The following is a 57,671-nucleotide window of genomic DNA, read 5'->3' as shown; positions in this document are numbered from 1 at the left end:
TAGAGGAAAACAGAGATCCTAAGGTGTTTTATCACAAAGAAAGCAGCTCCTATATCATGGTACTTTACATTTCTGATGATACCTTTTATTTCTTCCGTTCCAAAGATTTGAATGAGTGGGAGAAAATACAGGAAATCACGGTACCTGGAATGTGGGAGTGTCCGGATTTCTTTCCGCTTGTCTGTGAGGAAGATGGTGTAAAAAAATGGGTTCTATGGTCTGCAGACGGGTATTATTGTCTCGGAGAATTTGACGGGCAGAGTTTTTTTACTCAGAAGAATAAAGAAGGAAAAGGGTTCGCCAGATATCAGCTTTATGACATAGTGATAGACGGCACAAATAAGGTTGACCGAAATTTTGTGAGGCCATACGCGGCGCAATCATTTCAGGAGACAGGAGACCGCATTTTACAGCTTAACTGGATTACCAGTATAAAAAAAGACAGGAATTATGCCGGTATGTTATCACTTCCTGGAGAACTTGGACTTATTTCAACTTCTGAAGGGTACCGGATCTGTATCAACCCTGCAAAGGAAATGGAAAAACTCAGGAGAGAGACGTTTGAAACAGTTCTTGAAACTGGAGAAGACCAGGCTTCTGGTCCATGTTCCGTCAGCCTTTATTCCGGTGAGGGGCAGGCGCTTGAGATGGAAATGGTTATCAGAGACGCCAGAGAGCCAGGTGATACAGGAGAGTCATATATCAAGCTGTCTGTATTTGAAACTCTGTTTTTCATTGATCTTTGCAGCCGTGAAATAACAGTGGGATCCCACAGGATTTTGCTGCCGGAAGAAAAAGAATATCATTTCAGGCTTTATGCGGATACGGATGTGTTTGAATTGTTTGTTTGCAAAGGCCTGACATACACTGTTACAGAAAATGAAAGCGATGGCGTCTCGGGCTCTGCAGAGATGGCGTATTGCGGGATCAGGGGAAGCATTCGGCTGCATGTGTTAAAGGGAATCAGGATAAGCGAAGAGATAGGAGTTGGATGAATGGAACTGAATAATAAAATAATGTTAATTACTTATGCGGACAGTCTGGGTAAGAATTTAAAGGAACTGGATACAGTGCTGCACACATATCTGAAGAATGAAGTGGGCGGTGTTCACATTCTTCCTTTTTTCCCTTCTTCTGCAGACAGAGGCTTTGCTCCTCTTTGCTATGATCAGGCAGCTGCAGAATTCGGAACTTTTGAAGATATAAAAAAGATCAGCAGGGACTATTACCTGATGTTCGATTTTATGGTCAATCATATTTCCAGAAGTTCTGTTTATTTTAAGGATTTTGAGGAAAAGAAGGAACTTTCCGCTTACAGGGATATGTTTATCCGCTATAAAGACTTCTGGGATCAGGGAGAACCGACCGAAGAAGAGGTGGACTTAATTTATAAACGAAAGCCCCGCGCCCCCTATACCGAGGTTCAATTTAAAAATGGGGATGTGGAGAAGGTATGGTGCACCTTTTGTGAGGAACAGATTGATTTGGATGTAAGAACTAAGACAACAAAGGAATTCATCCGGAAATCTTTATCCGGCATGTGCGAGAATGGAGCTTCCATCATTCGTCTGGATGCATTTGCCTATGCTGTGAAAAAGAAAAACACCAACTGTTTTTTTGTGGAACCGGATATCTGGGAACTGCTCCATGATATTCAGGATATTGTGTCCTCAAAAGGTGTGGATATCCTGCCTGAGATACATGAGCACTATACCATTCAGATGAAAATTGCAAAACAGGGATTCTGGATTTATGATTTTGCGCTTCCAGTGCTTGTTTTAAATGCGCTTTATACAGGAAACGGGACGTATTTGAAACGGTGGCTTGAGATGTCTCCGAAAAAGCAGTTTACCACGCTGGATACCCATGACGGAATCGGAATTGTGGATGCAAGAGACTTAATGCCTGATGAGGCGATTGAGGAGACGAAAGAAAAGATGTTTACCAAGGGAGCCAATGTGAAAAAGATATACAATACAGCGGCTTACAACAATCTGGATATTTATCAGGTAAACACGACCTATTATTCTGCGCTGGGTGACAGGGATGATGCATATCTCCTGGCAAGAGCCATTCAGTTTTTTGCTCCCGGAATACCCCAGGTGTATTATGTGGGTCTGCTTGCCGGATCAAACGATATTGAGCTGATGGAGAAGACAAAAAACGGCAGGGATATTAACCGCCACGGCTACAGTCTGGAAGAAATCGCCGGGGAGATGAACCGGCCTGTTGTGAAACGTCTTTTTGAGTTAATGCGTTTCAGAAACACCCACCCGGCGTTTGCATTAGATGGGAATATGGAGGTGAAGCTTAAAAAGGATCACCAGCTGACCATAATCCGTACCTGGGGTACCTTTTATGCTGCTCTAACGGCTGATTTAAAAAGCTTTGAATTCGACATCAGCCATAATTAAGGGATGCCGCAGGTTCTATGCGTTGACAAATGCCCTCCGCTTCAGTAAGATAATTGAAGAATAAGCAAGGAGGTCTCTTAACGGATGAATACCATAAACAGTGTGATTGCAAAGATGATGGATTATTACAAAGGTGACCCAAAGAGGATTCAGCATTTTATCAAAGTATACCAGTTTGGAAAGCTGATAGGAGAAGAAGAGGGACTTGATGCAAAGAAACAGCGGATTCTGGAAACAGCCTGTGTGGTTCATGATATCGGCATTAAGGCAAGCGAAGAAAAATATCACAGCAGCGCAGGCAATTACCAGGAACTGGAGGGACCTCCCATCGCAAGAAGCCTTCTTATGTCTTTTGATTATTCTCCGGAAGAGATTGACCGGATCTGCTGGCTGGTAGGTCACCATCATACATATAAAAACATAGAAGGGGCGGATTATCAGATTCTCGTGGAGGCTGATTTCCTTGTTAATGCATGGGAGGATGGGATGACCCGGGAGGCAGCTGAACGTGTCAGGAAGAAAATATTTGCAACAGAAACAGGAATCCGGATGTTTGATACCATGTATTTGTAAAAAACAGAAGACAGGATCTGTAACCGAAGACGCGTGCTATGCAGCTAACGGGATAAAAATAACTTTTAATTGAGAATTCTTAAGAATTGTATATAATAAAATAAGTATTGAATATACACGTTTGTATGATTTTATGTAATAATAGTGAATAAACGGATGGAAATCTGCTCGGGGATGTTATTACCATGCTGTGACAAAAGTTTTGACACTATCAATATAAAACAATAAACAGGGTTGTTGCATTATAGTAACAGGAAATAAGATGATAAGTGGCTGACTATTAAATAAGCGTTACGAAACAGTCATGAAATCCATTTCCTTTTCTTTATTTGCAGCACCCCTTTTTCATTTTTATTTGCATAAACATAAAAATAATATTTCCCATAAGGAGAACTGTTATGAAACAAAATGGAAAAAGAACTTTTAAATTATTCAGAAAATCCAGGGCCCATACCATTTTGTATCAATTTATGGTTACGTATTTTATTGTATTATTTATACCTTTATTGATCTGCAGCGGCTATTATATAAAAATGATTTCCGTAATCGGCAATGACGATATACAGGCGAGGAAAACAGAGTTAAAACATGCTGCAGTTTTAGTGGATACTATGCTTGATGAAGTCTCTTATCTGGGAGACAGTCTTGCTTCTAATACAGGTGTTAATTCCTTTAAGAGAATTTCTGCTGCTTTTGATGGTCCGAATTCCTATAAGGTTTATGAACTGCACACCATGCTTCCGGATCTATATGCCATTAATCAGTCCATATTTGACTATTTCATATTTTTTGATAAAAGTGAAACAGTAATAAATAAGCAGATTGCCTATACATACAAGGATTTTTATGATCTCTACCTGCATGAGGAAAAGTATGAAAGTTACGATGACTGGTACCGGTATATGAAAGAGGATCAAGTGATTTACGGATTAAGTCCGATGGAAGCTTATAAATACAAAACTAAGACGTCCTTAAATATGATTGCCTATACAAGGCCTATGATCTATGGGGATTATAACGGTAAAAGCAGGATACAGATCCTGTTTAAAGATACGGTGTTAGAAACCTTAATGCCTGCACGGGCTGATAATGGTATCCAGTTTATAAAAGATTTTCATGGCAGGCTGCTGTACTATAAAGCCCAGGGTGAGGCAAAAAAGGCAACCCCGGGGGATGTGAGCAGAGCGGTTGATACAGTCATGACCCAAATTATGAATCCTGAAAATCAGACAGTAATACTTGATAAAGAAAAATATCTGGTAATCCGGTATGCTTCAGATAAATCCGGACTGGAATATTATATGCTGCAGCCGATGGTGGCAGTCAACAGCAGGAGCATGTACAGCATATTCATGCTTGCTGTTTTTGTTTTTGCTGCGGTTACGGTGGGAATCCTGTTAAGCTATTATATGTCCAAGAAAAGTGCCACTCCCATAAATGATATTATGAAAGAAGTTTCCCAAAGCACGGAACGGTTTAAAGGGCATCAGGCAGTATTTTTAAGTTTAAAAGAGACTTTTAAACATCTGGTGAATACCAATACAGACATGGTAAGTGTAATTGAAAGCCAGAAACCGTTTTTGCGTAATGCTTTTTTAAACCGGTTGTTATACGGCAATTTCACTACGCAAGAGGATGCTTCCATAATCGCCCGCAATATTGGACTGCTTCACAGAGACAGGGTTTTTGGCATACTTATTTTCCGTTTTAATGCGGATATAGATAAGATTGTGGAAGATGATCTGAAACTGATTAACTCCTGTATCCTTTCATTAATTGAAGTATTGAAAGAGATACTTCCAGACAGCCTTTATACCAGTCTTGACGGAGATCAGGTAGTACTTTTGATGAGCATAGATAAGAAACGCAGAGAGTATTTTAAAGAAGAGGCAGAACAAAAGATCAGGATAATCAAGGAAGCCATGCCCTCCAATGTATCGGAGCAGTTCTTTGTATATGGCGGGAATGAAGTAGAGAGTCTGACAGAACTTAAGGATTCCTATAATAATGCAGTGTATATGTTCCAGAATGAGAATGGGCAGATTGATAATACCGTTATCTGGTATAAAAACAATTTTGTGAATATTCCTTCCTATCCTCCCCAGGATTTTTCGCTGAAGCTTATGCATTATGTAATGGCTGGGGATAGTGAGGGACTCCATGATGCGCTTGAGGAAATCATTAAGAAGTATTTTATTGAGAACAGCCTTCCGGTTTACCTCCAGCATATGCTTTTGAATGAATTGCAGACAGCATTATTCCGCATAATCCGCCGGATAGGCGCAGACGAGTCGGAATACCGTACTTATTATAATAAATTAGAAGAGAATAGTAATGCAACGCTTCTTAATCAGTTCACCCTCACCCTTAACCTGTACCGGACGGTATGTAAAGGTGTCGGTGACAAAAAGAAGCTTAAGGATACTTCCGCGATTACAGCTTCCATTGCTTCCTATATTGATATTAATTATGGTGACAAAAATCTGTCACTTACCGGTGTGGCTGATATATTCGGTATCAGTGAACCCTATTTATCCAGTATATTTAAGCAGTCCCTGGGAATTAATTTTTCTACCTACATGGAGGGGATAAGAATTGAAAAGGCAAAGGAACTTTTAGAAAAGACGAATTTGTCCATCGGTGAAATCTCCGACAATGTAGGTTATGGTTCGGCTAATTCTTTCTGCCGGGCTTTTAAAAGGGTAATGGGAACCAGTGCTTCCGGATACAGAAAAAAATAAAAGGGATATGAGGCCGCAGAAGCCTTGAAAACAGCGGGTTCTTAAAATATGAATAGTGGAGAAAAAGTATTGTATATATATTTTTAACCGTCAGTGTGCAATGATGAAAAAAAGAAAAGGAAGGGGTGAATGAATTGCAAATTCAAAAGAAAGGAAGTTTTATGAAATATTTCTCTGCACACTGGCAATTATATTTTATGATAGCACTGCCTTTAAGTGTATTACTGATTTTTGCTTATGGTCCCATGTACGGTGTTATACTTGCTTTTAAGAATTATAAGGTAAGCCTGGGAATATGGGATAGTCCATGGGCTGATAATTATGGATTTAATAATTTTATAAGATTCTTTAACAACTATAATTTTAAAGAATGTCTCCGCAATACCCTGGTGGTTTCCATTTATTCCATGGTGGTAAGCATACCTTGTTCCATATTTTTAGCACTTTCCTTAAATTATACTAAAAATATTCTATTTAAGAAAACAGCCCAGTTGATTACATATTGTCCGTATTTTATATCTACAATCGTATTTGTAGGAATCATAAATATAATCATGGACAACAGAACCGGCGTAATCGGAAGTGTACTTTATAATCATTTCGGAATTAATGTACTGGGCAGTGCCGGATTGTTTCCTTCTCTTTATGTTTGGACCGGTGTTTGGCAGGGGGTAGGTTTCGGTGCAATTATTTATATTGCTGCCCTGGCCGGTGTTGACATGGAGCAGCATGAAGCAGCCATTATCGACGGAGCCACTCTTTTACAGAGAATACGGTTTGTGGATATACCGGCAATTATACCTACGGTGGTTATTATGATGATTTTAAATATGGGAAGTTTACTAAATGTGGGATATGAGAAAGTTCTTGCCATGCAAAACCAGAATAACCTGGCTGCTTCCGAAATTATTACTACCTATTCTTATAAGGTATCATTGGTTTCCACTTTTCCGGATTATCCGTATTCTACCGCGATTGGATTGTTCCAGTCTCTGGTTGGATTATTTCTGATACTTGCCGCAAATAAAATTGCCAATAAAGTATCGGGAAATGGTTTTATGTAAAGGGGGAAATTATGAAGAGCAGAAGAATTACACAGGATAAGGTAGTTTATTTCATCAATTACATATTGCTGGCCCTGCTGTTACTTGTTGTGTTATATCCGATTGTCTATATTATCAGCTGCTCGTTCAGCAGCGGTAATGCGCTGACGACTGGAAAGGTTAAACTCTTTCCGGTAGGATTTACCCTGGACAGCTATGATACAGTTTTTAAATATAAATCAATCTGGACCGGGTTTAAAAATTCACTTACTTATACGGTCTGCGGTGCTTTAATCAGTATAATTCTGACGTTGTTTGCAGCATATCCCTTATCCAGGGAGGATTTCAGGGGAAGAAAAATATTTACAGGACTTTTTTTGTTTACCATGATGTTTTCCGGTGGATTAATACCCACCTTTATGTTGGTTAAGAACCTTAGGATGATCAATACCATGTGGGCGGTCATTCTGCCCGGTGCAGTCAGTGCCTATAATGTTATCGTTGCTAGAACATTTTTTGACCAGACGATTCCGAAAGAATTACTGGAAGCTTCAAAGATGGATGGCTGCTCTGATTTTAAATTCTTTTCAATGATAGTTATACCTTTGTCTAAACCAATCATAGCGGTTCTTAGTCTTTGGGTAACGGTTTCCTTATGGAATTCTTATTTTAACCCTATGATTTATATTAATTCTATAGATAAATACCCCTTACAGCTGGTACTTAGAAAAATCATTCTGATGTCCCAGGTGGATCTTTCTTCTGCCAATGTGGATCCGATGATGGCAGCAAAAAACCGGTATTTAAGTGAGATGCTAAAGTATGGGACAATTATTATCAGCAGTCTTCCCTTAATGATTGCCTATCCATTTGTACAGAAATACTTTGTAAAGGGTGTTATGATCGGTTCTGTTAAAGGTTGAATATGCAGTATATAAAGAATTAGGAGGAAAAGATTGAAAATGAGAAGGTTTTTTAACAAACGTACGGTATCAATAATTGCTTTAACAGCTATGGCAGTATCACTGTTGGGTGGTTGCAGGAACTCAGGCACGAAAACTTCCGCTGTCAAAACAGATGATGCAAAATCAGAAGCTTCGGAAGAACTGCTTCAATTCAAATCGGTTAAAGATGTGACTTTTCCACTGAAGCAAAAACTGGAATTAACTGTTTTTGTATATGCGACTGCTACAGGCGGCGGTACGTATCAGGATAATTATGTAACCGACTGGATTGAGCAGAAAACCAATATTCACTTGAATTATGTATATGATTTAGATGGTGATGATGCAAAAACCAAATTAAATCTTGTTATGACAGATTCTGCCAGCCTTCCGGATATCTTCCTGGCTACGAACTGGACGAAATCAGAAGTACAGTCTTATGGACAGCAGGGACTGATCCTGCCCCTAAATGACTATCTGAAAGATGCACCGAACTGGAATGCCAATAATGAAAAGAGCCCTGGCAGAAAAGCGGATCTTACGATGACCGACGGAAACATCTATACATATGGTGATGAGAATGAAAGCTTTCATAATATGTTCCAGAACAGAATGTGGATCTATATGCCCTGGGTAGATAAGCTCAATGATGGTAAGGTACCTCAGACCACAGATGAACTGTATGATTACATGAAAAAAATTAAAACCCAGGATCCGAATGGTAACGGTGCAGCAGATGAAATACCTATGACCGGTTATATTGGCGGCTGGGCAACCGATCCTACTGTCTGGATGATTAACTCCTTTGTACAGTGTAACAACCCGTTAAGCAATACGAACCCTACGGTAGCAGCCGGATTTGTGGTTAATAATGGAAAAATTGAATATAACGTAATGAAAGACCAGTATAAAGATGCACTTAAATACATGAATAAGCTTTATAAAGAAGGCTTACTGGATAATCAGACCTTTACTCAGGATAATACCCAGTTTGATTCTGCTTTAAATAATGCTGACCATCTGGTTGGATTATATGCAGATGGCGGTGTGAATGCAGACGGAGATAATTTCTGGGCTAAAAAACCTGGTGACTGGCAGAACTGGGCTTGCCTTGAACCCGTTGCAGGACCAGATGGGGTCAGACTGGCGGCCAGAAGTATTGCTACTTATTTTGGCTCTTCAATCGGAAGTATATCAGCAAATTGCAAATACCCTGTAATTGCAGCAGCACTATTTGATTTCATGGCATCAGAAGAAGCTTCCAATGTACAGGCATATGGACCGGAAGGCTTTGGCTGGGATTGGACAACTGAGGGAACTTCTTTGGGTGATGGTGTACCAAAATATGAAACACATACAATTCCGGATGATTTTGACTGGATTGGAAACGGATTTCCCAAAAATTATGCACATAAGGCCTACACTGCGGATGCTATGGTAAGATCCAGTGACATTGCCTACCGTTCTGCCTTAAAGATTGAAAATCCAGATCTGGATGTTGAGTATGTATTCCAGAAGGCAGCAGAAAAATATGAGAAATATTCGCCGGATATTAACACTCTGATTCCAAACTTGGCATTCGAAGGGGAAGACAGTCAGGCTGTTTCGGAATATACACTGACAATCGGTGGATATGTAAACCAGGCTACGGTTCAGTTCATCACCGGAAATCTGGATATTGACAAAGAGTGGGGCAATTATATCAGCAAATTAAAGGATATGGGAGTAGAGGACTATATCAAACGTTATCAGAAATGCTATGATGCATATATGAAAACAGAAGCAGGTAATAAGGGTTAAATAGTTATAAGGAGGTATTATTTATGAAAAAACAGGCCTTTAATCCGTATCTTCCTTCATGGGAATATATCCCTGACGGGGAACCTTATGTATTCGGAGACCGTATTTATGTATATGGATCTCATGACCGGTTCAGGGGCAATGCATATTGTTTAAATGATTATGTATGCTGGTCGGCTCCGGTAGATGATCTGGGTGACTGGAGATATGAAGGCGTGATTTATCCGAAGGTATCCGATCCCCTCAATAAGGACGGCAGCATGTGCTTATACGCACCGGATGTAACGTTAGGTCCCGACGGACGTTATTATCTTTATTATGTACTGGATAAAGTGAGCATCGTATCCGTTGCGGTGTGTGACGAACCGGCGGGAAGATATGAATTTTACGGATATGTACATTATGCGGACGGTACTCGTCTGGGAGAAAGAAAGGGTGACGAGCCGCAGTTTGATCCGGGGGTACTTACGGAAGGCGGCACAACCTATTTGTATACCGGATTCTGCGGCGTTGGGGACAGATTAAGGAGTGGTCCCATGGTTACGGTACTTGGACCTGATATGCTTACCATTGTGGAAGAACCTGTATTTATTGCCCCAAGCGAGCCCTTCAGTGAAGGAAGCTCCTTTATGGAACATGAATTTTTTGAAGCACCGTCTATCAGAAAAAGAGGAGATACTTATTATTTTATTTATTCCTCCATTGTCATGCATGAATTATGCTACGCAACCAGTAAATATCCTACTAAGGGTTTTGTATATGGTGGAGTAGTAAGCAGTAATTGTGATATGCACATTCATTCCTATAAACCGGCCAGGAAACCGATGTATTATGGGTCTAATAATCATGGGAGTATGGTTGAAATCAAAGGCCGGTGGTATATATTTTACCACCGGCATACGGATGGTACAAATTTCAGCAGGCAAGGCTGTGCGGAACCGATTGAGTTCCGGGAAGATGGATCGATCATACAGCCGGAGATGACCTCCTGCGGATTAAACGGGGGACCGTTGGCTGGAAGGGGAGAATATCCTGCTTATTTAGCCTGCAATCTTTTCTGCAAGGACGAAGAAATTTATACTCCCCTTGGAGGCCTGTGGATGGACAGCCGGTTCCCTAAAATAACACAGGATGGGAAAGACGGGGATGAGCAAGCAGGTTATATACAGAATATGCGTGATACGGCAACCGCCGGATTCAAATATTTTGACTGCCGGGGAATTAAAAGTGTTATAATTAAAGTACGCGGATACTGCAGTGGTCAGTTTGAGATAAAAACCTCCTGGGCTGGAAAAGCACTTGCAAGTATTCCGGTTGGTTATACCAATATATGGAAAGCGTATATGACAGATGTTGAAATTCCAGATGGGATTTGGCCAATTTATATTACTTATCGCGGAGAGGGCAGTGCATCGTTACAATCGTTTACTTTAATTTAGTCTGGGGGATATCCATATGAACAATCGTTTGCTATATGACAGACCGGTTCCATACCAAAGATTTAAATCTGACAGTGAAGAAATTTGGAATGAAGCAGCTCCCATTGGCAATGGAAACATGGGAGCTATGGTTTTTGGAGGAGTTCAGGCAGAGAAATTACAGCTGAATGAGGATACCATCTGGTATGGGAACGGGGGAAGAAACCGAGTGAATCCGGAAGCGAAAGACAATTATCTTAAGATTCGCCGGTTACTGTCAGACGGCATGGTTTCAGATGCTCAGAAGCTTGCCAGTGATACGATGATGCCGATTCCTGACCAGCAGCGAAATTACAGTACCGCCGGTGAAATCTTTTTTGAGTTCCATGAGGATAAAGAAGAATTTAAGAATTACATAAGATGCCTTGATTTAAATCAGGCAATTGTTACCATGGAATACGAGATTGGCGGGAGGCAGTACAAAAGAGAATATTTTGCAAGTGCCGTACATCAGGTAATTGCCCTCCATCAGGAGAGCAAAGATGAAGAAAAGGTAAATGGGTGCCTGACCTTAACATTTTTCCGCAGTAATGTGGAAAAAATTGAAAAAATCTCCGAACACATCCTGTCCATGACGGTAAAGGAAGGTGCAAATGGGTGCTGTTATTGTATAATGGCTGCAGTTAAGAATAAAGGCGGTACCGTGGAGATACACAGAGACCAGATCCGCGTGAATGAAGCAGATTCCTTTACTGTCTATCTGTCAATCCGGAGTGATTTCTATAAAGAAGAACCGTCCGGCTGGTGCAGAAAAAAGCTGGAGTCCGTACTTAAGCTGCCTTATGAGTTCGTAAAGTCGGAGCATATAAAGGAGTACCAAAGCTATTTTAATCGTGTTCAATTCTCGTTAGGTCAGGATACTGAAAAAGCGGAAAGACCGATTCCTGAAAGACTAAAAGCCATGCAGCAGGGAGAACAGGATCTGGAGCTGATTGCAGCGTATTACCAGTTTGGCAGATATTTGTTGATTTCAAGCAGCAGACCGTGGTCACAGCCGGCTAATTTACAGGGCATCTGGAACCGTAATGAGCATCCGGCCTGGGGCAGTAAATATACAATTAATATTAATACGGAAATGAATTACTGGCCGGCAGAAAGCTGCAATTTATCGGAATGCCACCTTCCGCTGTTCGGATTAATCCGCAGAATGCTGCCATTTGGTCAGAAGGTTGCAAGGGATATGTACGGTCTGTCCGGTTTTGTTGCCCACCATAATACCGATTTGTTCGGAGACTGCGCTCCCCAGGATACAGTGATGCCGTCTACGATCTGGCCTATGGGAGCAGCCTGGCTTTGCACCCATATCTGGAAGCATTATGAATATACCCTGGATCAGAAATTTCTGAGAGAAAATATAGATTTAATGAAAGAAGCCAGTCTTTTTATATCGGAGTACCTCTTTGAAAACCATGAGGGGAAACTGATAACAGGACCTTCCATATCACCGGAAAACACTTATCTCCATCAAAGCGGTCAGGAGGGGCAGCTTTGTATCGGTCCGACCATGGATACCGAGATTATCAGGGACCTGTTGGAGGCTTGTATCAAAGGGGCAGAGATTACCGGCTGCGAGGATGAATTGACAAATAAGCTGAGAGCAATTTTACCTCGTCTGCCGGAACTGTCTGTGGGTAAATACGGACAGTTAATGGAATGGGCGGAAGACTATGAGGAAATGGAACCCGGCCACCGTCATATCTCTCATCTGTATGCGCTGTATCCGTCTGAGCAGATAACTTATGAAAGAACTCCGGAATTAATGGAGGCTGCAAGGGTGACCTTAGAAAGACGTCTTAAAAACGGCGGCGGTCATACCGGATGGTCAAGAGCATGGATTATTACCATGTGGGCCAGACTCAGGGACGGTGAAAAAGCAGGAGAGAATATCAGGGATCTGCTGACAAAATCAACCTATCCCAATCTTTTTGACTGTCATCCTCCGTTTCAAATTGACGGAAATTTCGGGGGGACGGCAGGAATTGCGGAAATGTTACTGCAATGCATAAACGGTGAGCTTACGTTTCTGCCCGCATTGCCGAAAACCTGGGACTGCGGACATATAAGCGGACTAAAAGCCAAAGGTGCCATAACCGTTTCCTTTACCTGGAAGGACGGAGAGGTTATTTCCGGCAGTATTCTTGCAGAAAAAGGCGGCAGGTGCTTATTTTTAAAGCCTGACAGCATTACAAAGATCGTTTCGGAACAAAAGGTAAACATTACTTATGAAGGGCAGAAGGCAGTTTGTTACGGTGAGGGTGTTTATGAAATACAGCTCTTAGCATAAATTTGAAACAGATCAGTAAAAGTCTATATGAGGAGCATTAGCAATGGAATATTATGTAGAACTGAAACTAAGAAAAGATGCTTATAACGGAGGGTTTTCCAATGGCCTGACCTTATGCGGAAGTGAATCCACAAGAGGACTTGAAAGAATTCTTAAAAAGGATGACACAATTGTTTATAAAAACAGTACCGGTCAGTATGTAACACTGGATATGGTTAAGAATAACGATACCGTTGAGGTCAGCACTATATTTGAGAACAAAGGTACTGAAAGTACAACGTTAGAAATGCTCTCATCTTTTGCTCTTAAGGGAATAAAAGCGGATAAAATCCACAGACTGCAATCCTTTTGGAGTGCGGAAGGAAAACTGAGGACAGAAACAATTGAGGAACTGCACTTAGAACCTTCCTGGAACAGATGCGGTATGCGGGTTGAGAAATTTGGCAATTTGGGATCTATGCCGGTGCGGAAGTATTTTCCTTTTATAGCGTTGGAAAACAGTGAAACACAGGAGTTTACGGCGGTTCAGTTATACATCCCATTCTCCTGGCAGATTGAGATCCTGTGCAAAGAGGATGAAACTCTGTCACTTGTGGGTGGTATTGCAGACCGGGACTTTGGACACTGGTTTAAGACTATTGCACCCGGGGAAACCTTTACTGCCCCCAAAGCGGTTATTGCCCGGGGAAGTTCCCTCTATGATGTGTGTGATAAACTGGTGAAGGCACAAAAGCCTGAGATATCCGGACTGGATCAGGATATGGGTATCATGTTTAATGAATATTGCACTACCTGGGGTAACCCAAGCCTTGAAAACATCAGCAAAATCTGTAATAAGTTAAAGAACAAGGCGGTTAAGTATCTGGTAATTGATTCCGGCTGGTATGGAAAAAATGAGGGCTGGTGGGCCAGCATCGGGGACTGGGATGTCAATTATGAAAAGTTCCCGGGCGGCTTAAAAAAAGCTGCGGATTATATCAGGAAATGCGGGATGATCCCCGGTCTCTGGTTTGAACCGGAATCCGTGGGCAGACTGTCAAAACACTGGGACAATACGGAGCATTTACTGAAAAAAGATGGTGTCGTGCTTACTGTGGGCGATAAACGCTTTTGGGATATGTCCGATCCCTGGGTTATGGAGTATTTAAATAATGCGGTTATAAAAACCCTGAAAGAATGCGGATTTGGCTATATTAAAATTGATTATAACGATACCATCGGCATTGGCTGTGACGGGGCAGAAAGTCTTGGAGAGGGATTAAGGCAGAAAGTCATGGCAACCCAGGAATTTTTCAAAAAAATAAAAAGGGAGATTCCGGATATTGTGATTGAAAACTGTTCCAGTGGTGGACACAGGCTGGAGCCATCCATGATGGAACTGGTATCCCAGGCAAGCTTTTCTGATGCCCATGAAACCACCGCCATACCCATTATTGCAGCAAATATGCATAGAGTAATAAAACCGTCCCAAAGTCAGATTTGGGCAGTTATGCGTGGCGATGACAGCAATAATAGAATCTACTATTCCATGATCAGTACTTTTTTTGGCAGAATGTGCTTAAGTGGTGATATCTATGATCTGACTGAAAAACAGTGGGAAGTCATTGAGGCGGGAATGGAATTTTATAAAGAAGCAGCTGATATCATAAAATATGGAAAAACAATAAAATATGAAAACACTACAAAAAGCTATAATAAACCCCAGGGAGAACAGCTTGTTATCCGGGAATTTTGCAATAAACAGTTAGTGATCGCCCATAGATTTGAGAATTCCAGAGAAATCAGCCTTGATTTCCTGCAGAATAAAAAAATTATGAAAGAATATGGGCTTATCGATGGTGATTTTACTGCTAAGGCCTGGATTATAGGATAAATAAGCGATTTAGGGGTTGACAAACGTCAAGAATTGAACTAGTATAAAGACGAATATTCGGTAGGTGAGGCTACTACAGGGATACGGGCTGTTGCCGCAGAGTTGTGGAGACACAATGAGATGGTTTGAACAGGCTGCATCGACATTAAGGTGCAGCATAATACAGTTACATTGCCCTGTAAAGCTAAAACTCATACGAAAATATAAGAAAATGTAATTACATTCTCGTATATTCTTTCCGAATATACGGGAATTTTTTATTTTAAATTTTAAAAAGAAAGGATGTGCCTGTTTTGGATAGTGGTAATTGTCACAGTTGTATGAAACGGATGATGGCAGTATATGATATCGGTGACAGGCAGTCTTTGCCTGTTACTTAGTTGTGCTGTTCAGCCAGATATTACGGCCATCATTCTCAAAAACACGTTTTTTGATAATGGTGGTTTTTTTGTGCCCATTTTTGGGTTATTTAATATCAGGCTTTATAATAAAGAGGATTATTTTTGAAAGTGAGGTGAGGAGAATGGATGCAGACGGAAGTAGCGGCGCGGCCCCCGGGAAGCGAAGCAGCAGGAGTGATTTGGATGGAGATATACACTTGTCTGCTCCAGGCTCCTGAACCAAATACGCTTCTCATGGCTGCCATAATTTTTGAAATTACAAAATATAATTATGGAGGTAGAAACCATGAAGAAGATTTTTTTAAACAGAGAAAGGAATGGGAGGCTTTTGGCCGATCATTCCCGTTACAATGCAACAAAACAGAGACTGATTCAGGCTGCTGATGAAAATACAAAACAGGTGTTGAATGCATTGGGAACCTTTGAGGACGGTCTCACAGAGGAAATGGCAGAGGAATCCAGAGAAACCTTTGGAAACAATGTGATCACTCATGGAAAGAAAGACTCCATATGGAAACGGATCTGGGCAGCATTTGTCAATCCATTTACTTCAATCCTGTTCCTCCTGACGGTAGTCTCTGTTTTTACCGATATTATTTATGCAGAACCCCAGAATAAAAGCTATACAACCGTTATCATTATCACGACCATGGTAATGATCTCCGGGATTCTCCGTTTTGTACAGGAAACAAGAAGCGGCAACGCTGCAGCCAACCTTTCCCAGATGATTCACACCACCACCTGTGTGGAGCGAAAGGAAGCCGGCAGGCAGGAGATTCCCTTAGAGGATGTGGTTGTGGGTGATATTTTACATCTCTCAGCAGGAGATATGGTGCCTGCAGATGTACGGATTCTCAGCTCCAAGGACTTATTTGTGAGTCAGTCTGCACTGACTGGAGAAAGTGAGCCGGTGGAGAAGCTTGCTGTAAATCATGCAGATACCAAGGTGCTCACTGAGATTACGGACCTGGCGTTTATGGGAACCAATGTGATCAGTGGAAGCGCAAAAGCAGTTGCAGTTGCAGTGGGAAATGATACCGTGCTTGGAACGGTTGCTAAGGAATTGACGGTGAAACCGCCAATGACTGGTTTTGAACGGGGAGTGAATTCAGTCTCCTGGGTACTGATCCGTTTCATGCTCATTATGGTACCCATTGTACTTTTTATTAATGGATTTACCAAAGGTGACTGGCTGGATGCCACACTCTTTGCCATCTCCATAGCAGTGGGGCTGACCCCCGAAATGCTGCCTATGATTGTAACCACATCTCTTGCCCGGGGAGCGGTTGCCATGAGCAGAAAAAAGGTGATTATTAAAAACTTAAATGCAATACAGAATTTAGGCTCCATAGACATTCTCTGTACGGATAAAACCGGAACACTGACTCAGGATAAGGTGGTTTTGGAATATCATCTTGATATCCATGGAAATGAAGATGACAGAGTTCTCCGTCATGCATTCTTAAACAGCTATTATCAGACAGGGCTTAAAAATCTTATTGATCTGGCAATTATTTCAAAGAACCGTGAGCTTGAGAATGGTCATCTTGAAACTGGATATACAAAGGTGGATGAGATTCCCTTTGATTTCAACCGACGCCGTATGAGTGTAGTGGTATCGGATTTAAACGGTAAGACCCAGCTGATCACAAAAGGAGCTGTGGAAGAAATGCTTAAATGCTGCTCCTTTGCAGAATATAATGGTAATGTTGAGCCGCTTACAGACGAGATCCGTGAATTTATTTTATCAAAATCCAATGAGCTCAATGCCGATGGAATGCGTGTAATAGCAGTGGCTCACAAGACAAATCCGGCACCGGAAGGCCAGTTTTCTGTCTCCGATGAGACGGATATGGTGCTGATCGGATATCTGGCTTTTTTAGATCCGCCCAAAGAAACCACTGCCCAGGCAATCAAAGCTCTTTATGAGCATGGTGTGGATGTTAAAATACTGACTGGTGATAATGAAAATGTTACCTGCTGTATCTGCAGACAGGTGGGACTTCCGGTCAATGAGCTTCTTCTTGGTTCTGAGATTGATGATCTGGATGACAAAACGCTGTCAGAAAAGGCCGGGAGCATGACTGTTTTTGCTAAATTATCACCTGCCCAGAAAGCCAGAGTGGTAAGAGTTCTAAGAGAGAATGGCCATATGGTGGGCTACATGGGGGATGGAATTAATGACGCTTCCGCCATGAAGGCATCGGATGTGGGCATCTCGGTTGATACTGCGGTGGATATTGCCAAAGAATCGGCAGATGTGATTCTTCTTGATAAGGATTTAATGGTTCTGGAATCGGGAATTGTAGAAGGCAGAAAGACCTATGCCAATATGATAAAGTATATAAAGATGACGGCTTCCTCCAACTTCGGAAATATGTTTTCCGTACTGGCAGCCAGTGCATTCCTTCCCTTTCTTCCCATGGCATCCATTCATTTAATCTTATTGAATCTGATTTATGATATTTCCTGCACGGCGATTCCATGGGATAATGTTGACAGGGAATATCTATTAAAGCCGAGGAAATGGGATGCATCTTCAGTGAGACGTTTTATGGTCTGGTTAGGACCTGCCAGTTCTGTTTTTGACATAGCCACTTATTTACTGATGTATTTTGTCATCTGTCCGGCAGTATGCGGCGGATTGCTGTTTCATCAGATAACGGATCCGGCAATGCAGGCGCTCTATATCGCAACGTTTCAGGCGGGCTGGTTTATCGAATCCATGTGGAGCCAGTCATTGGTCATTCATATGATCAGAACACCTAAAATACCATTTATTCAGAGCTGGGCTTCCAAACAGGTGGTTTGCCTTTCGTTTGCAGGGATTGCAGTTCTTACCATGATCCCATTCACTCCTATAGCACAGGCATTAAAGCTGGCGAGGCTGCCTGGAATCTATTTTGCATGGCTGGCACTGATTGTAGTCTGCTATATGGTGCTTGCCACTGTTTTAAAAACAGTCTATATAAAACGGTACGGAGAATTGCTGTAAAAAAATAAGAAAAGAAACCGGATTATATGGTATACTGATCTCATCAAAGATTACGACTGTATGAGATAGAAAGGGAGATCCATATGAAAATCATTATGTATGGGACAGAAATCTGTCCGGATTGTGTAGCAGCAAAGGCTCAGCTGGGAGAACTTACCGCAGTTGAGCTGGATTACAGAAATATTACTAAGAACACTGCAACATTAAAAGAATTTCTCAGCCACCGGGATCATGATGAGATGTTTAAACCGGTTAAGGAAGAAGGCAGAATCGGAATTCCTTTCTTTATTCTGGAAGATGGGACTCAGACTTTTGATATCGCTGATTTTATCGATGATGTCAAAGCCCAACCGGTTCAGAATGCCTGTTCCATTGATGGAAAAGGGTGCTGATTAACAATTATATCAGGAGGTAATTTATGAACACGTTTCAAATCATTACTGCAAAAGAGTTTGATTACAATCCATTTCAGTTAATTGGGGATGAATGGATGCTGATTACAGCTGAAAAAGACGGGAAGGTAAATACCATGACGGCTTCCTGGGGCGGACTTGGGATTTTATGGAGCAGAAGTGTTGCCTATGCTGTCATCAGACAAAGCCGATTTACAAAAGAATTTGTTGACGGTGCAGATCATTTTTCCCTCTCGTTTCTGGATCATAAAGCATATGCAAAAGAACTGGGATATTTAGGCAGCGTATCAGGAAGAGACGAAGATAAGATAAAAAAGGTTGGAGTAACAGTAAATCATGAAGATGGTGTGCCTTTCATTGATGAAGCGTCCAAAGTTTTAATCTGTGAGAAACTCTTTGTAACAGACATGAAACCGGAGAACTTTGTAATTCCTGAAATCGACACCAAATTTTATGCAGATAAAGATTATCATCATCTGTATATTGGAGGCATTACAAAGATACTGAGCAGATAAATGACCGGCGGGCATACATAGGATTCTGAAAATGACACATCCTAATTAAAAAATGAAAGGAGCCTGTTTATGCCAAAAGACAGTCAGCCGGATAATAAGGAAGCCAGAATGGAAAAATGCAATGGTCAGACGCCTCTTACAAGAGAGAATCAGAATAAGAATAAAAATGCCAAGCGTAAGTCCATTAAGCACAATGATGTCTAGTAAGCAAGCCCCGGAGCTCACACCTCCGGGGCTTTTTTTGTGGGCTGGCTAAATATTTATCACAAATTTATGTGTTTATGCATACCATAAATGAGACTGTTGATGAAAGAGGTTTATAAGGTGAAAAAGCTTAATTCTCAAAAGGTATTTGTACAATACCGGGATATAATGGAACCATACGGGCCTGTTAAGGGCAGATTATATACGATTACACACTCAGATATAACCGCAGAACTGTTTGTGTTTGTTGCCCCTGAGTATGCAGAGGATCAATTTACCAAAATGCATGACGAGGTGAAAATTGCCTGGGAATTATATAATGAAGGAGTTGCTTTAATTGGCTCTGTGATTGTTGATGGTGAGGGTGTAACCGGAGATCCATCCATAAGAAATAAGATATTCTATAACGAAATGCCTACTGCACTTCAGGCATTACGACAGGCTGACAGATTTTTGTTTGAAAAAGAACCTGATCTGGATCATGCACCAGTGTATATTCAATTTATCTCAGGCAATCCTGAATATAACAAAACATATGATTTTGGAGTAATTGGCATGTATCAGTAAAAATCAGCTGTGATGTTTGATCAATCGGCTAAAATCGGGGCTGGAGCACTAAGTAATCTAGCGCGACAGCCCCTTTCTTAAACCCCCTCTGGGTTAATAGTTATTTTTCTACTTTTATATTATCCAAAATGAATGATTTATCTTCATTGATTACAACATCAGCTTTTATGGTCCCAATATATTGTGGTGTAACAATATTAGTGAAATAAGCTTCTATTCCTAAAGTTATATTTATTCCACTATCAAAAGAAAATGATACATTGTTACCATAAGAAATTTTTTCAAAATTCCAATTCGAATCATTAAAGTTATTAAGATCAATGTCATATAAATCTTTATTATTAATAATTATATCTAAAACATTGTCACTCTGTAATTTGTAGTTAATTGCTTCATTTAATTGTTTTTTATAATTATCCGCCGAAAAATTCATAATATTTAAAGAATTCTTAGAGTCCTGGTAAAAACCATATAAATCTTCAATATACACCTCAGATCCTGATTCAGTATTAAAAGAGCATAATATGATATCCTGTTGACCAATTTGAATTACTTTTAATTTAGGAAGAACAAACATCGGTGTCATATATTTGATGTCATAATTTTTTAACTCATTTCCATATCTTACTATGATACCTTTATAATTATCAGTATTATCATTCATGCCATATACATAAAAATTCTTTTCTGGAATTTCAGCTAATAAAGGATATTTAGATTTTTTAAATGTATCTTCATTTGTAATATTCTTATCTAATTTGTCAATACTTAACTCTTTATTGGCTTGATGTTTGTTTAAATATAATATGACTATTCCAGCTAATATAACTGCTATTCCAAAATAAATATACTTTCTTTTAACGTTCATACTTAATTCCCCTCGTAGATAATTTAACTACTATAATAGTTTATGCACAAAGTTTTGTCAACTTGTTGAAACTAATGCTCTATTAATATATGATTGCAACGATTGTTTTATTAACAGAAAAATAAGCTCTAACTGAAAATGTCAGCCAGAGCTTACTTTTCTATTAATTAATAACCTTGAACTTTAAAAAAAGTATGTCCTCCAATAACCTTTTTTTCCGTAACTTTAACATAATCTCTACCATTAAAGGTATATGATTCTGTTGAACCTGATTTTTTGATTTTGTTTTTGTATAAGCTATTTGTGACAAACCAAAGACAAGTTCCTATAGGATTTACAATGCTATCCGGATTTAAGAAAAATTTTTGTGCTAATTCTAAGCATTCTTTCCAAGCAGTTGAGTTTATATCAGGCTTTAATGCAGATTCTGTTGTCATTCCTTCAAATGAATATTTTTTTAGTATTACTCCCGAATATGAATTTCCACCAAATTCGGATGAGTTTTTAGCCATTCTGTTTCTAACTACATAGCCGCAACCTCTTCTGCCTTGATCTGATTCACCCCTTGCTTCTGAATAGAGCATACGTGCAATAAGATCTGTTTGACTCCTGTCTTTTAAATCATTCGTACTGTTTAATGGATCTCCGTAACCCATAATTAATTCCTCCTTTATTATAATCAACATTGTTTTATAACCGGTTATGTTTAATAAAAAGGAATTAAATTCTTATTTGTAAACATTGACTTTAAATTAACTACCTTTGTGTTATTTGTTATTTCATAAATTGACAGGTTACATACCATTATTTATAATAAAACAATACAGCAATGAAATATTAAAAAACGGAGGCGTCTATGTCAGATCATTCCATGGAACTTTTTCAAACAGATACCAGACACTGGTTTGAACGTGCTCTTGGTACCCCTACCCTGGTTCAGAAACAGGCATGGCCTGAAATTGCAGCAGGCAGGCACACGCTTGTTTCTGCCCCTACCGGAACGGGTAAGACACTGACGGCGTTTTTGATATTTCTTGACAGGTTTTTAAACGAAGCAGCAGGCGGGCAGTTAAAACAGGAAGTGCAGCTGATTTATATCTCTCCTTTAAAATCTCTGGCTGGTGACATCAGGGAAAATCTCCGCCGGCCGCTGGAAGGAATTGTGGAGGAGAGAAAAAAGTCAGGGAATTATAACTTTCAGGAACTTTCCGTGGGAATCCGAACCGGTGATACCACACAAAAAGAGCGGAACCAGATGATTAAAAAACCTCCCCACATTCTCATAACAACTCCGGAATCCTTCTATCTGATGCTGACCAGTAAATCAGGACAGAAAATCTTAAAGACAGCAAAAGCGCTGATTATCGATGAGCTGCATGTGATGATTGACACCAAAAGAGGAGCGCATTTAATGCTTTCTGCAGCCAGACTGGACAAGCTTTGCAGTAAGCCTTTGCAGCGGATCGGATTATCCGCTACCATTGAACCTCTTAATCTTGCAGCCAATTACCTGGCTCCGGGAGAGGTTTCCATTGTGGCGCCTAAGATGAACAAGGAGATACGGATTGAAATAAAAAGTCCATTTTCAGACGGAGGTATTCAGGGGAAGGATTCTGTCTGGAAAGACATTGCAAAAACCATATATTCTTATATAGGAGGAACAGGCAGCTCTCTGGCATTTGTGGAAGGACGGGCATATGCAGAAAAGCTTGCCCATTTCATTAACGAGTTAGGCGGAGAAGGTTTCGCCCGCACCCATCACGGGAGTTTATCAAAGGAACAGCGTTTGGAAGTGGAGCAGGCACTGCGTAATGGTTCTTTGAAACTTCTTTGTACCACTTCCTCCATGGAACTTGGAATTGACGTAGGAGAAATCAAACAGGTATTTCAGGTTGGCTGCCCCCGCTCAGTCTCCAGCACTATGCAGCGGCTGGGCCGTGCCGGGCATAATCCCGGGCGTGTCAGCGTCATGTATATGTTTCCCAGAGAGGCTTCGGAAGGCTTATTTTGCGGATTTACCGCAGAAGCGGCCAGAAACGGGAAGATAGAATATGCCAGACCGCCCAGACTATGTCTGGATGTACTTGCCCAGCATCTGGTATCCATGGCATGTACCCAGGAATTCGGGGTGGAAGATGTGATGGGTATTTTAGCCCGGGCTTATCCATTTTATGAGGTAACAGCAGAGGATGTAAAAGATGTTTTGCGAATGCTCGCAGGTGATTATGAGCATGAACAGGATATTCCGGTAAGACCCCGTATTATTTACGACCGGATTCATGACCGGATCAGCGGGGATGCTTACAGCCGTATGCTGGCAGTCAGTGCAGGTGGAACCATTCCTGACAGAGGTCTTTATACGGTCCGGTCAGAGAGCGGAGTCAGACTGGGAGAGCTTGATGAGGAGTTTGTCTTTGAAAGCAGAATCGGGGATCGGTTTTTACTTGGTACTTTCGCATGGCAGATTGTCAGTATCATGCGGGATACGGTGATCGTATCACAGGCAAATCCTTCCGGCGCCAGGCTTCCCTTCTGGCATGGAGATATTAAGGGACGAAAACTTGGGACCGGACTTGCATTCGGGGAGATTTACCGCAGATTTAATGAGTCCGGCAGTACAGAAGCCCTATATCAAGAATTAACAAAGCTTGGCTTAGATGAAGTGACAGGAGAGCGTGCCCTGGATTATCTGCTCAGTCAGCAGAAAAGTACGGGAATTCTTCCGGATGACAGAACCATACTGGTAGAGCACTTTATGGATGAAAACAGCAATCATCAGATGATGGTTCATTCTGTATTTGGACGTCAGATCAATGAACCCCTGTCTCTTCTTGTGACTGAAGCAGCAAAGCTTCATATGGAGACTACCATAAACTGCACGGCAGATGACGATGGTTTTTTATTGTTTCCTTATGATGGAACCACTTTGCCTGATGGACTTATTTATGAAGTATCTCCTCAAAAGGCAGATGCCGTTGTCGCTGCATTACTTCCGGCGACCCCTTTATTTAACATGAATTTCCGTTACAATGCCGCCAGGGCGCTGCTTATGGGAGTAAGAAATCAAAAGCGTCAGCCGCTCTGGATCCAGCGAATGAAAAGTGCACAGATGCTGTCTGGCCTTGTAAAAGAGGAAACCCATCCCATACTAAGAGAGACAAAGCGGGAATGTCTGGAGGACTTTTGGGATTTAAAGGGACTGCAATCCATTTTATTTGAGATACAATCAGGAAACATCCAGATACGGGAAATGTACTTGGAGACACCTTCCCCCATGTCACTGCCTTTAAGGCGCCAGACAGAAGCTTCCATGATGTATGATTATGCTCCCACGACTCAGAGCATCCATGAGACGGTGAAGGAGGCGGTTCATGAAGCGGCCAACAAAATCACTCCCGAGCCTGAGCATCTGGCCCGTGTTTCTCAGAGAATACATCTTCCCGAAGATGAGGAACAGCTTCATACGCTTCTTATGATAGAAGGGGATATGGAAGCAGGAGAACTTGATATTCCTATTGAATGGCTGGAGTCCCTGGCTTTTAAGGGAAGGGCACTCTACGTAGAACCCGGCTTATGGATTGCGGCAGAGCATGCCGATGAATATGAAAATGCTCTGATAAAGGGACAGAAGAATGCAGGAAAACGCCTTGTCCAAAGAATGCTTAAGTATCGGGGAGCAAAAACATTAGAACAGACAGCTGAACGGTATTTATGGTCAGAGGAAAAGGCACTTGATATTTTAACTGCTTTGTGTGACCAGAGGAAAGTAATTTTACAGGATGACGTTTATTATCACGCAGACCTTTATGACAGAGCCAGAAATGAGACAATTAAAAACAGAAGAAAGCAGATCACCACCCTTCCTTCCGGGTGTTATGCCGCTCTTATGGCAATGCGCCTTCGGATAACCGCATCCCCCCTTGAACAGCTTCAAACTGCATTGGAAGGACTACTGGATCAGCCCTTTTATGTAGATCTGTGGGAGAATGTACTTTTGCCTGCGCGGGTGGGAAACTATCGCCCGGAACTTATGGATTCGCTGCTATCAGCGGGTAAAGTATTCTGGCAGCTGGAAAACGGTTCTGACCTTACGTTCCATCAGACTGCTGATATTGACTGGAGTGCAGATTTATCCGTAGTCCATGAACAGCTGGAGGGGGAGGAAAAAGCCGTATATGGTGCCCTGTTAAAACATGGTGCAAGTTTCATGCAGAGATTGGAAGAAATCATAGGGGGATCGCCTTATGAAGCCTTGTTTTCACTGGCAGAAAAAGGGCTTGTAAGTGCAGACAGCCTGATTCCGGTCAGGCAGCTTATGAACCGGGATAAATGGAACAAGGGAACTGTTCGCCAGCGGGTAAATGCCAGGACAAAAGTTTTATTAACCGGCAGATGGGAAGCAGTACGTCCGAGGAAGGAAGCAACCGTTGAACAACTGCTTGACCGTAACTTTGACAGAACCGTGATTGTGTGCAGGGAGACAATCAAAGGTCTGACCTGGAGTGCGGCACTGGAGACACTGCGGATCTGGGAATATACTGGCAGGGTGCGGAGGGGGTATTTTATTGAAGGCCTGTCAGGAATTCAATTTATCCGGGATAAAAATTATGCTGGAACCATGGTAAGTCTTTCAAATCCCGGCAAAGAAGTAATCTGGTTAAGCGGGGCTGATCCAGCCCAGCTGTGGGGGAAAGTATTAAAGCATAAGGAAGGAAAATCATTTCTGAATGTCCAGGGAACTGCAGTAGCATTATGGAAAGGAATACCAGCAGCCATTTTTGAACGCCAGGGAAAAGTCCTAAAGATATTTGATATGGATTGTGCAGGGGATGCGCTTAAGGTGTTTGTTAAGGAATTTATGGGACATAGGATATACCCTTTCCGAAACAGAATTGTAATAAAAGAGTACCCGGAGGAAGCTGAAAATTTGCTTCGTCAGGCAGGTTTTCGCCGCGAGCTGCAGGATTATGTTCTGTATTGCCTCTAGAGACATGGAAACCGTAAGGGGATCATAGATTTAAAAATAATGATATGATTGTGGGGGAGAATATGAATCTGCTAATTTCAATCTGTGAAAGTTTTTTAACACCTGCTAAGGTGATGATGTATTCCCTTACCAGATTTCATGAAGATGTTGATGTTTACTTATTATACAGTTCATTGTCCAAAGAAGAAATCAATGATTTGGAACTTTTTCTGATTAATAAGTGTAATGCAAGGCTTCATCCGGTCTGTGCCTCCGGATTTTTTACCAATGTTCCTCTTTCCGACCGGTATAAAAAGCCTGAATTGTATTACCGTATACTTGCGCCATATCTGCTTTCTGCAGAACTGGACAGGGTTTTGTATCTGGATGCGGATATTATTATCAATGGATCGCTGAATGAGTTTTACAATCAAAGTTTTGAAGACAATTATGCCGCTGCTGTCAGAGACCGGTTTGAAAACATCGATAAAGTGGTTCTGCTGAAAGAAAAGCTTGGATTAAAAAAAGAAGATGCATATTTTAATTCAGGAGTCATGCTGTTTAATCTGGCACTGTTTCGAAAAGAGATTAAACTTGAAGATATTATGGCTCTGATTGAAGAAAAAAGGGAAACTTTACGCTATTTTGATCAGGATGTATTAAACAGCCTGTTAAAGAACCATATAAAGCTTTGCAGCCAGGAGTATAATACCCAGACTTATCCCTTTGACCAATGCAGTCTCTCCGATATAAAAGCTGCTGCAGTTGTCATTCATTATACCGGACTCCCTAAACCATGGAGTCCGGATTACAATGGTACACTGGACTATTTATATTGGAAAAATGCATTGAATGCCGGATTTACCGAAGATTATCTTGACTATTGGGAGAAAAAATGCGGAAGTCAGGAAGCGGATAAAGAGTAAAATCACGATCCTGGCTGCACAATTGATTGAACATAAGCCAGCATTTCCTGTTTTGACTGGATCGTTTCCGCATGATCAACCATATGCTGCTGTTCTTTTTCCGGCAGGGAAAAAAAGTAATTCATTGCCTGGAATTCTTCCAATGCCAGCCCGAAACCCACAGGTAAATCAGCGCCCTGAGTGTATTTTTTCATAGAGACCTCCTTGTATTTTATAAAACAGATTATTTGTTATTATTGTATTTTTTTTAGTAACTATTCGGGAATAAGAAATTATTGTAAAACAGGTTCCTTTGAGGAATTATTATGCTGATTCCTTATTTTTCCGGTATGTTTGCCCACATGATCAGGTAGTAGAAATGGAGGTACAATGATACTAAGTGCCAGCCGCCGGACTGATATTCCGGCTTTTTATTCTGACTGGCTGTTAAACCGTTTAAGAGAAGGGTATGTGCTGGTTCCCAATCCAAGAAACCCTTCTCATTACAGCCGGGTACAGTTAAGTCCGCAGACCGTGGACTGTATTGTATTATGGACTAAAAATCCAAAAGAAATGATATCTAAGCTTGACGTGATATCCGCTATGGGATATGATTTTTATATCCAGTTTACCCTTACTCCTTATGGAAGAGATATGGAGGAATATCTGCCGGATAAAAAAGAATTGATTGAGGTGTTTTTGAAGTTAAGCGCAAAAATTGGTTCCAATCGTGTTATCTGGCGCTATGATCCCGTAATTTTAACCGACAGGATGAATGTGGAATACCATTTAGAATGTTTTGAAAAGATGGCAGGTTTATTGGAAGGCAGCACAAACCGATGTATTTTCAGTTTTCTTGATTTTTATGCCAGACTGAAATCCCTGTTGCAAAATCTGGGAGTCCGCGACATACAGGAAGAGGACATGCTGAGGATTGGGCAAGGATTTTCCAGAAGTGCAAAAAGTCATGGGATTCAATTGTCCACATGCTGTGAATCTGTTGATTTAAGCCAATTCGGGGTCAGCCATGCGTCCTGCATCGATGGAGACTTAATTGAAGAGCTGATTGGCTGCAGCCTTCGCAAAAAGAAGGATAACGGGCAGCGTCCCGGATGTGGCTGTATGGAAAGTGTGGATATCGGCAGTTATGACAGCTGTGGAAATGGCTGCAAGTACTGCTATGGAGTTTATTCAAGAGAACGGACCCGTGTAAACCGGGAGAATCATGATCCGAAATCACCGGTTTTGTTTGGATCGGTTCCTCAGGATGCGGTTATATCAGTAAGACCTGTAAAGTCCTTAAAGGATGGGCAGATGGATTTCTTTCATCTCATTTAACATTTAATTGACAGACATATCTATTACATTCGTTGAGTTAACAACTATCTGATATTTTCTTACATTAAAATCATAAGACGAATGCAGCAAAACATATATTAAATAGGGCTGATTACCAGAAAGACAAGCTGGAAATCAGCCTGAAAAACTGAATTGAATTGGAAGGGGGTTCAGATTCTGACCGACAGAAAACGAATAGCCGGAAAAAAATTCAGAATGCTGTCACTGAGCAGTAAATTTACATTGCTGATTCTTGGTGTTTTAATGGTACCCATTGGAATTTTTATTCTGCTGTTTTTTCATAATATGGAAGCGTCCTTATACAAGGATGGACAAACACAGATGATTTATGAACTGGATAAAAGCTGCCAGAATGCGGAGCAGATTGCAGTAAACTGTAAATTATCTGCTGAGATCATTGTAAATAATGAATCCATCAATGATTTTTTAAATCAGATTGCGTCCGATAAAAAATTCAGTTTTATGGACATTCTGGACTTTTATGGAAAAGAGATCAGCGGAGTGCAGAAGATTGTCAAAAGCAATCCCTATATTTATAAGCTGAGAATATTTGTCAACTCCAATACCGTGAAGGAGATTATTCCTCTTCTCTACAAAGAAGATAAAATTACAGACTTAAAGTGGGGCAAAGACGGGGTACCGCCTACAGGAACCTGGTGTTTTGATTATGAGGATGCTTTGAGCCAGGCGGATGATCCGGACCATATCCCCAGAATTGCTTCCCTCATAACAAGGCTCAATGATTACCGGTACGGACGGTACGGCATTGTGGAATCTGCGGTCACCATGGAAAATATGTTTCCTGATCTCTATCATTCAACCGTGACAGACAGAACCTGTTTTATCGATTCGGATGGCATCATGTACAGCAGTCCGCAGCTTTCCTCTCTGTGGGAAAATCAAAAAGAAGATATGATGGATTTTATACATACTCTGGAAGAATCAGATTCGCTTACAAACGGCGCGGTCAGCAAAAGGACAAGAATTGGGGGAGAAGAGGTTTTAGCCGGCTGTGTAAAAATCAAATCCATTCAGGGATACTTAATCCGGATTGTCTCCACGAAAAATGAAAAAATGGCGCTTCGCACTTCGAAATTACAGTTTTCTCTTCTATGGATTATGATTGTCATCGTGCTGTTTTTATTTTCCAATAAGCAGGTAACCCATATATTAAGGCAGTTTTACGAGATCTACGATACGGTTTATCAGGTACAGAAGGGGGATTTAAAGGTAAGAGTAAAGAATATGAGCCGGGATGAATTCGGAGAACTGGGAATTGAGCTGAATACCATGCTGGACCGGATACAGAAGCTGATGAATGAAACCCTGCACCGCGAGCTGCTTGTAAAAGATGCGCAGATTAAGGCATTGCAGAACCAGATCAATAATCATTTTATTTACAATGTATTGGAATCAATAAAAATGATGGCGGAAATTGATGAAAAATATGAAATTGCAGATACTGTGGCTTCCTTCGGCGAGCTTTTGCGTTACAGCATGCGGTGGAAATCAGGCTACGTAATGGTGGAAGCAGAAATTGATCAGATCAGGAATTACCTGGCGCTGGTAAATTTGTGGTATGACGATGAAATTGTCTTAAGTATGGAGATTCCTCAGGAAATTCTGTGTCAGGAAATACCCAAGATGTCACTTCAGCCCATTGTTGAGAACGCAATCGGCCATGGGATGAGGGAATTTACAGAAGATACCTGTATCTATATGAAAGGAGAGATCATTGATGATGTCTGTTATATCCACATTACAGATTACGGGTGCGGCATGGAAGAAACTGAACTGGAAAAACTGCGCAAACGGCTAAGCGGTGAAATAGAAGATACATCCGGGCAGGAGAATGGAATTGGATTAAAGAATGTACATGACAGGTTACAGATTGGCTTTGGCCCGGATTATGGAATCGTCATTGAATCCAGAAAGCATGCTTTTACGAAGGTTACAGTAAAAATTCCATATCAGAAAAGAAAGAGGGAGATCAAATGAATCATGTGCTGATTGCAGAAGATTGTAAAATTATCAGAAAAGGAATCTCTGCCATGATTGCGCGGTGTCAGGTTCCAATTGAACAGATTGTCGAATGTAAAAATGGTCTGGAGGCACTGGAGATTATCCGGAACATGCCCATTGATGTTCTCATTACAGATATCAGAATGCCGGATATGGATGGAATAACGTTGGTAAAAGAGCTGCAAAAAAGCCAGTACATACCAAGAATTGTTGCAATCAGCGGATATGATGATTTTTCCTGCGCTGTTGATTTGCTAAGATGCGGAGCCAGAGAATATTTATTAAAGCCAGTGAAGCGGGAAGAACTGAATTCAATTATGATGAAGCTGGAGGAGGAGATACAGAAGGAGAAGGCTGAAAAACGGGCAAAGAGGGCGTTATGCTACAGTCAGATAAGGAGGATTCTTTTGTCTGAAAACATCACCAGAGAGGAGATGGAAGAGGCAGAGCGGTTAAAGTGGCTCAATGAGGAAACATATTCAGTAGTGATCAGCAGCACAGCTCTGGCAGAGGCGGAAGATACACGGATATTTATATTCCCTGATGTGGAGGGGTGCCAGGTGGCATTAATGGCAGCAAAAGAAGTGAAAGATTTTATTTTAAACAGGAGTGACTGCCCGGGCGTTGGAGTCAGCGATCCTTTTGAAGGGCTTTTGAATTTAAGAAAAGCTTATGAAGAAGCCAGACAGCGGAGAATCCGTGGCTTTTGTATGCAGGAAAAAGATGGGATAGCCAGTAAAAACTGTCTGATGCCCCAAAATGAAATGGAGTGTTTTGTGCAACGGATCGGAACCCAGAAAAACAGTAAAAATGAAGCGTTTCTTCTGGAACTTGCAGACAGAGTGAAAAAAGGAGAAGTGGAAGGATTACAGTTTCAGGAGTTTATTAGTCAGATTATTATGAGAGTCAAAGAATTTTACGGCAGAATCCTGGCAGAGGAAGAGATATCTTTGGAGAAACTCTGCCATATGCTTGAATTTAACAACATTGATGAGTACTGTACGGAAATCAGACGGACGTTTTCCTGTATCAATGAACGGGTGCTTCGTGAAAATGATGATTATAAAAGCCGCTTAAAGGTGGAGGAGGCGCTGGCCTATATGAATGAGAATTATTCCAGGAATATCAATATGGCGATGGTCTCCAATCACGTGTCCATGAATTACACCGTATTTTCCATTGCTTTTAAGGAATATACGGGTGATAACTTTGTCTCCTATTTACGAAAGATCCGTATGAATGAAGCAAAGCGGCTGCTGGCAGAAACCGATTATAAGATCGGCGAAATAGGACAGATGACAGGGTATGAAGATCCAAAGCATTTTATGAAGACTTTTAAGTGGGTGGCTGGTATTACTCCCAGTGAATTCCGGAAAAATTTAAGAGTGAAGGATGGGAAAACTGAAAATATTACACCAAAAACGAAAATAGTAACATTTTAATTAAGCCTTATAACATCTACAATAGAATTGTAGCAGATAAATGCCCCAGGTCAGAGGATCTGGGAGATTATTGGGCGGAGGTTTATGAATGAGAAAGAGACTTAACAAGTGGACTGCGCTGTTTACTGTTGGCGCAATGACGATGACCCTTCTTTCCGGATGCCAGAAGGCAGCATCCACAGATGGAACCGGGCAGACAAGCAAGGCTGAGGAGACAACACAGACAACTGCACAGACGACAACGGCGGAAGAAAAAAAGGATTCGGCAGATGCCGGTTCCACACCAAGGAATGAAACGCTTTATTTCAACGGACAGCAGTGGGGGACAATCAATGACTGGAATCCGTTAAGCTCTAATTCAAACAATGCAATGGCAGTCACACAGCAGGATAATGCAAGGGAAATTGTATATGAGACGCTTTTCATGTATAACATGCTGGACGGAAAACTTTACGGACTTTTAGGTAAGGATTATGCCTGGAACGATGGACAGACAGAACTGACCATAACCTTAAACCCGGATGCCAAATGGAGTGATCAGACTCCGGTTACTGCACAGGATGTTGCATACACCTTTGACTGCCATAAAAAATACGCCACTGCACAGGGCAGTGATTATTCCAACTACATTGATTCAGTAGAAGCAAAGGACGATCATACCGTAATATTTAAGGCGAAGTTGGATGACAAAGGTCTTCCTGTGAACCCATTAAAGGTTGTGGAATATGTTCCGAAAATTTATGTTATGCAGAAAGCCTACCTCCAGAAAGTGGAGCAGCGTAATGGCAACGATGCAGATAAGATCAAACAGGACCGGATGGACGATTTCGTTGCCTCCGGACCTTATAAATCCTATTACAATGACGATCAGAAAGTTGTTTTTGTAAGAGATGATAATTATTGGGGAAAAGCCCTGTGGGGAAAGCTTCCCGCACCAAAATATATTACCCACGTAATTTATGAGAATAATGCCGCAGGAGATACTGCGTTTAAATCTGGAGAGGTTGATGTTTCCCAGCAGTTTATTACCAATGTGCAGAAACTTTGGGAAGAAGACGGTTTGCCAATCTCTACCTATATTGATGAGGCACCTTACGGCGTCTGTGCCACCATGCCAACCGCTTTCTTTAATGTGGAGAAACCAGGACTTGACCGGAAAGAAGTAAGAAAAGCCATTGCCATGGCAGTTGATTATGATCAGATCATCGCTTCCGCCATGTCCAATCAGTCGCCAAGTTTTAAAGATGTGCCCCGTTCCATTATGAACCCTACTTCCGGGGAACAGGCGCTGGTGAATCAGGATGCGTTAAAGGATTATCAGTTCACAGGCAATGATGTGGAAGGAGCGAAGGCACTCTTAGACAAGGCTGGTATTGTGGATAAAGATGGAGACGGAATCCGTGAAATTGACGGCAAGAATCTTACCTTTAAGGCCGAATGTCCGGATGGCTGGACGGACTGGAATGCATCTTTGGAAATCGTCGCAGCAGCAGGAAGCAAAATCGGAATCGGAATTGAGACTTATTTCCCAGATGCCAATACCTTTTATGACGATATGACGACCAGGAAGTTTGATATCTGTATGTGGAATCCGCCTGCAGCTTCTGTTGCAAACCCATGGGGCAGAGCTATGGCCTTTATGTCCACCGATTACGCCAATCTTAAGGTAAACTGGACCGGCAACTACGGCGGTTATATCAATGAGGATGCAAACAATCTGTTAAAGAAGATCCCGTTAGAAACCAATAAAGATACACTGAAAGAGTATTATACGGAACTGAGCAGGATCTACCTGGATGAGGTTCCTTCCTTCTCCCTGATGTACAGACCGATGCTGTTTCACGCAGTGAATGAAAGTGTATGGACCGGTTTCCCACAGCTTGATGATGGTGACAACATTCCTCCAACAGACTGTACCGATGGTTACGGAATTGCAGCACTTTATAAACTGGTAAATGTAAAATAAGAGGAATTACAAAAGGGGTGAGACTTTGATGGGATATAAAAAATATTATACCAATAAAATCATCTGGTATCTGATAACTCTGGTAATTGCTGTGGTGCTGAACTTCATTCTGCCCAGACTGATGCCAGGTGATCCGGTCTCAGCCATTGCGGCCAGGGCGGTAGACGGCATGACCGATTCTACCGCAATCCAGGCCGTATATGAGGACTATGCGGAAAAATTCGGTGTTAATCTGCCTATGAGCACTCAGTTTCTTATTTTCATAAAGAATGCTTTGAGAGGGGATTTTGGAGTTTCCTTCAGCCAGTATCCGAGAACCGTTGGGAATATTATTGCTTCCTCCGTATGGTGGACCGTCTGTCTTCAGCTTCCTGCAATTTTGCTTGGCTGGATTCTTGGTAATGTCCTTGGAGCGGTTTCTGCCTATAAAAAAGGTATATTTGATAAAGGAATTCTTCCTGCATTTTTATTTATGAGCAATGTACCCGCTTTTGGCATGGCGACTGTTCTTCTTTATGTATTTTCACTGAAGCTGGGTCTGGCTCCTTCCAGCGGAGGGTATGGATTTGATTTGATTCCCAGCGCAAGCATTACATTTTTCCGTTCTGTTCTGGCTCATTACCAGCTTCCATTCTGGTCTGTTGTTCTCATAACGGTTGGTGGTCAGGCGATCGGAATGCGTTCCATGTCAATCTATGAATTAAATGCAGATTACGTAAAATACAGCCGCTTTATGGGTATTAAAGACAGAAAAATTGTGGGATATGTATTTCGCAATGCCATGCTTCCCCAGATCACAGGTCTTGCCATGTCCATTGGAACCATGATCGGAGGGGCGCTGGTTGCGGAAATTATCTTCAGTTATCCGGGTCTTGGAACCACACTGCTGGCTGCTGTCAAAGGAAGGGATTACCCCTTAATATCTGCCTGTACACTGATTATTACAATCATGGTATTACTGGCTAATTTATTTGTAGAGCTGATTTACGGTGTCATTGATCCCAGGATCAAGGCAGCACAGCAGGATTAGGAGGGCGAGTGATGAAAAACCAGATCAGACAGATTTTCCATTCCCCTAAATTTACAGTGGGATTTATCATATTTGCGGCATTGCTTGTGTTAACCGTTTTTTATCCTTTGATTGTGACCAATGATCCTTTGGAGATGGTTGGGCAGGGGAACTTTTTTAAGCCGGGAACCTATATTTCAGTCTCGGAAGCGGTGAATACAAATCCATATACCTTAAATTTAAATGCGTCCTCCAGCAGGCTTGAGCAGAATTTAAGCATGGAGGAACGTATGGCCATGGCTGACTGGCTTAATCAGTTTGCAGGCCTTTCTTCAAAGGAGATGGATGTAACGGATGCCGGGGAGCTTGTTTCACTGTGGAAAGACCATTATGATTCTGCCAGTGAGCAAAAAGGTCTTATCGCCGCCAGAAAAAAGTATTTCAGCCGTCTTGACAAAAAGATTACAGGACTGCTTGAGGACAGAGATGTTCTTTTGGCTGAAAAGAATCAGGAGACGGGGGAAGTATCGGTTAAAAAGACCATACCCTCCACCTCTTATGTCAATGTTAAGGATGTAGGAAGCAGACGGGTATTCATACTGGGGACAGATAATTTCGGACGTGATGTACTGACAGAGCTGGTGGCAGCGATTAAAACCTCTTTAAAAATAGGATTTATTGCAGGACTGATTGCCACAACCATTGGGCTTTCTCTGGGACTGATTGCCGGGTATCTGGGGGGAGTCATCGATGACTTTATTTTGTTTATCACCAATCTGTTTACTGTGATTCCCAGCTTTATTCTTCTGATTCTCATTTCCTACAGCATAGGTAAAAATGCCAGAGGGGTGATGATGGTGGCAATTATTATCGGACTTACCTCATGGACCTGGACTACCAGATCGGTTCGTTCCCAGGTGATTTCTCTTCGAAACAGAGATCACGTGAATCTGTCGAAGCTTTCCGGGCACAGTCTGTTTCGGATTATTCTGACCGATATTCTTCCGTACATAGCATCTTACGTTGTAATGGCACTGATTTTACAGATTTCCTCCGGGATTCTTGCGGAAGCGCAGTTATCTATGATCGGGCTTGGTCCTGCGACAACCACGGTATCCACTCTTGGTCTTATGATGAACTGGGCGATGTCGTACAGTGCACATTTGAATGGGGACTGGTGGGCTTATTTTCCTGTCATCATTTCCATCGCACTGATTTCATTTTCCTTAAATCTGATGAATACGGGTCTGGATCAGATATTTAATCCGCAGTTAAGAGAGTGAGGAGGATAAAAAGTGGGAAAGACAATGCTGGAAGTGGATCACTTAAAAACGAAATATATTACCAGATTTGGGGAAAATGTCTTTGCAGTTGACGGAATATCGCTTAAAATAGAAGAAGGAAAATCTCTTGGAATCGCAGGGGAATCAGGCTGCGGAAAATCCACACTGGCACTGAGTCTGATGGGGTATTATTTTGCACCCCTTCACTATCAGAGTGGGACCATAAAGGTGGATGGAGTGAATATAACCGGAATGAAGCCGGATGAGATCCGTAAGAAGGTACTTGGCAATGAAATTGCTTATATCCCTCAGGCTGCCATGAATGCCTTAAACCCCACACAGAAGATTATCTCTTTTATTGAAGATGTTATCCGGGCCCATAACCCGGGTGCTGGAAAGAAGGAGATTTATGATCTTGCAAGGGAGCGGTTTGAAATTCTGGGACTGCCGGAAAGTGTCTTAAAGAAACATGCTGTGGAACTGTCCGGAGGTATGAGGCAAAGGACAGTCATCGCCATATCCACGATTTTATCACCTAAAGTATTGATTGCAGATGAACCTTCCTCTGCTCTTGATGTGACTTCCCAGAAGATGGTAATCAAAATGCTTCGGAACTTAATGGAAAAAGGCTTTATTAAATCCATGATATTCATTACCCATGAGCTTCCTCTCCTTTATAATGTCACGGATGAGATTATGGTGATGTATGCGGGGCAGATCGTGGAGCATGCAACTGCAAAGGAGATGGTTTTTGATCCTCTCCACCCATATTCCAAAGGCCTGATGGGTTCCCTCCTGGTTCCGGAGAAGGGGGCAAGAGATGCCAAGCTGACTGCCATACCGGGCACTCCGCCTAATTTAAAAAATCCACCCAAAGGCTGCCGGTTTGCTGATCGCTGCCGATATGCAAAGCCTGCCTGTATGCTTCACCCAATTGCGGAAAGCCGCCTGGAAGACGGCCGGATGTACCGCTGTTATCTGGAAGAAAAGGAATTAAGGGAGGTATACCAGGATGAGTGAAGAAAAAAGGCCAGTACAGAACAGCTCCTGTTTAAGCGGAACTGGTGTGACGAAGATCTTTGGAATGGGGAAAGAAAAAACAGTGGCAGTGGATCATGTGGATTTCCAGTTCCGGGAAGGTGAGATTGTATCGATCGTGGGTGAGAGCGGTTCGGGGAAGACAACTCTTTCTAAGATGCTGTTGGGATTAATCAGTGTTACAGAAGGGGAAATCTGCTTTCAGGGAAAGCCCCGTGATATTAAAGGCTATCGTAAGAAGAAAGAGTATTGGAAGGGAATTCAGGCGATTTTTCAGGATCCGTTTTCCTCCTTTAATGTATTTTATAAAATTGATCAGGTGCTTTTAGACTGCATTAAAATGAGAGGCGGCGCCAGACTTCCTTATGATAAAAAGGTGGAGATGATGACGGAAGCCTGCCGTTTTGTTAATCTGAAATTTGAAGAACTGACCAACAAATACCCCTTTGAACTTTCCGGCGGTCAGATGCAACGGCTGATGATTGCAAGGATCTTTCTTTTAAAGCCGGCGATTTTGCTGGCAGATGAGCCCACCTCCATGATTGATGCCTGTTCCAGAGCCACCATACTGGATATGCTGTTAAAGCTGAGAGATGAAACCAACATGACCATTATTTTCATCACTCATGATATCGGGCTTGCTTTTTATATTTCAGATTCCATTTACATAATGGAACATGGAAAATTTGTGGAATCAGGAACTGCGGAAGCTGTGATTCTAAATCCCAAGGCGGCATATACAAAACGCCTCATTAATGATGTACCAAAAATTCATGAAGAGTGGGACTTATCGACTGTCTGACTGCGGATTGAGAGGAGAATGTATGAAGAAAAGGGTAATAGACAAAGCATTTGTAATGCGGATTGCTTCAGAAGAAACCTGGTATCCGGCAACGGTGCCTGGCAGCGTGTATGGTGATCTTCTGGACAATGGAGTGATAGAAGATCCTTACTGGCGGGACAATGAATTAAAAGCGCTGGAGCTGATGAAGGAAGATTTTGAATATGTGGGCGTTTTTGATGGAGATGACGAGATATTAAAGCAGGAAAAAGTATACCTTCACTTTATGGGACTTGATACTCTGGCAGACATCTATTTAAATAACACCCCGCTTGGCAGTGTAAATAACATGCACCGCCAATGGGAATTTGAAGTGACAGATATAATAAAGCAGACAGAAAATGAGCTTCGGGTGGTATTTCATTCTCCCACAAGGTTTATTGAAAAAGAGTATGAAAAGGAAAAAATCGGAGGTTCAGAGGATGCCATGCGGGGCTTTTCAAAGCTGAGAAAGGCACATTGCATGTTTGGCTGGGATTGGGGTCCCAGACTTCCAGATGCCGGTATCTGGCGGGATATTTTCCTGACCGGTGTAACCGGCGCCAGTTTTAACAGTATTTCGGTCAGCCAGCGACATGAACCGGAAGGGGTTTATTTGAATTTTAAGGTTTTAGTAAACCGAATTGGCGATAACCGTCTGCTTGATTGGGAGAAAGATAACGAAGAGCTTCTTAGAGAAGGTTATACTTTGAGCATTACGGTCACAGATCTGGCAGACGAAAGCCAAAAAAAGGTTCATACCTTTGGTGGGAAGTCAGAAGAGATCCTTATTGAAAACCCCAGGCTTTGGTGGCCCAATGGGTATGGGGAGCAAAATCTTTATTCTGTACTGGTCCGACTTTTGAAAAATGAGGAAGAGGTCGATACCTGGGAAAAGAGAATCGGTCTTCGAACGCTTACAATGAAAAGAACAAAGGATGAGTTCGGCGAATCCTTTGCCCATGAGGTTAACGGAGTCAGCTTTTTTGCCATGGGAGCTGATTACATTCCTGAGGACTGTATGTTAGGCAGATGCAGTGAGATGAGAACAAGGCAGCTGCTGACCCAGTGCAAGGAAGCGAATTTTAATGTAATCCGGGTCTGGGGAGGCGGTCATTATCCCTTTGATGCGTTTTGGGATATCTGCGATGAACTGGGGCTGGTGGTGTGGCAGGATTTCATGTTTGCCTGCGCACTTTATGATCTGACAGAGGAATTTGAAGAGAACGTCCGAAGGGAATTAATTGATAATATCCGGAGAATCCGCAGTCACCCAAGTCTTGGACTCTGGTGCGGCAACAACGAGATGGAGATGTTTACAGATACGGAAATCTGGGGCTGTACTCCCAGACAGAAAGCCGATTATATCAAGCTCTATGAATATATAATACCGAAAATATTAAAGGAAGAGGATCCACATACCTTTTACTGGCCTGCCAGCCCCTCATCCGGAGGAAGTTTTGACAACCCCAACGATGAAAACCGGGGGGATGTCCATTATTGGGATGTGTGGCATGGAAACAAGCCTATTACAGAGTACCGCAAATTTTATTTCCGCTACGTTTCAGAATTTGGTTTTCAGTCATTTCCATCAATAAAGACAGTGGAGACTTTTACGGAGAAAGAGGACAGAAATATCTTTTCCTACGTCATGGAAAAGCATCAGCGCAATTCCTCAGCTAACGGGAAGATTATGAACTATATGGAGCAGACCTTTTTATACCCCAGTGATTTTGATACGCTTCTTTATGCTTCCCAGCTTTTGCAGGCAGAGGCGATCCGCTATGGAGTGGAGCACTTTAGAAGAAACCGGGGGCGCTGTATGGGAGCGATTGTCTGGCAGCTTAATGACTGCTGGCCCGTTGCTTCGTGGTCGTCCATCGATTATTACGGAAGATGGAAAGCGCTTCATTACTATGAGAAGCGGTTTTTTGCACCTCTCATGATTTCCTGTGAGGAAGAGGGAATACTTACTCAGGACACCAATCCCAACGCCCAGCCTTATGAGGTGATTAAATCCATACGACTGTGCGTGGCCAATGAAACCCGAACGGATGAAAAGGTGACCGCTGTCTGGGAACTGAGAAAAAATACCGGAGAGATAGTGAAAAGCGGGCTGGAAGAATGTGTGGTACCAAAGCTTTTTTCTCTGTGGTTTGAACCGGTTTCAATGCAGGATGCCAGTCTTTATGAGGATTATGTTAGTTATAAACTGGAGCAGAGGGGAGAAACCCTGTCCCAGGGAACGGTCTTATTCTGTCCGCCCAAACACTATCGTTTTATTGATCCACAGCTGACTGTACGGTCAGACGGAGAATTTCTGATCGTGGAGGCAAAGGCTTATGCCCGTTCTGTAGAAATTCGCAATAAAGAGGATAATCTACTGTTAAGCGATAATTTCTTTGATATGAATCCGGGTGAAAGAAGAGTCAGGGTTTTAAAAGGCCTGCCAGAGGAGTTAACTGTGAGAAGTGTTTATGACATCCGATAACAATGAATGAAAAGAAGGGATAGATAAAAATGGATATAAAAAAATTGGTTGGGGAAATGACATTGGAGGAGAAAGCGGGATTGTGTTCAGGAGCGGATTTCTGGCATACAAAAACAGTCAATCGGCTCAATGTTCCGGCCTCCATGGTGAGTGACGGCCCTCATGGGTTAAGAAAGCAGGATGAGAAAAGCGATCATTTAGGTGTCAATGACAGTATAAAGGCAGTCTGTTTTCCTACCGCATGTGCAACCGCTTCCTCTTTTGACCGGGAACTGCTTACAAGCCTTGGTGAGGCTTTGGGAGATGAGTGTCAGGCGGAGAATGTCAGTGTCATACTGGGACCTGCTGTTAACATTAAGCGTTCGCCTTTGTGCGGCAGAAACTTTGAGTATTTTTCGGAAGATCCCTATCTTGCGGCTGAGATGGCAGGAAGCCATATTAAGGGCGTGCAGAGTAAGAAGGTAGGTACCAGTTTAAAGCATTTCCTTGCCAACAATCAGGAACACAGGCGCATGACCTCTGATTCTGTAACAGATGAAAGAACACTCAGGGAAATTTACCTGGCTGCTTTTGAAGGGGCGGTAAAATCTGGAAAGCCCTGGACCGTGATGTGTTCTTACAATAAAATAAACGGAACTTATGCCTCGGAAAACAGGCGTTATTTAACGGATATACTAAGAGATGAATGGGGCTTTGACGGCTATGTTATGAGTGACTGGGGAGCAGTGAATGACCGTGTTGCCGGGGTGATGGCAGGGCTTGATTTAGAGATGCCTTCTTCAGGCGGAGTCAATGATGCACGTTTGGCAGAAGCAGTGAGAGAGGGACGGCTGGAAGAAGAAGTTCTTGATCAGGCCGTCACCAGAATTCTGACCATTGTTGACCGGTACTTAAAGAACCGGAAGCCGGAAACAGTATGGGATAAAGATGCCCATCATGAACTGGCGAGAAAGATGGAGGGGGAGTGTGCAGTTCTCCTGAAAAATCAGGGAATACTACCTCTTTCTGATTCCGATGAAGTGGCATTTATCGGCTATTTTGCGGCCCACCCCAGATACCAGGGAGGCGGCAGCTCTCACATTAATTCCACAAGAGTAGAATCTGCTGTGGAGGCAGCCAGAGATAAGGGAGTAATCTATGCCCAGGGATATGAGATCGATGCAGATCAGAGGAACAATACCTTGTTAGAGGAAGCGGTTGCAGTAGCAAAGAAAGTAAAAACAGCTGTTATTTTTGCCGGACTTCCCGATTCCTTTGAGTCAGAGGGATATGACAGAACTCATATGGGGATGCCGGAATGTCAGAATGCCTTAATTGAGGCGGTGTCCGCCGTTCAGCCCAATACAGTAGTGGTGCTTCACAATGGCTCACCAGTAGAGATGCCTTGGATTAATAAGGTAAAGGGAGTGCTGGAGGCATATTTAGGCGGTCAGGCAGTTGGCGGTGCAGTTGTGGACATTTTATACGGCCATGTAAACCCAAGCGGAAAGCTGGCTGAGACATTTCCGATCAAGCTGGAAGATAATCCGTCCTATCTTTATTATGGCGGAGAAAAGGATCGGGCAGAATACCGGGAAGGAGTATTTATAGGATACCGGTATTATGATAAAAAGAAAATGGAAGTGCTGTTTCCATTTGGCCATGGACTAAGTTATACCACCTTTGAATACAGCAATATGAAAGCTGATAAATCTACCATGAAGGACGATGAAACTGTGACCGTTTCTCTTGATGTCACCAATACAGGTAAGATTAAGGGGAAAGAGGTTGTACAGATTTACGTGGAAGCGCCGGATAGCCATGTAATCCGCCCGGTAAGAGAACTGCGTGAATTTGCAAAGGTTGAATTAGAGCCTGGAGAAACAAAAACAGTGACTTTTACCCTTGGTAAACGGGCATTTTCCTACTACCATGTGGAATTAAAAGACTGGTTTGTACAAACGGGGGCTTATCTCATACATGCAGCATCCTCTTCCAGAGATCTTCGCCAGATGATAAGTTTGATCGTTGAATCAACAGTGAAAGAACCGGTGGTTTACCATTTAAACAGCACAATAGGGGATATTTTATCAGATCCGGAGGCTGCCAGGATAATTGAACCGCTTATTGACCGTTTTAAAAAAGGAAGTGCTTTTGGTAATTCAGACGGAGATTCAGCAAAAACGGCAATTACACAGCAGATGGACGACGCCATGTTCCGATATATGCCTCTTCGCCAGATATTAAGCTTTGCGCCGGATGTCAGCTCTTTAAAAGAACTGCAGGAATTGGTGGACTGTATTAATGATAAGAAGTAGAAACATAATTATATAAGTTTAAAGAAGAGACAGGCAGACGAAAATAAAAGCTGAGCGTTGATTGTTCTGAATGGACATTTCAACGCTCGTTTTTTGTGCTTTATCGGATATTTCGGTTGCCATTGAATTGTATGATCTGATTTGGTATGCTGATAATAATATAAGATTGTCAGCTTAAACGGAGGCTATATGGAAAACACGTTGTATATCAAAGATAATATGGATTCACCTAATTACGAAGTTTTTTACAAAGATAATATTCCTTCTGTGGATCATCCTCTCCATTACCATGATTTTCTTGAAATATATTACCATGCGGAAGGAGACTGCGATTATATCATTGACAGCAGGATTTATACCCTGAAACACGGAGATATTGTACTGATTAACAATCAGCGTTTACATCGGGCTGTGATAAAGGATATGACAAAACCATACCGGCGGTTTGTCTTATGGCTGGAATATAATTACCTGGAGACATTGCTGGGTGGAAAAATTGAATATAATACAATGATAGGAAAGGAGAGCAGAACAGAGATATTCCGTCTTCCCGGACAGCAGAGTGAAGAAATCGAATCTATTTTCAGAAAAATGTGCCGGGAGAGTGAGGTGGAGGATTTCGCAAGTTCTTATCTTCAGGAGAGTTATTTAAGTCAGCTCCTTTTGCTTTTTTGCCGATACAGTCAGAATTCTCAGTCAGTGGAAGAGACCACGTTTGAAAACGATGAGATGATTCAATCCATTATGGATTATATTGACCAGCATTATATGGAACCGATCACCCTGGATATGATAGCCCGGCATTTCTTTATGAATAAATATCATCTTATGAGAAAATTTAAAAAGCATACACGTATGACCATTATGGATTACTGTAAAAAGCGGCGGCTGATAATTGCAAGAAATTATCTGATGGAAGGGGCAAGAATACAGGATATCTATAAATTAAGCGGGTTTGATGATTATTCCAACTTTTTCCGGGCATTTAAATCTGCATACCAAATGTCCCCCAGAGACTATAAGAACTATATGATTCAAAGCCATAACAGTACCATACAGCTGGCAGTGGACCGCGATCAGATTAATAAGAAACATTAAAGTCGGAAATTGTCAACATTTGCAATGTTCACGCCAGTTTTCGTTATTTATTCTGGATTCATAATGTTATAATTTATACAAGAGATTGTAATGGATCTCAGAGAAAAATGGCAATATGTACAATGAGAAGGAGGATTATTTATGAAAAAGGCTATTAGTTTTTTATTGGCTGGTGTTATGGCAGCATCCTTGACTGCCTGCTCCGGTTCCGTGAAAGAAACGGCTCCTGCAAAACAGGAAGATACAAAAGCAGCTGAACAAACCAGTGAGAGCAAAGGAAGCGGGGAAAAAGTGGAGATCAGTTTCCTTGTAACAAAACCGGAAATTGTTCCCCAGTTTGAAGAGACATTCAAGCGTTACACAGAATCTCACCCCAATGTGACAATTACTGCAATTCCATTGTCAGGACAGACGATATATGAAAAACTTACATCCTTATATGCATCTGGGAATGCGCCTACGATCACAATGGTAGGAGGACCGGAATTTACATCTTTTAAAGATAATTTTTTAGATATTACGGATACAGATTTTGCAAAAAAAGTTTATAGCTGGGCACAGGATAAGACGAAATCAGACGGAAAAGTTCTTGCCGTTCCCACAACCGCTGAAGGTATCGGCATTATGTACAACAAAAAAGTAATTGAGGCAGCCACTGGAAAAGAGTTTGATCCTTCTTCTATTAAATCCAGAAAAGAGTTTGCACAGCTTTTAGAAGAGATTTCAAAGACTGAGTACGCACCGGTTCAGATTACCAATAAGGACTGGCTGTTAGGTTCTCATCTGACTTCTGTTTTATATGGTGCAGTAAGTAAGAACTACGATGAGAGACAGGCTGTCATTGAGGCTTGCCGCAAGGGAGAATACAATTTTGCTGACAGCCAGGTGTTTAACAACTGGATGGATACATTTGATCTTCTCATGAAATACAACAAATACGCCAAGTCACCTCTTGCCAATGCTTATGAGGATGATCAGTTAACAATGGCAAGTGATGAAGTTGCTTTCTGGCCCATCGGCAATTATATTTATCCAAACATTGTAGATATTAACCCGGATGCCCAGGTTGGCCTGATGCCTTATCCAATGGGAGATGACGAAGCAGCTGTTGGAAACAAGGAAATTGTATTATCTTATTCCATGTTTGCCATTGACGCAAAGCAGTCCAAACCGGAGCAGCAGGCAGCAGCCATCGATTTCTTTAACTGGCTGGTTACTTCCAAAGATGGTCAGGATTCCTATGTCAACACCCTTATGTTTGTACCGATTTTTGAAGGTTTTGAAGTTCAGCCTTCCAATCCGGTAGCAAAGCAGATTGTTTCTTATATGGAACAGGGAAACACCCTGGAGAGAATGAGCGATTATTTCCCAGCTGGTGTTATGAATCAGTTTGGCGCAACCATGCAGCAATATCTGGATGGAAAAATAACCAGAGCAGATGTAGCCAATCAGTTTAAGGATAAATGGGTGGAATTCTCCAAGAAATAAAAGATGAAATGGGAGATATTATGTATAAAGAAAAATCAAAATTGAAAAGTTTTCAGGTTTTTGTTACATTTGGGTTAATCCCTTTGTTGGTTTTTAGTATCGTAGTACTCATCCCTTTCTTTTCCGGTCTGTTTTTATCGCTTACGAATTGGAATGGTTCCTTAGACGGCAAAATTGAGTTTATAGGAATCGGAAATTATATTTCAGCAGTCAGGGACCCCGCATTCTGGGGTTCCCTGGGTAAAACGTTTTATTATGTTTTCTTTGTTATGATCTTAACAAATACATCTGCTTTTTTATTCGGTTTGCTGGTAACCAGCGGTATGAAGGGACAGAATTTTTACAGAGCGGGGTATTTTACGCCTAATCTGATCGGCGGCGTGATTTTAGGGTATATCTGGCAGTTTATCTTCTCCAGAGTATTTGTTTATTTCGGTACAAAGACCGGAATACCAATTTTTGAAATCAGCTGGCTGACAGATCCCCATGCAGCGTTATGGGCGCTGATCATCGTGGGTGTCTGGCAGAATGCTGGTTATATGATGTTAATTTATATCGCTGGCTTTGTTGGAATTGATAAAAGTCTGATTGAAGCGGCACGGATGGATGGAGCCAGCCCCCTTCAGATGCTTCAGAAAATAAAAATACCCATGATGGTGCCGGCGTTTACCATCACGCTGTTTCTCACCCTGAGAAAGGCATTTATGGTTTATGATGTGAACTTATCCCTGACCAAGGGCGGACCTTACAATACAACAGAGCTGATCTCCATGCATGTTTACAATGAAGCTTTCTTAAACCAGAACATGGGTCCTGGTCAGGCAAAGGCATTTTTGCTGTTTGTACTGGTCGCTGCTATTGCAGTTGCGCAGGTGGCAGTTCTAAAGAAGAAGGAGGTTGATGCCATATGATGACACAAAGAAGAATCAACTCCCTGATAAAACAGTTGTTCGCTGTTTTGTTTCTGGTTTTTATGCTTTTACCTTTCTTTCTTGTCTTAATTAATGCACTAAAACCAAGAATTGAAATAATTAAGAACCCCATGGCGCTTCCCCATGCCCTGTCACTGGCCAATTTTACAAAAGCCTGGGTGACGATGAAATTTGGAACTGTGCTGATAAACACTGCTTATATCACGGCATTTTCTCAGATTCTGCTGATTGTATTTGGTGCAATGCTTTCTTATATGCTGGTTCGCTGGGACTTTAAAGCCAACAAAATTATCTTTACAGTATTAATCTGCGCCATGATCATTCCGTTCCAGTCATTAATGATTCCATTTGTCAGTATTTTTGGAAAACTGGGACTGATGAACAGCCGGACAGCGCTGATATTTTTCTACATGGGCTTTGGTATGCCTATGACTACGTTTATGTATCACGGCTTTATGAAAGGAATATCAAGAGAGATGGAGGAAGCTGCCCTGATCGATGGCTGCTCACACTTTTACTGCTTCTGGAAAATCGTATTTCCGAATTTAAAGCCAATTACAACCACAATACTGATTGTTAATATATTATGGATCTGGAATGATTTTCTTCTTCCTTCTTTAGTTCTCATCAAGGATAAGAACAGGACGATTCCCCTTTCCACATTCTACTTCTTTGGTGAATATACCGCGGAACTGGGTCTGGCTATGGCCGCTTTAATTTTAAGTGTTTTGCCTGTTGTTGTGATTTATCTTTTCCTTCAAAAGCAGATTGTGACAGGGGTTATGGATGGGGCTATTAAATAACGGAGGTAAGCCGACTTGAATATATCGAACAAAATAATGCTGATAACATATCCGGACAGCATTGGAGGAAATCTGGTTACATTAAGAAATGTACTGAAAGAATATTTTGAAGATGCCGTTGGAGGGATACATATTCTGCCCTTTTTTCCTTCCAGCGGAGACCGGGGATTTTCCCCCATTACTTATGAATCTGTAGAACCTGCTTTTGGTAACTGGGATGATATTAAAAAACTGTCAGAAACGTATTATCTGATGTGTGATGTGATGGTAAATCATGTTTCCAAAAGGAGTAAAGAATTTCTGGATTATCTTGAGAAAGGCGAAGCTTCCCCTTTTGCCGACATGTTCCTTGATTATGAGCAGTTCTGGGGAGAGGGAAGACCGGATGAACAGGACATAAACCTGCTCTACCGTCGAAAAGATGGAGAGCCGTATCAGAGTTTTGTCCGGGCAGATGGAAAGACCGTGAAGCTTTGGTGCACCTTTACCAATGAGCAGATTGATCTGGATCTTCGGACAGAGACAGCAAAGCAGTACTTAAGAGAGAATTTCAACCACCTGGCCTTAAATGGCATCAGCATTATCCGCCTTGATGCACTGGGCTATGTGGTGAAAAAACGGGATACAAGCTGTTTCATGGTTGAACCGGATATCTGGAACGTGATTGATGAGATAACCGGGATGGCTGGTGACAGGGCATGGCTTCTGCCTGAAATTCATGATACATGGGAGACAGCAAAGAAGTTAGAGGACCATCACGTCTGGAGCTATGATTTTGTACTGCCGTTCCTGATGCTTCATGCCATTTATACCGGGGACACAAAAAAACTGGCAGGCTGGCTGAAGGTGGCTCCCCGTACACAATTCACGGTTTTGGATACTCATGACGGAATTGGTGTTTATGATGCCTATGACTGGGTTGACGAAGAGGAAGCAGCCGCATTAATTGAACGGATTGAAGACCGCTTAAGCTATCAGTTTAAGCCGCTGAACCCCGAGAAGAAACGGTTTAAAAAGGCATATCAGCTTTACACAACCTACTTTTCAGCGCTTCATGAAAATGAAAAAGCATATTTACTTGCCCGTGCGGTACAGTTCTTTGCGCCGGGAATTCCACAGGTGTATTACGTTGGAATGCTGGCAGGTGAAAATGATTATGCGGCACTGGAACAGTCAGAAGATCACAGATCGATTAACCGCCATAATTATACGGTGGAAGAAATCAGAGCCTGCGCTCAGAAAGATGTTGTGAAAAAATTAAGATCACTGATGCAATTTCGAAATACGTTCGGTGCTTTTGATGGAGATCTGGAGGTTGCTGTCCCTTCAGAGGGGATCTTAATTATGAGAAGGACCGCAAATAATAAGTGGGCGGAGTTGATCTGTAATTTTGCGGATTTGGATTTTTCCATTTGTTATATGGAACAGGGAACCACTCAGAGGCTTAAGGTCTAATTATATTTCGGGGTATTTTTCCCCAGACAGGTGAGGTCCGGGGAAATACCCTGGGCTTTACTTAGTCTTGATTTCCCTCATAAATGCCGTACTTATGAAATTTATACCAGTTAAGAATCTCATTTTCTGGGGCAATATTTAATGCAATAAGAACCTCTCTTGCAAATTCCAGAGGCGAAGCTCCATTTGCAGTAATGATTTTTTTATCTCTTACCGCCGGCTCCACAATATAGTTTTTTTCTCCTGTATAAGCATTTTTGGCCCACTGCTTTAAATTATCGCAGTCATTGCTGGTATGTCGGACGTCATTTAACAGCCCAATTGTACCCAGGAATGCAGAAGCATCACAGATGCCAGCTAAAATTCTTCCATCATGAAAACACCTTTCAGCCAGCGGCTGGATCTGCTGTGCTGATTCACCCCTCCATGAGGTACCGCCGATGAGAATGAGAGCCTCATAATCCATTGGCATATCATGTATATCATAATCAGGAACAACCCGGAATCCGCCAATGGATTCCACTGCCTTCTTTTCTAAGGATACAGTCTTTACATCATATTGATCCGCATCAAATGTCCGGATTGCGGAAGATAAATAGGCAGCTTCCCAATCTGCAAATCTTTCTAAAATTACAAATAATACATTCTTTTTCATATTGTTCTCCTGTTCTTTTTCTATTCCAGACTTCAAGTGGCAGACAAATACAATTACATTTTGTGCTCAATGGGCATTGCTGTTTGATTTTTATAATCGATCACATAACCGTTCCCTGTCTCCATTGATAGAAAACTGGCATAAGAAGGGGTGATTTTGATCAGCCTCATAGCAGGATCACCTTTATAACGGTCAAAATGATGAGGCAGACCGGACTGGACATATCCTATTATCTGTTCATTCGAATCACTTAAGGGATGGGAAAGCAAGGTTCCAATACCTCTGATCTGAATGGCATCAATGCTTAAGGCAACAGAATTGTTTTTGCTTATCTGCTCATATTTGTTGGAGTCAGCTTCTGTCACAAAGTAAAAACATCCCTCGTAAGTATAAATATTAACGGTTCGGGCAGAAACGCCTTCCTTATTTCTCGTTGCAAGAACCATAAGTTTATCTTGTCCAATTTCTTTTTCGAAACCTTCCAGTGCTTTTTCAATTATTTTATCCATGTTTGATCTCTCCTTTTTTTTTAAGTATATCATTCCATTGTTGACATCTGTATGTCAATGATTTAAGCTAATTTAAAAAAATGGAAGTGATGAGATGAAAATAGACAGGCTTATTGCAATTATCATGATTCTTTTAGAGAGGGAGAAAGTAACCGCAAAATCTCTGGCAGAGATGTTTGAGGTCTCCATGCGAACAATATACAGGGATTTGGAAGTAATTAATCAGGCAGGAATTCCGATCTTTGCCACCTCAGGACCGGGCGGCGGCGTTGAAATCATGAAAGAATTTAAAGTAGAAAAACGAATTTTCTCTGCAAACGATATAACCGCACTTCTAATGGGATTATCCAGCATTAAAAATAATCTGCCTGGGGAACAGACCATGGCAGCGTTGGCAAAAGTAAAGGGGATGATTCCAAAAGAACATCATAAGGAGTGGGAATATCGTGCAAATCAGATGAAAATAGATGCATTACCCTGGTTCAATGCCGGGAATCTGTTTCACACAGTAGAACTGATACAGGAAGCGTTAGATCAGCAAAGACTTCTCACATTTCAATACCGGGATATCAAAAATAAAAAAAGCAGCAGAGAAGTAGAACCCTATCGTCTTTTATGGAAGGGAGAGGCATGGTATCTTCAGGGATATTGCCTGTCACGCATGGATTTTCGTACTTTTAAACTGTTAAGGATGAGCGGTCTTTCAATATCGGATCAGCGATTTGAAATCCGCGATTTTCCAATGGAACGGTTGGATGAGATACAGACCAGAGATAATTCTCTAACAAGGGTAAAGCTAAGGATACAGGAAGGAGTAAGGGATTTAGTTATAACGCGTTTCGGGGAAGACTGTCTGACTCCGGACGGTCCTGATCACTACATAGCCGAACTGTATATGCCTGTTGATGAGCTGGCCTGTGGCTATCTGCTTGGAATGGGAACCAGATGTGTATGTCTGGAGCCGGAGGAAATGAGGGAAAAGATGAGACAGCTTTCTTCAGAGATCTGTGGATTTTACCAATCTTCATAAGCTTCTATGCCGCAGCTTTTCTGCATATAGATAGGATGTACTTTTTTGAAACTGCAAAAGGCACGTAAAACGAAAGGAGTACATCCATGATTGTATCGTGGCTGACAACCAATGAGTGTAATTTAAAATGCAGGCATTGTTACCAGGATGCCGGAAGCAGAAAAACAAAAGAACTGACAACAGCAGAAGCGGAAAAGATGATCGGTGAAATCGCAAAGGCAGGGTTTAAAATCATGATTTTCAGTGGGGGAGAGCCACTGATGCGGCCGGATATTTATCATTTGGTATCCCATGCCGCAAAAGCCGGGCTAAGGCCGGTCTTTGGAACCAATGGAACACTTTTGACGGAAGAAACGGCGAGAAAGTTAAAAGACAGCGGTGCTGCAGCCATGGGAATCAGCGTGGATAGTTTAAATGAAGAAAAGCATAATGATTTCAGAGGCTGCTCTGATGCATTCCGCTTAACCATGGAAGGAATTGAAAACTGCAAAAAAGTGGGACTGCCGTTTCAGATCCATACCACAGTTCTGGACTGGAATCAGGCTGAAGTAAGCGATATCATTGATTTTAGTGTAAATGTGGGAGCTGTGGCAAACTACATATTTTTTCTCATTCCGGTGGGAAGAGGAAAATTTCTGGAAGACACATCATTGCAGGTCATGGAATATGAAGCATTATTAAAAACCATTATGGAGAAACAGAAAAAAGTACCCATTGATATAAAGCCAACCTGTGCGCCCCAATTTGTCCGTGTGGCAAAGGAGCTGGAGGTTAAGAGCCGTTTTAAAAAGGGCTGCCTTGCCGGCTTGTCTTATTGTGTGATTACTCCGGAGGGATTGGTCAGACCTTGTGCTTATATGACGGAAATAGCAGGGAACATCCGGACAGAGCCCTTTGATAAAATTTGGTTCGGCAGCAGTGTGTTTGAAAAGCTGCGGAGCAGACAGTACAAAGGAACCTGTGGTGTGTGCGCCTATAAAGAAGAATGCGGCGGCTGCAGGGCAAGAGCGGGGTATTATCACGAAGGCGACTATATGGCGGAGGACAGTTACTGTGCCTTTGGAAATAAGTGGAAGGAGGGCCTTTCTGCAAAATGAATGTCAGTTTGCAGAGAACGAGAACCGGGCATGGAGGGATGATTTGCTGGAACTTGAATACGAACTGGAGATCTGATAATTCAGTATAAACTTTAAAATCTATTAATACAATGTTATAAATGTAAAATCAAGAGGTATTAAAAGGATGTATTATGACGGTTTTATAATTGGCATAGGGACGTTTCTCATTATTGGGATGCTGCATCCGGTTGTGATTAAGGCAGAGTATTATTTTACTGCTAAAATATGGCCGCTGTTTCTGATATTTGGACTTTTGTGTCTGGCAATCTCTCTTGTGTCACCTTCCCCAACAGAACGGTCACTGTCTGCAGTGCTTGGCTGTTCACTTTTATGGAGTATAAAAGAAATCTCTGAGCAGAAGAAACGGGTGGAAAAGGGCTGGTTCCCTAAAAATACAAAAAGAAAAATTTAAAGTTCAAACAATTGATTGAATTAGAAATTTTTTAATGTTATTCTATTATAAAATAAAAAGCATTGGGAGGTTTCTAAAATGGGAAGCTATATTGTGTTGGGCATTTTAATTTTATTGGTTTATCGGGGGATTTTTGCTGTATTTATGAATAAAGCAGCGTTGGCAAAAGGATATGGTGACGAAGCACACGCGATTGCTTTATGCCTGTTTTTTGGCGTAATGGGGTGTTTATACATCATTGCGCTTCCTGATAAAAAACTGAAAGCACAGAATGATGAAATGATTCAATTGTTACAAAGCAGAATGGAAAAATCGGATAATAAAGACGTGCATAAAGGATCTGATAATTATGATGATCTGCCTTCTTTATAATCAGGGCAGGGGGGCAAAATGGAAAAAGGAAGATATAAAATTATAAAATTAGTGGAGCATAAAGAATGGTTAAAAGATGCTCCAATTAAAATTGAAAAAAGCCAGCTGCTATTCGATACAGAGAAAAATACTACATTATTACAAATAAAGATGTTCAATCTGAGCGAAAAAATAATCAAATCGGTTTATCTTGATGTGAATTGTTTTGATGATACAAACGAGTTTATAAAAGCAATAACAGATGTTACATATCTCGTGCTTGAAGCACGGCCACAAACTGATTTTGGAGACAGACAGCCAGTTCCATTAGAGTCATTACAGGTAGCAAGTGTTGAAATTATTATCAGTAAAGTTATTTTTACAGATGGTACGGTTTGGAACAATTCTGACAAAGAAGCAGGAATTATATTAGCAGAGCAGGAAGTTATTGATCATAATGATGACTTATATGAACAAATTAAAAGAGAATTTATAGGAAAAAAAGCGATACCCTGTTATTGGTTTGAAAATGGTGAGAATTATTGGCGCTGTACATGCGGACAGGCAAACAGCAATGAAGTTTTGACATGTAGCTATTGCGGGATTGAAAAAACCTGGCTGGAAAAACATTTAAATAAAGATTATTTATTAAAACAAGTCAGGCGTTATCAAGAAGCAGAATTATTGCAAAGAAAAAAAGAGGAAGAATATATTCAAAAAAGGGCAGAAGAGGAATTAAAAATTAAAAAGCAGGAAGAGGAATTAATTGCTGAAAAGAATAAGAATACAAAAAGAATGATTAAAAAAGTTATAATAGCAATAAGTGTTTTTATTGCTATAATTGCTGCGAATGCCGGATATAAAAATGTTTTAAGCCCTTTAATCTCTTATAATAAGGCAATTAGGTTATATGATAATAAAGATTATGGGGAAGCCATAGAAATATTTTCAAATATGAATGGGTATAAAAACAGTCAGGAAATGATCACCAGATCCATATATCAATATGGGATAAAATTATTGGAATCAGGTGAATATGAATCAGCACTTCAACAGTTTGGCAAAGTAGAATCTTATGAAGATACAAACAGTTATATCATCAAATGCCATTATAATATCGGCAGTAAATTAATGAATGATAAAAAATGGGAAGAAGCAGTTGATCATTTATTCATCAGTAAAAAGTATGAAGACTCGTACAATAAGATCCATGAATGCTTTTTTCAGATTGCTAATAGTTACATGCTTGATAAAGATTGGGGGAAGGCACTTGATGCATACAATAAGGTAGATGGGAAAGCCATTACAGAAGATCTTAATGCTGCGATTTCAGAAGCTTACTATCAATATGGGCTATCTTTTGCATCTGATTTATTGTGGGATAAAGCAATATGGTGCATGAAACATGCATTAAGCAACGGTGAATATAAGGATGCAAAATCATTACTAGAAACATATCGCAGTAAATTTAAATAGAATAGATTGGATGAATCATTTCCGGAGACACTGAGACGTGTCTCTTTTCTTATAAAATAACACAGTATTTTGTCCTGCGGCCGCATACCAAAGTATGCAAAGCCTGTGAAGCAAATTGGTTTTGCGGGCAAAACATCCGAAATGCTATACTGAGCACATAAAGGAGGAAAACATGGAAAACCGGCTTCCAAAAATATTTGAACTTGCCTGTCAGAACAAACGGGAATTAACAGTCCGGGAGTTTGCCACTCAGTTTGGAGTAAGTACCAGAACCGGCCTGGGCACTGAAAAACGTCACCGGCGGACAGGATATCCTGGTTTTCAGCTTCTTAAAAGGTTTGTCCTTTGGTATGTGGATTACGGTTATCATTACCGGTGTCAGAATGATGCTTTCGGAAATTATTGCTGCATTCCATGGAATTGCCAATAAGATCATACCTAATTCGGTTCCCGGACTGGATATACCGCTGTTATTCCCCAATTACCCCAATTCAGTGATACTTGGCTTTCTTACCAGTCTGATCGCAGGACTTTTGGGAATGATGGTTCTTGGTCTTTTGAATTATCCGGTGGTAGTATTCCCGGCACTGATTCCAACCTTCTTTACCGGTGCAGTTACCGCAATCTTCGGCAATGCCCATGGCGGGCGCAGAGGTGCTATTATAGGATCTTTTGTAAATGGTCTGATTCTGATTTTCGGACAAGCCCTTTTATTGCCAATGATCGGAACTTATGCCCCGATTATGAGAATTTTAAGTGAAACAGATTATTCCTTCTACGGACCGATTTTAGGCTGGATTCTGAAGCTGTTCGGAGGAATGTAATGAAACATCTGGTTTTTTATATCCCTCTTCATTATCCGGACAGAGAACGTTTTTTTGAAATACTACAGCTGTTGGATAAAGAAGGGGCGGGGTATGTTGAGGTGGGTATTCCTGTTTCCGATCCTTATATGGATGGGGAGATCATCCGGGAATCAAACAGGGAAATACTGAAGCTGAATCTGACTGGGGAAGATATTATAGCTTCGTTAAAGGAAATTCGCAGCCGTTTTCATTTTAAAATTGTTATAATGACGTATCAGGAAGGTGTGGAACGTTTCGGTCTTACTCACATTCCCAATGAATTATATGACGGTTTTATCTGTGTCAATGGTGATTATCCCTCGGATATGCTCCATGATCCAATCAAAGTACTGAATCAGTCAAAAAGTAATGATGAACTTAAACAGGCATTAGAACACAATCATCTGTTTGCCTATGTGGTATCTGGAGAAGGAAAAACAGGTTCCTTTGATAAGCTTCCCGAACAGTATGTAGAAGTTATAAAAAAAGTGAAAACCTTAACTTCCATTCCTGCATTTGTAGGTTTTGGTATCAAATCAGCCGATGATGTGAAAACGGTAATGAAAAATGGCGCAGATGGCGCCATAATAGGAACTGAATTTATCCGCCGTTATAAACAGGGAGGATTTGAAACGCTGAAAAGCTACATAGGTGAACTAAAAAGAGAGCATTAAAACAGGGGAGTTTTAATAGAAGCGGCAGAAGTCTGACTTATTTCAAGGTCAGGCTTCTGCTTTTTAACGTCTCTTTTTTCCGGTATGGATAAACTCCTTTACACCATAACAGTCCCTGTACTGCTTTAACGTCATGCCTGTAACTTCCTTAAACTGCTTTCCCAAGTGACTTTGAGAAGAAAAACCCAGGTAGGCCGATATTTCGATATAATGATATTTGGAATAAATTAAAAGATTTTCAGCCAGCTTTATTTTTTCATTTCTGATGTAGTCTGTAATAGAAATCCCTTCCCATTTTTTAAACAAATCAGAAAGATAATTGGGATTTATCTGAAGTTCCCGGGCCATATCCCCTATATTGATTTTCTCGTGAAGATGGGAAAAGATATAATCCTTGCATTCCTCAATGCGGGAATTTTTTTCTCTGCTTTGGCTCCCTTTTAGCTGTGCCTTTACTCCCTGTACCAGTCTGGCATACTCATATTCTGCGCTGTTTTTGATATAGGTGAGGGTGGCGATATCATTGGATTCTTCTATTTTCATAATAAATATATCGCTGAGGGAGAATGAAATTTCCGGGTTGACGCCTCCCCGTATGGCAGCCCGGCTTGCCAGTGTAATAACGACGATACATACATTTTTAAAGCTTCGCAGCCGGTCTTTTGCCAATATGCCCAGCTGCCCGGTATAATCCTCCGCCCAGCTTTGCTCCAGCTGTCTGATATCCCCGTTTTCAATGCTGGAGAATTCCCTTACCTCCTGGTCATAAGGGTTGTGTTTTTTTCCGCTTTCATGGTTTTCAAAGATAAGTTCTGAGAAATTCTTCTGTATCTGTTCCTGAGCTAAGGAATCCACGCAGTTTTGCTTAATGATATCACCGGCCGTGAGCATTTCTTCATGAAACAGGTTATAGATGAGGAGGATATCACGAAGAAAATCATCAAAATCGCAGATACTGAGGCCCTCCATCCAATTGTAGTCAACATCAATGCCATCAATCACATGATTGATCTTTACCTGTGAATGAAACCCCACAGGACCAATCACGTAAATAATGTCTTCAACAGGAACTGCTGCGTATATGATATTTCCATTAACAGTAGTAAGGGATGGAACCGAACCCCCAGGAATCTCAAGTACGGCGTTCCTGACTTCTTCACTGGAAAAAGGAAGATCAAAAAAGTCTTTGCGTGCGCAAAAAGACTCCACCAATTTTTTATCCATGGTATAGGATTTTACAAAAGTATGAAGATCGTAGGAAATATGTTTCATGAAATAATTCGTAATCATACAAATCCCCCCATCTAAGAAACGTGATAAAAAACTGTATATATTGATATAAGAACAGTATAACTTAATTTAAAATGAATTCAACTGAAAAATGATAAAAAAGGAGATTTATGATGAAAGTAAATGGCGTAAACCTGGGAAACTGGCTGGTGCTGGAAAAATGGATGAGCCCCGGATTGTTTGAAGGAACGGATGCAGAGGATGAATACTGGCTCCCCCGCAGTTTAACAAAAGAAGTCTATGAAGCCAGAATTAAAATACATCGCAGTGAGTATATTTCCGAACGGGATTTCGTAACCGTTAAATCCTGGGGCATGGATACTGTCCGTATTCCGGTTCCGTATTTTATCTTTGGTGACAGAGAGCCGTTTCTGGGTTGTATCAATGAACTTGACAAGGCTTTTAACTGGGCTGAAAAATATGGTCTTCAGATTCTTATTGATTTACATACTGCGCCGGAAGGCCAGAACGGATTCGATAACGGAGGAATCAGCGGTGTATGCAAATGGGCGCAGTATCCACAGGAGGTGGAGTTCGTACTGACTGTTTTGGAACGTCTGGCCAAACGATACGGAACAAGAAGAGGGCTGTGGGGAATTGAGGTTCTTAATGAGCCGGCTACGGAAGCAATCTGGGAGTTTATGAACGTGCAGAAGAGGTATCCTCCGAAAGATGAGGCAATGGGCAGCGGCAGCTGCGGAATTCCCCTTCCGTTTATCAGACAGTTTTACCGGGAGGCATACAAAAGAATCAGAGCCTGTATGCCGGAAGAAAAGTATGTGGTTTTCCACGATGCATTTGACTTATCAGGCTGGAAAGAATTC

Annotated in this window: 47 protein-coding genes and 1 riboswitch (2 of these 48 cut by a window edge); of the genes, 41 read left to right on the top strand and 6 right to left on the bottom strand. The window is 41.5% G+C overall.

Going from position 1 to position 57,671, the window contains the following annotated elements:
• The 15 genes from DS742_RS00550 to DS742_RS00485 all read left to right on the top strand — a co-directional run.
• A protein-coding gene (locus tag DS742_RS00550; RefSeq protein ID WP_117415084.1) for a glycoside hydrolase family 32 protein crosses the window boundary here: on the top strand, positions 1–995 show its 3' portion. Its footprint begins 670 nt before the window's first position; only the last 995 of its 1,665 coding nucleotides appear in the window; its start codon lies beyond the left edge, outside the window; the stop codon is at positions 993–995.
• Positions 996–2,414 carry a sucrose phosphorylase gene (gene gtfA / locus DS742_RS00545; protein ID WP_117415083.1) on the top strand — a complete coding sequence of 473 codons (1,419 nt, stop codon included), beginning with the start codon at positions 996–998 and terminating at the stop codon, positions 2,412–2,414.
• 84 nt (positions 2,415–2,498) lie between these two features.
• On the top strand, positions 2,499–2,987 hold the full coding sequence (locus tag DS742_RS00540) for an HD domain-containing protein (protein WP_117415082.1): 489 nt from the start codon (positions 2,499–2,501) through the stop codon (positions 2,985–2,987).
• A gap of 398 nt (positions 2,988–3,385) precedes the next feature.
• Positions 3,386–5,728 (top strand): helix-turn-helix transcriptional regulator, encoded by a 2,343-nt coding sequence (locus tag DS742_RS00535; protein WP_117415081.1) that lies wholly within the window; start codon positions 3,386–3,388, stop codon positions 5,726–5,728.
• 161 nt (positions 5,729–5,889) lie between these two features.
• A complete protein-coding gene (locus DS742_RS00530) occupies positions 5,890–6,792 on the top strand; it encodes an ABC transporter permease subunit (protein WP_117415080.1) in 903 nt (300 codons plus the stop codon).
• Positions 6,793–6,803: 11 nt separating this feature from the next.
• On the top strand, positions 6,804–7,694 hold the full coding sequence (locus tag DS742_RS00525; RefSeq protein WP_117415079.1) for a carbohydrate ABC transporter permease: 891 nt from the start codon (positions 6,804–6,806) through the stop codon (positions 7,692–7,694).
• 33 nt (positions 7,695–7,727) lie between these two features.
• Positions 7,728–9,515 carry a type 2 periplasmic-binding domain-containing protein gene (locus tag DS742_RS00520; RefSeq protein ID WP_147325713.1) on the top strand — a complete coding sequence of 596 codons (1,788 nt, stop codon included), beginning with the start codon at positions 7,728–7,730 and terminating at the stop codon, positions 9,513–9,515.
• Between the two features lie 23 nt (positions 9,516–9,538).
• Positions 9,539–10,954, top strand: a complete 1,416-nt coding sequence (locus DS742_RS00515; protein WP_117415077.1) for a family 43 glycosylhydrolase — start codon at positions 9,539–9,541, stop codon at positions 10,952–10,954.
• 16 nt (positions 10,955–10,970) lie between these two features.
• The gene (locus tag DS742_RS00510) at positions 10,971–13,277 is read left to right on the top strand and encodes a glycoside hydrolase family 95 protein (protein WP_117415076.1); all 2,307 of its coding nucleotides are present in this window, start codon (positions 10,971–10,973) and stop codon (positions 13,275–13,277) included.
• Positions 13,278–13,320: 43 nt separating this feature from the next.
• Positions 13,321–15,150: a glycoside hydrolase family 36 protein gene (locus DS742_RS00505; RefSeq protein ID WP_117415075.1), complete on the top strand. Its 1,830-nt coding sequence runs from the start codon at positions 13,321–13,323 to the stop codon at positions 15,148–15,150.
• A 49-nt stretch (positions 15,151–15,199) separates the two neighbouring features.
• A riboswitch (M-box (ykoK) riboswitch) is annotated at positions 15,200–15,359 on the top strand.
• 478 nt (positions 15,360–15,837) lie between these two features.
• Positions 15,838–18,546 carry a magnesium-translocating P-type ATPase gene (mgtA, locus tag DS742_RS00500; protein ID WP_117415074.1) on the top strand — a complete coding sequence of 903 codons (2,709 nt, stop codon included), beginning with the start codon at positions 15,838–15,840 and terminating at the stop codon, positions 18,544–18,546.
• A gap of 83 nt (positions 18,547–18,629) precedes the next feature.
• A complete protein-coding gene (locus DS742_RS00495; RefSeq protein ID WP_117415073.1) occupies positions 18,630–18,938 on the top strand; it encodes a glutaredoxin domain-containing protein in 309 nt (102 codons plus the stop codon).
• A gap of 26 nt (positions 18,939–18,964) precedes the next feature.
• A complete protein-coding gene (locus DS742_RS00490; RefSeq protein ID WP_117415072.1) occupies positions 18,965–19,474 on the top strand; it encodes a flavin reductase family protein in 510 nt (169 codons plus the stop codon).
• Positions 19,475–19,543: 69 nt separating this feature from the next.
• The gene (locus tag DS742_RS29720) at positions 19,544–19,678 is read left to right on the top strand and encodes a hypothetical protein (protein ID WP_277407106.1); all 135 of its coding nucleotides are present in this window, start codon (positions 19,544–19,546) and stop codon (positions 19,676–19,678) included.
• 102 nt (positions 19,679–19,780) lie between these two features.
• On the top strand, positions 19,781–20,245 hold the full coding sequence (locus DS742_RS00485; RefSeq protein WP_170313320.1) for a staygreen family protein: 465 nt from the start codon (positions 19,781–19,783) through the stop codon (positions 20,243–20,245).
• A gap of 100 nt (positions 20,246–20,345) precedes the next feature.
• Here the strand turns inward: DS742_RS00485 and DS742_RS00480 are convergent, their stop codons facing one another.
• Entirely contained in the window at positions 20,346–21,113 is a 768-nt protein-coding gene (locus DS742_RS00480; protein WP_117415070.1) for a hypothetical protein, read from the bottom strand.
• Positions 21,114–21,280: 167 nt separating this feature from the next.
• Positions 21,281–21,769 (bottom strand): cell wall hydrolase, encoded by a 489-nt coding sequence (locus DS742_RS00475; RefSeq protein ID WP_170313319.1) that lies wholly within the window; start codon positions 21,767–21,769, stop codon positions 21,281–21,283.
• Positions 21,770–21,969: 200 nt separating this feature from the next.
• On the opposite strand from DS742_RS00475, the gene DS742_RS00470 reads away from it, so the two are divergent.
• Positions 21,970–26,100, top strand: a complete 4,131-nt coding sequence (locus tag DS742_RS00470; RefSeq protein WP_117415068.1) for a DEAD/DEAH box helicase — start codon at positions 21,970–21,972, stop codon at positions 26,098–26,100.
• A gap of 62 nt (positions 26,101–26,162) precedes the next feature.
• Entirely contained in the window at positions 26,163–27,005 is an 843-nt protein-coding gene (locus DS742_RS00465) for a glycosyltransferase family 8 protein (protein WP_170313318.1), read from the top strand.
• 2 nt (positions 27,006–27,007) lie between these two features.
• Here the strand turns inward: DS742_RS00465 and DS742_RS00460 are convergent, their stop codons facing one another.
• On the bottom strand, positions 27,008–27,199 hold the full coding sequence (locus DS742_RS00460) for a hypothetical protein (RefSeq protein WP_117415066.1): 192 nt from the start codon (positions 27,197–27,199) through the stop codon (positions 27,008–27,010).
• Between the two features lie 175 nt (positions 27,200–27,374).
• Between DS742_RS00460 and DS742_RS00455 the strand changes: the two genes are divergently transcribed.
• The 15 genes from DS742_RS00455 to gtfA (DS742_RS00385) all read left to right on the top strand — a co-directional run bounded on the left by DS742_RS00455 (position 27,375) and on the right by gtfA (DS742_RS00385) (position 48,487).
• A complete protein-coding gene (locus tag DS742_RS00455; protein WP_117415065.1) occupies positions 27,375–28,322 on the top strand; it encodes a DUF1848 domain-containing protein in 948 nt (315 codons plus the stop codon).
• Between the two features lie 153 nt (positions 28,323–28,475).
• A complete protein-coding gene (locus tag DS742_RS00450; protein ID WP_117415064.1) occupies positions 28,476–30,341 on the top strand; it encodes a sensor histidine kinase in 1,866 nt (621 codons plus the stop codon).
• Positions 30,338–31,807 carry a response regulator gene (locus DS742_RS00445; protein WP_117415063.1) on the top strand — a complete coding sequence of 490 codons (1,470 nt, stop codon included), beginning with the start codon at positions 30,338–30,340 and terminating at the stop codon, positions 31,805–31,807. The genes DS742_RS00450 and DS742_RS00445 overlap by 4 nt, the downstream gene beginning before the upstream one ends.
• 88 nt (positions 31,808–31,895) lie before the next feature.
• Positions 31,896–33,773 carry an ABC transporter substrate-binding protein gene (locus DS742_RS00440; RefSeq protein ID WP_117415062.1) on the top strand — a complete coding sequence of 626 codons (1,878 nt, stop codon included), beginning with the start codon at positions 31,896–31,898 and terminating at the stop codon, positions 33,771–33,773.
• 28 nt (positions 33,774–33,801) lie between these two features.
• On the top strand, positions 33,802–34,803 hold the full coding sequence (locus DS742_RS00435) for an ABC transporter permease (RefSeq protein WP_205692723.1): 1,002 nt from the start codon (positions 33,802–33,804) through the stop codon (positions 34,801–34,803).
• Between the two features lie 11 nt (positions 34,804–34,814).
• Positions 34,815–36,065 carry an ABC transporter permease gene (locus DS742_RS00430; protein WP_117415060.1) on the top strand — a complete coding sequence of 417 codons (1,251 nt, stop codon included), beginning with the start codon at positions 34,815–34,817 and terminating at the stop codon, positions 36,063–36,065.
• Between the two features lie 12 nt (positions 36,066–36,077).
• A complete protein-coding gene (locus DS742_RS00425; protein ID WP_170313317.1) occupies positions 36,078–37,085 on the top strand; it encodes an ABC transporter ATP-binding protein in 1,008 nt (335 codons plus the stop codon).
• Complete coding sequence (locus tag DS742_RS00420; RefSeq protein WP_117415059.1) at positions 37,078–37,905, top strand: ABC transporter ATP-binding protein; 828 nt, start codon at positions 37,078–37,080, stop codon at positions 37,903–37,905. The genes DS742_RS00425 and DS742_RS00420 overlap by 8 nt, the downstream gene beginning before the upstream one ends.
• 22 nt (positions 37,906–37,927) lie before the next feature.
• Positions 37,928–40,414 carry a beta-mannosidase gene (locus DS742_RS00415; RefSeq protein ID WP_117415058.1) on the top strand — a complete coding sequence of 829 codons (2,487 nt, stop codon included), beginning with the start codon at positions 37,928–37,930 and terminating at the stop codon, positions 40,412–40,414.
• A 29-nt stretch (positions 40,415–40,443) separates the two neighbouring features.
• Positions 40,444–42,711, top strand: a complete 2,268-nt coding sequence (locus DS742_RS00410; RefSeq protein ID WP_117415057.1) for a glycoside hydrolase family 3 C-terminal domain-containing protein — start codon at positions 40,444–40,446, stop codon at positions 42,709–42,711.
• Between the two features lie 189 nt (positions 42,712–42,900).
• Positions 42,901–43,809 (top strand): helix-turn-helix transcriptional regulator, encoded by a 909-nt coding sequence (locus tag DS742_RS00405; protein WP_117415056.1) that lies wholly within the window; start codon positions 42,901–42,903, stop codon positions 43,807–43,809.
• Between the two features lie 141 nt (positions 43,810–43,950).
• Positions 43,951–45,297: an ABC transporter substrate-binding protein gene (locus tag DS742_RS00400; RefSeq protein WP_117415055.1), complete on the top strand. Its 1,347-nt coding sequence runs from the start codon at positions 43,951–43,953 to the stop codon at positions 45,295–45,297.
• A 20-nt stretch (positions 45,298–45,317) separates the two neighbouring features.
• Positions 45,318–46,208: a carbohydrate ABC transporter permease gene (locus DS742_RS00395; protein ID WP_117415108.1), complete on the top strand. Its 891-nt coding sequence runs from the start codon at positions 45,318–45,320 to the stop codon at positions 46,206–46,208.
• Positions 46,205–47,032, top strand: a complete 828-nt coding sequence (locus DS742_RS00390) for a carbohydrate ABC transporter permease (protein ID WP_205692722.1) — start codon at positions 46,205–46,207, stop codon at positions 47,030–47,032. The genes DS742_RS00395 and DS742_RS00390 overlap by 4 nt, the downstream gene beginning before the upstream one ends.
• A 15-nt stretch (positions 47,033–47,047) precedes the next feature.
• Positions 47,048–48,487 (top strand): sucrose phosphorylase, encoded by a 1,440-nt coding sequence (gtfA, locus tag DS742_RS00385; protein ID WP_147325712.1) that lies wholly within the window; start codon positions 47,048–47,050, stop codon positions 48,485–48,487.
• Between the two features lie 61 nt (positions 48,488–48,548).
• Here gtfA (DS742_RS00385) and DS742_RS00380 read toward each other — a convergent pair whose 3' ends face one another.
• Positions 48,549–49,142 carry a type 1 glutamine amidotransferase family protein gene (locus DS742_RS00380; protein ID WP_117415053.1) on the bottom strand — a complete coding sequence of 198 codons (594 nt, stop codon included), beginning with the start codon at positions 49,140–49,142 and terminating at the stop codon, positions 48,549–48,551.
• Between the two features lie 53 nt (positions 49,143–49,195).
• Positions 49,196–49,651 (bottom strand): pyridoxamine 5'-phosphate oxidase family protein, encoded by a 456-nt coding sequence (locus DS742_RS00375; RefSeq protein WP_170313316.1) that lies wholly within the window; start codon positions 49,649–49,651, stop codon positions 49,196–49,198.
• A gap of 94 nt (positions 49,652–49,745) precedes the next feature.
• Between DS742_RS00375 and DS742_RS00370 the strand changes: the two genes are divergently transcribed.
• The 8 genes from DS742_RS00370 to DS742_RS00340 all read left to right on the top strand — a co-directional run bounded on the left by DS742_RS00370 (position 49,746) and on the right by DS742_RS00340 (position 55,557).
• Entirely contained in the window at positions 49,746–50,681 is a 936-nt protein-coding gene (locus DS742_RS00370) for a helix-turn-helix transcriptional regulator (RefSeq protein ID WP_117415051.1), read from the top strand.
• A gap of 86 nt (positions 50,682–50,767) precedes the next feature.
• Positions 50,768–51,778, top strand: coding sequence for a putative heme d1 biosynthesis radical SAM protein NirJ2 (gene nirJ2, locus DS742_RS00365; protein ID WP_117415050.1), 1,011 nt, complete (start codon positions 50,768–50,770; stop codon positions 51,776–51,778).
• A 145-nt stretch (positions 51,779–51,923) separates the two neighbouring features.
• Entirely contained in the window at positions 51,924–52,211 is a 288-nt protein-coding gene (locus DS742_RS00360) for a DUF4491 family protein (RefSeq protein ID WP_117415049.1), read from the top strand.
• A gap of 78 nt (positions 52,212–52,289) precedes the next feature.
• The gene (locus DS742_RS00355) at positions 52,290–52,583 is read left to right on the top strand and encodes a hypothetical protein (protein ID WP_117415048.1); all 294 of its coding nucleotides are present in this window, start codon (positions 52,290–52,292) and stop codon (positions 52,581–52,583) included.
• Between the two features lie 18 nt (positions 52,584–52,601).
• Positions 52,602–54,038: a tetratricopeptide repeat protein gene (locus DS742_RS00350; RefSeq protein WP_117415047.1), complete on the top strand. Its 1,437-nt coding sequence runs from the start codon at positions 52,602–52,604 to the stop codon at positions 54,036–54,038.
• 172 nt (positions 54,039–54,210) lie between these two features.
• On the top strand, positions 54,211–54,468 hold the full coding sequence (locus DS742_RS29325) for a hypothetical protein (RefSeq protein ID WP_242996345.1): 258 nt from the start codon (positions 54,211–54,213) through the stop codon (positions 54,466–54,468).
• Positions 54,389–54,862, top strand: coding sequence for a PTS transporter subunit IIC (locus tag DS742_RS00345; protein WP_242996344.1), 474 nt, complete (start codon positions 54,389–54,391; stop codon positions 54,860–54,862). Before DS742_RS29325 ends, DS742_RS00345 begins: the two co-directional genes overlap by 80 nt.
• The gene (locus DS742_RS00340) at positions 54,862–55,557 is read left to right on the top strand and encodes a tryptophan synthase subunit alpha (protein WP_117415046.1); all 696 of its coding nucleotides are present in this window, start codon (positions 54,862–54,864) and stop codon (positions 55,555–55,557) included. The genes DS742_RS00345 and DS742_RS00340 overlap by 1 nt, the downstream gene beginning before the upstream one ends.
• A gap of 63 nt (positions 55,558–55,620) precedes the next feature.
• Here DS742_RS00340 and DS742_RS00335 read toward each other — a convergent pair whose 3' ends face one another.
• The gene (locus DS742_RS00335) at positions 55,621–56,847 is read right to left on the bottom strand and encodes a helix-turn-helix domain-containing protein (protein ID WP_117415045.1); all 1,227 of its coding nucleotides are present in this window, start codon (positions 56,845–56,847) and stop codon (positions 55,621–55,623) included.
• A 113-nt stretch (positions 56,848–56,960) separates the two neighbouring features.
• On the opposite strand from DS742_RS00335, the gene DS742_RS00330 reads away from it, so the two are divergent.
• On the top strand, positions 56,961–57,671 hold the 5' portion of the coding sequence (locus DS742_RS00330; protein ID WP_117415044.1) for a glycoside hydrolase family 5 protein. 459 nt of this gene lie beyond the right edge of the window; 711 of the gene's 1,170 nt are visible here — the first part of the coding sequence; the start codon lies at positions 56,961–56,963; the stop codon falls past the right edge of the window.

Source organism: Lacrimispora amygdalina, from assembly GCF_003432035.1.
GTDB classification, from domain to species: domain Bacteria; phylum Bacillota; class Clostridia; order Lachnospirales; family Lachnospiraceae; genus Lacrimispora; species Lacrimispora amygdalina.
This window is presented reverse-complemented; position numbering and strand designations above follow the sequence as displayed.

What these genes read in the sequence shown, in the direction of transcription:
- DS742_RS00375 (WP_170313316.1), bottom strand. Translation starts at nt 49,651, where the DNA reads ATGGATAAAATAATTGAAAAAGCACTGGAAGGTTTCGAAAAAGAAATT.
- DS742_RS00430 (WP_117415060.1), top strand. Translation starts at nt 34,815, where the DNA reads ATGAAAAACCAGATCAGACAGATTTTCCATTCCCCTAAATTTACAGTG.
- DS742_RS00485 (WP_170313320.1), top strand. Translation starts at nt 19,781, where the DNA reads ATGAAAGAGGTTTATAAGGTGAAAAAGCTTAATTCTCAAAAGGTATTT.
- DS742_RS00415 (WP_117415058.1), top strand. Translation starts at nt 37,928, where the DNA reads ATGAAGAAAAGGGTAATAGACAAAGCATTTGTAATGCGGATTGCTTCA.
- DS742_RS00460 (WP_117415066.1), bottom strand. Translation starts at nt 27,199, where the DNA reads ATGAAAAAATACACTCAGGGCGCTGATTTACCTGTGGGTTTCGGGCTG.
- DS742_RS00350 (WP_117415047.1), top strand. Translation starts at nt 52,602, where the DNA reads ATGGAAAAAGGAAGATATAAAATTATAAAATTAGTGGAGCATAAAGAA.
- DS742_RS00395 (WP_117415108.1), top strand. Translation starts at nt 45,318, where the DNA reads ATGTATAAAGAAAAATCAAAATTGAAAAGTTTTCAGGTTTTTGTTACA.
- DS742_RS00435 (WP_205692723.1), top strand. Translation starts at nt 33,802, where the DNA reads ATGGGATATAAAAAATATTATACCAATAAAATCATCTGGTATCTGATA.
- DS742_RS00530 (WP_117415080.1), top strand. Translation starts at nt 5,890, where the DNA reads ATGAAATATTTCTCTGCACACTGGCAATTATATTTTATGATAGCACTG.
- DS742_RS00510 (WP_117415076.1), top strand. Translation starts at nt 10,971, where the DNA reads ATGAACAATCGTTTGCTATATGACAGACCGGTTCCATACCAAAGATTT.
- DS742_RS00480 (WP_117415070.1), bottom strand. Translation starts at nt 21,113, where the DNA reads ATGAACGTTAAAAGAAAGTATATTTATTTTGGAATAGCAGTTATATTA.
- DS742_RS00400 (WP_117415055.1), top strand. Translation starts at nt 43,951, where the DNA reads ATGAAAAAGGCTATTAGTTTTTTATTGGCTGGTGTTATGGCAGCATCC.
- DS742_RS00465 (WP_170313318.1), top strand. Translation starts at nt 26,163, where the DNA reads ATGAATCTGCTAATTTCAATCTGTGAAAGTTTTTTAACACCTGCTAAG.
- DS742_RS00490 (WP_117415072.1), top strand. Translation starts at nt 18,965, where the DNA reads ATGAACACGTTTCAAATCATTACTGCAAAAGAGTTTGATTACAATCCA.
- DS742_RS00475 (WP_170313319.1), bottom strand. Translation starts at nt 21,769, where the DNA reads ATGGGTTACGGAGATCCATTAAACAGTACGAATGATTTAAAAGACAGG.
- DS742_RS00535 (WP_117415081.1), top strand. Translation starts at nt 3,386, where the DNA reads ATGAAACAAAATGGAAAAAGAACTTTTAAATTATTCAGAAAATCCAGG.
- DS742_RS00515 (WP_117415077.1), top strand. Translation starts at nt 9,539, where the DNA reads ATGAAAAAACAGGCCTTTAATCCGTATCTTCCTTCATGGGAATATATC.
- DS742_RS00440 (WP_117415062.1), top strand. Translation starts at nt 31,896, where the DNA reads ATGAGAAAGAGACTTAACAAGTGGACTGCGCTGTTTACTGTTGGCGCA.
- DS742_RS00470 (WP_117415068.1), top strand. Translation starts at nt 21,970, where the DNA reads ATGTCAGATCATTCCATGGAACTTTTTCAAACAGATACCAGACACTGG.
- DS742_RS00360 (WP_117415049.1), top strand. Translation starts at nt 51,924, where the DNA reads ATGTATTATGACGGTTTTATAATTGGCATAGGGACGTTTCTCATTATT.
- DS742_RS00390 (WP_205692722.1), top strand. Translation starts at nt 46,205, where the DNA reads ATGATGACACAAAGAAGAATCAACTCCCTGATAAAACAGTTGTTCGCT.
- DS742_RS00340 (WP_117415046.1), top strand. Translation starts at nt 54,862, where the DNA reads ATGAAACATCTGGTTTTTTATATCCCTCTTCATTATCCGGACAGAGAA.
- DS742_RS00420 (WP_117415059.1), top strand. Translation starts at nt 37,078, where the DNA reads ATGAGTGAAGAAAAAAGGCCAGTACAGAACAGCTCCTGTTTAAGCGGA.
- DS742_RS29720 (WP_277407106.1), top strand. Translation starts at nt 19,544, where the DNA reads ATGCCAAAAGACAGTCAGCCGGATAATAAGGAAGCCAGAATGGAAAAA.
- gtfA (WP_117415083.1), top strand. Translation starts at nt 996, where the DNA reads ATGGAACTGAATAATAAAATAATGTTAATTACTTATGCGGACAGTCTG.
- nirJ2 (WP_117415050.1), top strand. Translation starts at nt 50,768, where the DNA reads ATGATTGTATCGTGGCTGACAACCAATGAGTGTAATTTAAAATGCAGG.
- DS742_RS00370 (WP_117415051.1), top strand. Translation starts at nt 49,746, where the DNA reads ATGAAAATAGACAGGCTTATTGCAATTATCATGATTCTTTTAGAGAGG.
- DS742_RS00525 (WP_117415079.1), top strand. Translation starts at nt 6,804, where the DNA reads ATGAAGAGCAGAAGAATTACACAGGATAAGGTAGTTTATTTCATCAAT.
- DS742_RS00455 (WP_117415065.1), top strand. Translation starts at nt 27,375, where the DNA reads ATGATACTAAGTGCCAGCCGCCGGACTGATATTCCGGCTTTTTATTCT.
- DS742_RS00355 (WP_117415048.1), top strand. Translation starts at nt 52,290, where the DNA reads ATGGGAAGCTATATTGTGTTGGGCATTTTAATTTTATTGGTTTATCGG.
- DS742_RS00345 (WP_242996344.1), top strand. Translation starts at nt 54,389, where the DNA reads ATGTGGATTACGGTTATCATTACCGGTGTCAGAATGATGCTTTCGGAA.
- DS742_RS00380 (WP_117415053.1), bottom strand. Translation starts at nt 49,142, where the DNA reads ATGAAAAAGAATGTATTATTTGTAATTTTAGAAAGATTTGCAGATTGG.
- DS742_RS00335 (WP_117415045.1), bottom strand. Translation starts at nt 56,847, where the DNA reads ATGATTACGAATTATTTCATGAAACATATTTCCTACGATCTTCATACT.
- DS742_RS00410 (WP_117415057.1), top strand. Translation starts at nt 40,444, where the DNA reads ATGGATATAAAAAAATTGGTTGGGGAAATGACATTGGAGGAGAAAGCG.
- DS742_RS00445 (WP_117415063.1), top strand. Translation starts at nt 30,338, where the DNA reads ATGAATCATGTGCTGATTGCAGAAGATTGTAAAATTATCAGAAAAGGA.
- mgtA (WP_117415074.1), top strand. Translation starts at nt 15,838, where the DNA reads ATGAAGAAGATTTTTTTAAACAGAGAAAGGAATGGGAGGCTTTTGGCC.
- DS742_RS00540 (WP_117415082.1), top strand. Translation starts at nt 2,499, where the DNA reads ATGAATACCATAAACAGTGTGATTGCAAAGATGATGGATTATTACAAA.
- DS742_RS00405 (WP_117415056.1), top strand. Translation starts at nt 42,901, where the DNA reads ATGGAAAACACGTTGTATATCAAAGATAATATGGATTCACCTAATTAC.
- DS742_RS00505 (WP_117415075.1), top strand. Translation starts at nt 13,321, where the DNA reads ATGGAATATTATGTAGAACTGAAACTAAGAAAAGATGCTTATAACGGA.
- DS742_RS00495 (WP_117415073.1), top strand. Translation starts at nt 18,630, where the DNA reads ATGAAAATCATTATGTATGGGACAGAAATCTGTCCGGATTGTGTAGCA.
- DS742_RS29325 (WP_242996345.1), top strand. Translation starts at nt 54,211, where the DNA reads ATGGAAAACCGGCTTCCAAAAATATTTGAACTTGCCTGTCAGAACAAA.